We start from the raw sequence: 56,153 nt of genomic DNA on the forward strand, positions 1-56,153 counted from the left end.
CCCGTGTGAAAGTAGGTAATCGTCAGGCTCCCCCTAAAAACCCCTTGCTACAACGCGTAGCAAGGGGTTTTTGCTTTGTGCGTTTAAATCTTGCCGCAACGATAACGGGGATCCCGATGGCGGCGCGATATCCAATGCTCGCCTGGAGAACGCCGGCTCGCCACGTTGGGCATCCGTGAGAGGGGGGGGGGCGGCCAAGGCGTCGCCCTCGTCAAGTACGGCAATTGATTGGGGCGCACGGTCATGGCAGCGAACACCGGCTCGCCAGCCTCGGCATCCGTGAGAGGGTGCTCGGCTACGCCACCGCCCTCGTCAAGTACGGCGATTGATTGGGGCGCACGGTCATCGCAGCGAACACCGGCTCGCCAACCTCGGCATCCGTGAGAGGGTGCTCGGCTACGCCACCGCCCCTCGTCAAGTACGGCGATTGATCGGGGCACACGGTCATCGTCAAGCTTTGCCCTGTGTCGACGCTCAGACTGCGGCCGGCTCTGGAAACACTGGGTCGCTGAGGTTGAGCATCAGATAGTTCGCCCACACGAAGATCGCAATCGAATCGATCAGGTCAGAGGATCTCCGCATCGCATTGACGTCGATCCGATGCGACACGGGGCCTGGATATGCTGAAGCTGTCCATGCGACGTGTTGCGGTAAGAAATGACTTCACCGTTTGATTTCCAATGAACGGGGCGCTGCCCGCTTTGGCACGCGGGCTTCGGCTAGTGCGCGTCGAACGGCAGCCGAAATTGTGCAGGGTCTTCTGGACGTGGATGGTGGCGGCGCAACAATGCCATGGTGGGCTTGCCGGATGCGGCATCCGTCGGTTCGGACGGGATGAGGCGAAATGCCGGGCGGCTCAATGGCAGTACGACCAGCGGCGCCGCCGGACGACGCGCAGGCGCCGGAACGGCTCCCTCCGCGGCTGCGCACAGCGTGCCGGTGGTGTCGCCCGCCACGCTATCGCTCGCCTGTCGCGACGCGGCGAGGCGTCGCCCCAGCAGGCGGTAGATGTCGGGATCGAAGCCGGTCACGGCGGGCAGGGTGTCAACGAAGGCGTCCAGCGCTTCACGCGATGCCACACTGCCCAGATATTGCCAGCGGTCGATCACGTGGTAGTCGACCTCCGTCGCATCGGCGCCGTGCTCTTCAATCGCGATAGGACCGTCGTAGGGCCAGGTATGCAACTGCAACGTGGCAAGCGCCTCGCGAACCCGCTCGGTATGCGCGGCCAACGGTACCTTACCGACGCATACGCCGTCACAACGTTTGACCTGGTATCCGAAGCAGGGACGTCCGGCGCCTACCGTTTCCAGTCCGAGTTGTGCGCAGCACAGGCGATGTTCGTCCGCCAGCGCGCGCAGCGCACTCTGCGCACGTGTGCGCGACGAGAAGGTGCCGAACAAGGCTTTGGCACTGGCGAAGTCGACCGCCTTCGCACTGACGAGCTGCGGCGTATCGGCGTCCGGCGCGAGCTGCCAGCTATAAAGTTGGGCCGTGCGGCGCAACTGACGGTTGTGTACCGGCTGCAACTGCTTGACCAGTTGCGACTCCAGCAGCAACGCACCAAGCTCGCCCGCCGTGCGGCGCGCCTCCACTCGACGGATTTCCTGCGAGATTCGCAGATCCTTGGCGACTTGATGATCGCTCGAGAAATGCGAACGCACGCGCGCCCGGATGTCGACGCTCTTGCCCACGTACAGCAACGTGTCGCCTTCGCCATAGAACAGGTAGACGCCAGGGCGGTTCGGCAGGGCGTCGACGGCGTCGTCCGGCAGTTGCGGTGGTTGGCTCGAGCGTTTGGTCACGCGTTGCACCGCCTGCCCGATCAGGTCGGGCGCGTAAATCGTGTGGAGTTTTTGCCAGAATTGCCAAAGTAGATCGGCGTCGGCGAGCGCGCGGTGACGGCCCAGCGGGGCGAGGCCGAAGCGGGCGATCAACGCGTCCAGACCATGCCGTGCCGCCGAGGGAAACAGCAGACGCGACAGACGCACCGTGCACAGGACATCGGCCTGAAAGACGACGCCGGCGCGCCGGAATTCGTTTTTGAGAAAGCCGTAGTCAAACCGCGCATTGTGGGCGACGAACAGCTTGCCTTGCAGGCGCTCTGCCAACCCGTGTGCGAGTGTCTCGAACGACGGCTGGCCGCGCACCATCTCGTTGGTGATCCCGGTCAATTGCTGGATGAACGGCGGAATCGGCTCGGCCGGATCGAGCAGCGTGCTCCACTGTTCCACGCCATGCGGGCCGACTTCGACCACGCCGATCTCGGTGATGCGGTCGTCCAGAGCATTGCCGCCAGTCGTCTCCAGATCGACGAAGACCATCGGCGCGGGCAGTGAGCGGGCAAGCGCGTCGGGATCCATCACGTCGCGGATGAAGGGGGGGCGGCGTCCTCAATGGCGATGTCAGGCACGTCATCAACCATGTTGTGCTGGCGATCCCGGGCCGTGCTCAGGCCGGGCACGCCGGCAAGTGGACGTACGAAGCGGCCGTGTGCGATGCCAGGGCTCGAACGGATTGGTCGGCCGTGAACGGCGCCGCCTCGCCACCGCGCGGGTCGTCTCCGGCGAATGCCGCGACGATGGCGCGGAATACGAGCGGGGCTGCAGCGTCGGGCCAATGCAAATCGACGAGCGCATCGAGCGGCGGCAACGCGCCGTCACGGCGCAGCACCTCGTCGCCGGGCAGGCGCAGCAGTCGCGCAAGTGCCCACGGCTCATGCCGTGCATGCAGGCCGATATCCGCCTCTGCTTCATCGGCGATCGCCAGGAGCGTACGCCAGTCCAGTGCCGGGGCTGGGGCCGCTTCGTTTGGGTGGTTCGGGTCGTTCGCTTCGTTCGATCCGCCATGCGTTTGCATAACGGCGACATCATGCGGCGGCACCGCTCGCGCGGTACTCGCGCACTGCTGCGCGTAGCGCGCGGCAATCTCTCGCACGATGCCGGCAAGGTCGCGTTCGGCAGCACTCAGCGCCAGTTGATCCCAGTCGATGGTTTCCATAAGACATTCCTCGATTGGGAGGTATTGTACTGTACAAAATCACAGTGCGCGAGTGACGCAGCGCGGCAGGCCTGACGGGGTTGCCGCCACGTGTAATACTCTGCGCCATGTCTATTGCATAGGACCCCACCTCGATGCTGACCCTGTACACTTTCGGCCCATCGTTCGGGATGCCCGACGCCAGCCCATTCGTCGTCAAGGCGGAGATGCTGCTCAAACTCGCCGGGCTGTCCTATCGGACGGATCGCAGTGGGTTTCGGCGTGCGCCCAAGGGCAAGTTGCCGTATATCGACGATGGCGGCGAGATCGTGGCGGACTCGACGCTGATCCGGCTGTATATCGAGCGCAAGTATGGGTTTGATTTCGATGCGGGCCTGACGCCAGAGCGACGGGGCGCTGCGTGGATGTTCGAGAAGGCGCTGGAGGATCATTTCTATTGGCATGTCGTGCATGCGCGTTGGTGCGACGACGAGAATTTCGCCAAGGGTCCGGCCTCGTTCTTCAAGGCGATTCCCTGGCCGGTGCGTCCGCTCGCGCAGGCGCTCATCCGTCGCAAGATCCGCGGCACGCTGCATGGGCAGGGCACCGGGCGCTATACGTCAGAGGAGCAGTCGCAACTGCTCAAGCGCGGCGCGCAGGCGGCGGCCGACGTGCTCGGTGATAAACCGTACTTCTTCGGCGACGCGCCTTGCGGTGCGGACGCCACGGCTTTCGGATTCATCGGTAGCGCCGCGTCGCCGCATTTCCGCATGGCGCTGCGCGACGAAATCGCCAACCATCCGAATCTGACGGCCTATGTTGCACGCATGCAGCGAGAGTTCTTTCGCGACACGGGCGACGGATCGAGCGCGTGAGGTGTAACCTCTGAACGGCACGTCAGCACGTCAGCACGTCAGCACGTCAGCACGTCAGCACGCCAGCACGCCAGCAAGTTGGCAAGTCAGCAAGTTGGCAAGTTGGCAAGTTGGCAAGTTGGCAAGTCAGCAAGTCAGCAAGTTGGCAAGTGAGCAGATCAGCGGGTCAGCAAATCGGCCAGTCGGCAAACCGACAAGCCGGCGAACCCACAACGCCGCAACGTGAAAACGCGGCAACTTCACAACGCAACAGAGCAACAGGGCAACAGGGCAACAGGGCAACAGGGCAAAAACGCCGCGGCGCTGCAGCGCCGAAAATTGACATCGACGCTGAGCATGCTGACGCCTCGCTGGATCAGCCCGCCTCGGAGGCCGTTTCGTCGCTCGGCAACACGTCGGAGAGCACCAGATTACGTCCGGAAATCTTCGCGGCATAAAGTGCGCGGTCGGCGCGCATGCACAACGCTTCGAGCGTTTCATGCTCGTGCCACGTCGCCACACCGCCGCTGAGTGTGTACTGACACACGCCGAATGGACCCGCCACCAGATGCCGGCTCGCCTGAGTGCGCAGGCGCTCGGCAATGCGGATCGCGCCGGGCGTGTCCGTGCCCGGCAGCAGCACGGCGAATTCCTCTCCCCCCAACCGACCGAAGACATCGCCTTCGCGCAGGATGTCGCGCACGAGTTTCACGAATTCGCGAAGCACCGTGTCGCCGCCCGCATGGCCGTGCGTGTCGTTGATCTGCTTGAAGTGATCGAGATCAATGACCACGATCGACAGCGGCCAACTGCGGGCAACCGCCCGCGCCATCTCCTGACGCGCGAGCAGATCGAAATGTTTGCGTGAGAGTGCGCCGGTCAGATAGTCGCGGTTGGCGGCTTCTTCGGCGGTCGCGAGCATGGCGTCGTGCACCATCATGACCGCACCCATCGTCATGGCAGGCATGACAATCGTGCCGATGGTGAGCATCACCGCGTTGAACATCGTGGGCGCAAACACGTCGGGGCCGGGCGCCGGCGTCCAGCCGAAGACCATGCCACGCACCGCATGCCCGATGGCGAACGCGGCTGCGAGGCTCGCCGTCAGCCAATAGTTGTAAGGATGTCGGCGCGGCGGAATGTGTCGGGCAATGAGCACGGCAGTGGCCAGTAGCCACGCGGCATGAAAGGCCGAGACGACAATCACACGCGTCTGTGGATCGTCCGTACCGTAACGCCAGAACACGATGGCGGCTGCGAGCACGCCCAGCGACGCGCCCAATGCCGGCCAATGCGGCGACTGGCCAAGAAAGCGAGCACAACCCGCGAAGTAAAGCAGCAGGCCGCCCGCGAGGGTGACATTGGCGACGGCAACCGACAGGAAGTCGGGCAACACGCCGCGCATCGCAAACAGCGGTAGCGCGATGAGCACCGCGACGTTGGCGATACACCACTCGCGAACGCCCGCCACGCGTGAGCGGAGAAGAGACCCCATGATCAGCAACATCATGAAGCTGAGCAATGAGGTGATCGCGAGTAAAGACGTCGTCAACATGGCGATGACCAGCGGCGGGAAGCGGGCATGTGTTGTGCATTGTAATGTACGCCGCTACGCGCGTTACATACCGAACACGCCAGTAGAATGGCCGGGTTCGTCTTTTTTTGTCTCAAGGAGTTTGCGTCAATGCGTTTGACCCGATCCCATTCGTCACGTCGCCCCGCGCGTGTTGATCTGTACCGCTCGTTCCAGGGGCTGACGCTGGCCCTTGTTGCAACTGCCGGCCTCGCGGCCCTCCCAGCCCAGGCGCAGCAGGAACCGATGCAGCGCCGCTCGGCCCAGCCGCCGCTGTTCTCGGCCCCGGCCAACACCGCGAGCGCCCCAGCAGCGGACATCAATCGCGACGTGCGCCCCGCGCTCGAAGCCGCCAATCTCTGGCTCGGGCTCACGGACATCAATCGCGGACAGCAGAGCTGGGGGCAGGCGGCGCCAGTGTTTCAGCGAGCGATATCGGCCGACGACTGGGCACAGCGCCTGCAAGCCGCGCGGGGACCGCTGGGCCGGGTGAAGTCGCGCAAAACCGCTGACGCAGTGTTTACCCGTACCCTGCCCGGGCAACCGGACGGCGAGTATGTCGTGATTCAGTACAACACAGTCTTCGAGCACAAGGCCGAGGCCCATGAGATGGTGACGATGGTCTTCGGCATCGACAGCCGTTGGCGGGTCGCAGGCTATCTGGTGCGCTAAGGTCGTGCCGATAGGCGACGGGCGACGGGCGACGCACGCTCGCCACGCGAGACGCCTTCAGCCACTTTGCGCCAGTAGGCGGTGGCGCGCTCACGTGCAAGCGGCAGCATCAAACTCACCGATGCGCCGCCCTGCACGCAGTCGATGCGTATGTCGGCAACATCATCGATTGCTGCCCAGGCTTACGCCCCATCAAGTCGTTGCAGGGCGATGGGCGGGGTGATAGATGACGAAGCAAACGGCATCACGGCGTTCTCCTTGGCGCAACGAACGGTAACGTGACGAGCCCGACCAGATAGCGGGCAGTCACCGACGTTGGGTTGTGGAAGCGAATCGGTTGGTCGAGCCGCATGGCGAGACAATCACCGCTATCGAGCCGCCACGCGATGTTGTCCAACGCGACTTCGATCGTGCCTTCGATGACCCAGATTTGCTGCCAGACCTCATTCTCGCGCACCCCCGTATCGTAGGCGACGCGCTCCCCCGCGGGAAACTGCACTTCGACCAACTGGAGCGGCGACGGCTGCGTCGGCGAAAGGTTGCGTCGCACGTAGCCCGAGCCCGGGTCCGTCCAGACCGGCTGGTCGGCACGACGCGCCAAGGGCGAGGGCGGCGCGTCCGCCCGCGCGTGTTCGTCAAACAACGAAGCGAGCGTAACGTCGAGCGCGGTGGCAAGCTTGTCAAGCACGTTGGCCGTCGGGCTGGTCTGCGCCCGCTCGATGAGCGAGATGCTCGAGCGACTCACGCCGCTGCGCTCCGCCAGCGTATCGAGGGAATAGCCGCGCTCGCTGCGCAGATCGCGCACGCGGCGGGCGATACGTTCGTTAATATCCATGTCGTCCATTCTAATGGAAATTAATTTCCAGTAAAATGGACGGCCTAATCCATGCCGTCATCCACGGCCTCTTGCTTGCGGGACTACCCAAATGACTTCCTCGCCCATCGTGCGCGACGCGACCGACGCCGACCTTCCCGCCATTCGCGACATCTACAACGATGCCGTCGAGCACACGACGGCCATCTGGAACGAGGTGCTCGTCGATGTCGACAACCGGCGTGAGTGGCTGGCGGCGCGCGTGACGCGCGGGTATCCCGTGATCGTCGCCGAACGCGACGGCAAGGTGGCGGGATACGCGTCGTTTGGCGACTGGCGCGCGTTCGACGGGTATCGCCATACGGTCGAGCACTCGATTTACGTGGACAAGAACGCGCGTGGCGGCGGCATCGGCGAGACGCTCATGCGCGCGCTGGTCGAGCGCGCGCGCGCCATCGGCATTCACGTGATGATCGCGAGCATCGAAGCGCAGAATGCGCCGTCGATCCGACTGCACGAAAAGCTCGGCTTCCGTACGGTTGGCACGTTCAGCGAAGTCGGCACGAAGTTCGGCCGCTGGCTCGATCTCACATGCATGGAATTGCGTATCGACGCCAAACACTGAAGCACGTGCCGCCCCCCCATCGATGCCGCCATGTCTGCCAAGACATCGCGGCATTTCTCGTTGGACATAGGCAACATCAGCCCCGCCGCATATCGGCCGCTCGCGCCCGCCCCACGGCATGCGCTGCGCGATCGCGCGTGCACGTTATCACGCAGTGCGTCATGGCCAACCTTGTCATTCCGGGAGTCGGCGTGTAGCCTTGCTATGTCCGGTGTCACTCATGAAGCGTATGCTTGCTGGACGTCGCGAGCGCATCACGGCAGGTGAATGCCACGCGTTGTGAGTCAGCATCGCGGGTCGAGGGTGGCGGTATCCGATGTCGCGCCCCGTGATCGTTGCCGTGCCGTTTTGTGCGCGTCGGTGTCTGCGCGAGCTTGGTGATCGTGATGCATCCCCCCAAACAAGACGGACGGAACGCTTATGCCACGCCTGCCAAGAAAGCCTTCTCGCCCTGCGGATTTGTCGAGCGAAGCCGCTCGTTCTGAGGTTGACGCCGCATCTTCGTCGACCACCGCGTCTTCCAGAATCTCCCAGAGCCCCGACGACGCCGCCGGTGTCGCGGTGTCGCGTCGCGGCTTTCTCAAGGCGTCGGTGATCGCAGGCATTTCGGTCTATATCGCGCCGTTGGGCAGCCGGGCGTTCGCCGCGTTGTTCGAAGACAGGAATCTCACGCCTGTCGCGTGGGACGCCGCCAAGGGACAAGCGAAGTTCCGCATCGACGGCACGGCCAAAGTGACCGGCGCCAAGATCTTCGCGCGCGATGTGCGCTCGCGCGACATGCCGGGCTGGCCTGTGCAGCAGGCGCACGCCTTCGTGTTACGTGCGACGCATGCCGACCGCGCGTATCTCGGCTTCGATCTCTCGCGTCTGGACGAGGGTCTGCAACCCGATCGCGTGGTGACGGCCGACGATCTCGTGCGCGACGGCATCGCGTTCCCCGCGTTCTATGGCGACGACATGCTGCTGCCGGCCGGCAAGACGCCGGCCTATCTCGGTCACGCCGTGGCGATTCTGATCTACCGCGACTTCACGCGCTTTCGCTTCGCCAAGGACAAGCTCAAGTTTCACGACGAGATCATTCGCTATGGCGACGTGACGGGCCCGCTCGAGCGCGACCCGTGGGGCAGCTTCCGCTTCGTGCGCGTGGGCGGCAAAACGCCGTACGACGATGACATCTACTCGAGCCTGAAGGACGCGCCGATTTTCCCGAGCATGATGCGAAAGCATCTGCCCGTGTGGCCGGACGGCAACGACCACGGCAAGCTCGACGAGCAAGGCATGGCCTACGCGGCGAAGATCGGCGAATCGCTCTCTCACCCGCCGGCGAACTGGCTGGTGATGTCGCGCGAATATCGCACCCAGTCGATCGACACGGCAGCGCTCGAGCCCGATAACGCCAACTGCTGGTACGACGCTGCCACGCAGACGCTGCACATGGTGGTGCCCACCCAATCGCCGTCCGAAGTGGCGGAGAACGCGGCGGCCATGGCCGCCAAGGGGCACTTTCCGGTCAAGCGGCTGATCGTCTATCCGTGCTACACGGTGGGCTACGGGTCGAAGGATCACTACAACATGCCGTTCTACGGTCTGGCCGCTGCGATGTACGGCGACGGCCTGCCGGTGCGCCTGGCCAACGACCGCTACGAACAGTTCCAGACGTCGCTCAAGCGTCACGCGTTCACCCTGCGTTATCGCCTTGGCGTCGACAAGGAGAGCGGGCTGTTGCAGGCGTTCGCGGCCGACATGGAATGCAACGGTGGCGGGCGGATGAACTTCTCGCCGTCGGTGGCGATGGTCGGGGCGACGGCAGCGCAGTCGATCTACTACATCCCGCAGAGCGATCTGGCGAGCGTGGCGATTGCGTCGCGGGCCATCGATGCCGGCTCGGCGCGCGGTTACGGCACGTTGCAGTCGATGGCCGCCACCGAAATGATGATCGACGAGATGGCCGCGCAGCTTGGCGTCGACCCGATCGATTTCCGTCTCAAGAACGCGCTGCGCTCGGGCATGAAGAACACCCAAGGGGCGATTCCGGCGGGCGCCGTGCGGGTGGACGAGGTGCTCGCCCGCGCCAGGCGGCATCCCTTGTGGACACAGCGCGAGAAGAAGAAAGCGGAGTTCGAGGCGGCGCATCCGGGCCGCCGCTATGGGGTGGGCTTCGCCTGCGTGCAAAAGGACTTCGGCACCGGTGCCGAGACCTCGTTCGCACGCGTGGAGTTCGACGAGACGGGCAAGATTTCGCTGCACCACACGGCCGTGGAGATCGGCACGGGCACGTCGACGTCGCAGGCCGTGGCCGTGGCGAAATGGCTTGGCATGCCGGCCACGGACGTGCATGTCGCGATCATCGACTGGCCGGAGTTGCCGGTCGTGACGAGCGGCGATCCCTATCTGATGTCGCAGGCCGATCAGGACAAGCTTGCGGCCAATCCGCGTTGGTCGCCGGGATACGCGTCGCCGTCGAGCGCGACGAACTCGGCCTACTATTTCACGCACAGCACGCGAGAAGCGGCACGGTTGCTCTTCATGCAAGGGCTGTGGCCGGCGGCGCTGTCGATCTGGCGTCGCGGGCTGGGCGGCGGGCAGGCGGCGCCGCTCGTAGTGCGCGTGGAGGACGCGCGCTGGGTCGATGGCAAGCTCACGGCTGCCGGGCTCGAAGCGCTGCCGTTAGCGATGCTCGCCAAGACGGCACACGCATTGGGTCTGGCGACCGGGGCGACGGTGCACGTGTTCAACCGGTGGCAGTGGGCCGAAGCGGACTGGGATCTGGGCGACGGTGCAACACAGCGACTGCCCGTCGACGGCATTGCCTTGCGCTTTGGACGGGGAGGGGCGAATCCGGCATCGGGCGCATCGGGCGCATCGGGCGCATCGGTCGCATCGGTCGCGAAAGGCACGTCGTCGCCCAATGGGAGTTCTGCGGCCAGGCATGTCGCGCCCGCCGCGCCGGCCACGGGGTACCGCACGCTTGACCGCAAGCGCGTGTATTACCCGCCGGTGCAGCGCAACAACGCGGCGGTGACCTACTACAGCGCCGTCGGCACGCTCGTGGCGCTCTCGGTGCACGAGGCGACCGGCAAGGTCGAACTGCTCACCCACCATTCCATCGTCGAATGCGGCAACCAGATTTCGCCGCAACTCGTCTCGGGCCAATTGCAGGGAGGGCTCGCAATGGGGATCGGCCACGCGCTGCACGAGTTTCTGCCGCTCTATGAGGACGGCCCGGGCAATGGCACGTGGAACTTCAATCGATATCACCTGCCACGCGCGGTCGACGTCGCCGTGTGGACGCAAACCGGTGAGGTATTGCCACCGATCTCCGAGACCGACGTGCCCAAGGGCATTGCGGAAGTGGTGATGATTCCCGTGGTGGGCGCGATTGTGAACGGCCTCGCGCATGCGATCGGCCATCGATTTACGGCGTTGCCGGTGACACCGGAGAAGATCCAGGAGGTACTGGCATGACAAACGCGTCGAGCGCAACGCAGGCCGTGTCGGACGCCACGGCGTCGACGGGCGCGGCACAACCGATGAGCGCAGCAAGTGCCGCGTCGACAACGTCTGCGGCAAGTGCGGCGGCAGCGCCGGGAACCCAAGTGGCAGCGGTAAATGGCAAAGCCCCATGGGAGACGTTGCCGGTGACCGTGAAGGTCAATGGTGTGTCGCATGGCCCGATGGACGTGCCGGCCGGTTTGATGATGATCGATTGGCTTCACGAGACACTGGGCCTGACCGGCTCGCGTCTGGGCTGCGGGCAGGGGATCTGTCACGCCTGCGTGGTGATCGTCGATCATGCCGACGGCAGCAGTGAGACCGTACGCACTTGTATTACCGGGACGAACTATTTCGACGGCAAGACGGTGCGCACGGTAGAAGGCCACGCGGTGCACGATGCCGATGGCAAGCTCACGCTCGCTCCGATCCAGCAGGCGTTTCTCGATCACTTCAGTTTCCAGTGCGGCTACTGCACACCCGGCTTCGTGAACGCGGCGACGGTGCTGATCGAGCGTCTGAAGCGCCACCCGGTCGCGCGCGCCGATCTCGAAGCCGCGATCACCGAGGGACTCAACGACCATCTCTGCCGGTGCACGGGGTATGTGCGCTACTACGCGGCGGTGCGCGACGTCGTGCTCAAGACGCCGGGCTGCCTCAAGGATGCGAAATGAGGGACGCAAACAGAGGGGATACGCCATGCGCCTGAATCGCGCCACCCGCTGGAGCGCGCGTGCGGCGTGCGTTGTCGCGGTGCTGTTCGTCGCCGCGTGCAACGACTCGACGGTGCCCAAGCCGCCCAAGCCCGCCCGGCCGCCGATGCCCAAGACGACGGCGGCGCCTGCGCTCGTGACGAGCGGTATGGCCGCGGATGCCCCAGGTGCCACCGCATCAGCGGCTGGCGACGGGACGGCGTCACCTTCGCCTTCGCCCGCGGAGAATGCGTCGTCAGCGCAGATTGCCCGCGGCAAATATCTCGCGCGCGCAGCCGATTGCGCCGCCTGTCACACGAGCGCGAACGGCGCGCCGTTTGCGGGCGGCGTGCCGCTCAAGTCGCCATATGGCACGTTCTACGGCACCAACATCACCCCGGACAAGACGCACGGCATCGGCGGCTGGACGACCGACGACTTCTACCGCGCGCTGCATGACGGGATGGCCCCCAACCAGGCGTTGTATCCGGCCATGCCGTACACGTCCTATCGTCAGATGACGCGCGCGGACAGCGACGCTATCTACGCGTACCTGATGTCGGTGAAGCCGGCTGCGGTGCCCAACCGCAAGCACGAGCTCTCGTTCCCGTACAACGTGCGCTTCGGCATGCGCGTGTGGGATTGGATGTTCCTGAAGGACAGCTTGCCCGACGCCTCGAAGGGGCAGTCCGCCGACTGGCTGCGCGGACGCTATCTCGCAAACGCCCTGGGGCACTGTGCCGAATGCCACACGCCGCGCGGCACGTTCGGTCAACTCGACAGCGCGAAGCCGCTCGGCGGGGCGGCGCTCGCGCGCATCGCCGCACCCGATCTGACGCCCGACGCCCTGGCGGCACGGGGCTGGACAGTGAAGGATCTTCAAACGTTCTTCGGCACGGGGATCGCTGCGCAAGGGTCGGCATTTGGCGAGATGTACCCGGTGGTGCATCTGAGCACGCAATACCTCACACCCGACGATCTGCGCTCGCTCTCGACGTATCTGCTCGGCGACGCGCCCCCCGCGCCGGCGCCGCTGCCGGCGCATCCCGAAACGAGCCAGTTGAAGGCGGGACGCAACCTCTATCTCGCCGTGTGCGCGGGCTGCCATGCGGCGGACGGCACCGGCAAACCCCATGTAGCGGTGGCGATGCTGGGCAACTCGACAGTGCGTCAGAAGGATCCGCGCAACCTGATCGTGGCGATTCTCGACGGCATCGAGCCGCAGCAGTTCCCCGGGCGGGAGGCGATGCAGGACATGCCGGGCTTCGCGCGGCAGCTCACCGACGCGCAGGTGGCCGAATTGAGCAATTACCTGCGGGTGGCCTACGGCGCCCAGGCGGGCGATGTGAATTCCGAGGTCGTCAGGCAGTTGCGCCAGAAGTGATCCGACGCACTGCCACGCGCAGCCGCTTGGCGCATAATGACGCGCCATGTCCCGCACACAACGCCTTTTCTCATTGATGCAGTTGCTGCGCCGCCACCGCTACCCGGTGGCGGGCGCGGCGCTGGCCGACTCGCTTGGCGTGAGCCTGCGCACGCTCTACCGCGACATCGCCATGTTGCAGGCGCAGGGCGCGCACATCGAGGGGGCGCCGGGGCTGGGCTACGTCCTGAAGCCGGGTTTTCTGCTCCCGCCGCTGATGTTCTCCGAAGAGGAAATCGAGGCCATCGTGCTGGGCTCGCGGTGGGTCGCCAAGCGCACCGACGGCGCTCTGGCCGACGCCGGCGCAAACGCGCTGGCCAAGATCGCGGCGGTGCTGCCGCCGGACCTGCGCTCGTCGCTCGAGGCGTCGACCCTGCTCATCGCACCGGGCGACCCGTTACCGCCGACGATCGTCGACATGACGGTCATTCGCGAAGCCATTCGCTCCGAGCGAAAACTTCAGTTGTCCTATCGTGACGAAGCGGGCCGCCAGTCCGATCGCGTCATCTGGCCGTTCGCGCTCGGCTTCTTCGACCACATGCGCATGATCGTCGCGTGGTGCGAACTGCGCGACGACTTCCGCCATTTCCGCGCCGATCGCATCGAGGCGCTAACGGTGAGCGAAACACGCTACCCGCGCGGGCGGCGGGCATTGCTCAAGACGTGGCGCGAAACGACGGGCAATCGGTGAGTTCCACGGGCCTTGGCGAGGTTTCAACCCCGCTATTCGACTGCTGACAAAAATTGACAGTATCGCTTCGTACGATGTGAGGCATGACAGCGCATGACGGTCCAGCGGATGCGGGCGCCGGCCGGGCGACATGTCATCCATCACTATCGACAGGAGCGAGTCATGCTGCATCCGAATTTGGTCATTTTGTATGTTTCGAGTCCCCCCGAAAGCGCGGCGTTCTATGCCGAATTGTTCGACCTCGAGCCGGTGGAAGCCTCGCCCGGATTTGCGATGTTCGTGTTCCCGTCGGGGCTGAAGTTGGGACTGTGGGCGCGCTATGGCGTGGCGCCGACGGCCATCGCGCCGCCCGGCGGCAGCGAAATCGTGCTGCCGGTGGCGTCCAACGCGCACGTGGACGCCACGTGGGAGGACTGGAGCGCGCGAGGCATCACGATCCTGCAGGCGCCGACGACGATGGACTTCGGTCGCACGTTCGTGGCGTCTGATCCGGATGGTCACCGGGTCCGCGTGTACAAGCTCGCCGACGCGCCGCGATAAGCCGAGCGTGCGGCGAGAGGGCGGGGCGAGGGGCGAAGGGCGAAGGGCGCCAGCGTCGCGGGCCGCTTGCGCCCCCGTGCCCCCGCGCCCCTCGCCGCAACGACGCCTTACATCGCGTTGGCGGATTTCACGAGCACGGGCGTGTCGCGATACTGGGCGGGGAACAGACGCTTGAGGTCTTTCACCTTCGGCAGGTCGTTGATAACGATGTACGGATACATCGGATGTTCGGTCAGGAAATCCTGATGATAAGTCTCGGCGGGATAGAAGCCCGTGTACTTTTCCAGGCGGGTGACGATGGGCTTGCTGTAGACATGCGAGGCGTTGAGCTGCGCGATGTAGGCGTCGGCGACATGGCGTTGTGCGTCGCTCATCGGGAACACGGCCGAGCGATATTGCGTGCCGGTATCCGGGCCCTGACGATTGAGTTCGGTCGGGTTGTGCGCGACGGAGAAGTAGATTTGCAGCAGCGTCCCGTAGGAGACTTGCTGCGGATCGAACGTCACTTCCACCGATTCGGCGTGGCCCGTCGCACCGCTGCTGACGGTTTCGTAGTCGGCCGTCTTGGCCGTGCCGCCTGCGTAGCCGGAGACAGCCTTCGTCACGCCCTTCACGTGCTGAAACACGCCTTGCACGCCCCAGAAGCAGCCGCCGGCGAACACGGCCGTCTCGCTGTGAGCGCCCGTGGCGGGTTCGTCGAGCTTTGGGGCGGCGATGACGACGGCGGCCTCGGCGCCGCCGAACGCGTATGCGCCCACTTGCCAGACGAGTGCCCCCGCGGCGGCGACGCCGAGTAGGACGCGTCGCACGCGCCAGGCAGGCGATGAGCTGCGCGGCGATTGGCGCGTGGGGGTGTTGTGCGTTGGCGACCGGTGATGGGAATCGAACGGGTTCATCTGAAAACTCCTGGCGTTTGCGCACGCCTTGGTGGCGTGAGGAATGGGTTCATCAGGCTTGAGGAAGGGGCGCGACGCAAGTCGCCCAACCCCGTCGACCTCAGCCGAACGTGAAGGCATAGGCCGAGACGCCCGGATCGAGAAACTCGATGCTGAACGTGCGATCGCGCACGTCGCCCGACTGTCGTACCAACTGGTACAACCGCTGGGCGGCCACGGTGCCGGTGCCGTCGGGGCCGACGTCGGTGCCGTGCGCATCGCCGGGCGCCTTGCCGTCGACCGTCACGCGAAAGCGCACCGGTTGGCCGCTGGCTTTCGGGCCGAGGACGAGGTGCAGGTCGCGCGCATGGAAGCGGTAGACGATGCGCGCACCGGCCTGCACGGCGGTAGCCCGTTGCGGACCTACGCGCCAGTCGCCGGTCAGCCCCCATTGATTGAGCGACAGCGTCGACGGGACGCGGTAGCCGCTGGCCTGATCGTGCACGGCGCCGCCCGGCGACGCGAAGTTCTCCGCACGCGCGTAGCCGACATAGGTCTCCGGCGAGCGAACGTCACCCATGTCGGCCGCTTGCTGGATGCCACCCGCCTGCACATCGGCAATGCCGCTCGCGACCTGCTTCGCACCGGCCTCGCGCAACAGTTGCTGGATCACGCGTTCCGACTCGGCGTAATTGCCTTCGCCGAAGTGGTGGTAACGTACGCGACCCTGGGCATCGATGAAGTAGTGCGCCGGCCAGTACTGATTGTGGAAGCCGCGCCAGATGGCGAAATTGTTGTCGATGGCCACCGGGTAGTCGACCCCCAGGTCATGCACGGCCTTTTTCACGTTGCCGATGTCGCGCTCGAACGCGAATTCGGGCGCATGCACACCGATGACGACAAGGCCCTGGTCACGATACTTCTGCGCCCAGGCTTTCACGTAGGGCAGCGTGCGCAGGCAGTTGATGCACGAGTACGTCCAGAAGTCGACAAGCACGACCTTGCCGCGCAGGGACTGCGCCGTAAGCGGCGGCGAATTCAGCCATTGCACCGCGCCGTCAAGCGAGGGCAGTTGACCTTCGACCGGCAACGGCGCGGGGACGGCGTCGGCGGCGCGCATCATTGTGTCGCGCACCGGCATCATGGACGGGCCGGCGGGGTGGGTGTCGGCAAGCGCGTCGGTTGCGTCGGCGGCCGCTGCATTGGCGTTGGCCGCGGTGGCCCCGCGACGTGCGCCAAGCTGGTCGACGAGGCGCTGCTCGATGCCGCCCGTCGACGCCGTCGAGAGTTGCGCCAGCACACCGGTGTCGAGACCGAGGGCGATGGCGGCGACGCCCGCGAGCATCAGTCCGCCCAGGCCGCGGCGAATCCATTCGCCCGCGCCGAGCGAGCGCTTCATGGCGGAGAACACACGCCCGCCGACGACGAGCGCCAGCCCGAGCGACGTGGCGGCGCCGGCCGCGTAGGCGACAAGCAGCAGCGTGGTGCCGACGCTGGCGCCCTGCAGCGCGGCGCCCGTGAGCACCAGGCCGAGAATCGGACCGGCGCAGGGCGCCCAGAGCAGGCCGGTGGCAATGCCAAGCAGGAACGACGCGCCGGGATGGGCGCCTGCGGTGCTGCCGCCTTGCGCAGACTGCGACAGACGGTCACCCAGCGACACGAGCGGATGCGTGAGCCGTTCGGCGAGCTTCGGGAAGAGCAGCGTCGCGCCGAACAGGGCGACGAGGGCGAGCGCGACCCAGCGGCCGTACTGGTTTGCCTGCACGACCCAGCTTCCGCCGACGGCGGCGAGCGTGGCCACCAGCGCGAACATCAGCACCATGCCGGCGAGCATTGGCAACACGCTGCGCGAGAACGATTGACCGGCCCGCGAGAACACGAACGGCAGCACCGGCAGGATGCACGGACTGACGATCGTCAGAATCCCGCCGAGGTAGGCCAGGATGAGCAAAGTCATGAAGCGCTCCTTGCGCCGCACCCGTTGGCCGGGCGAAGCGGAGGTTGGTGAGTGGATGGCGAATGTGGCATGGTGCTCAGGCGGGTTGCGGCAGGAACGTCATGGCGAGGCCGTTCATGCAATAGCGCAGGCCGGTCGGCTTCGGTCCGTCGTCGAACACATGGCCCAGATGGCCGCCGCAACGCCGGCAATGGACTTCGGTACGGATCATGCCGAAAGTCGAGTCGGTACGCGTACCCACGGCATGGTCCAGCGGCATCCAGAAGCTCGGCCAACCCGTGTGACTGTCGAATTTCGTGCGCGACGAGAAGAGCGGCAGCGCGCAGCCGGCGCAGGCAAAGGTTCCGGCGCGATGTTCGTCGTTGAGCGGGCTCGAATATGGCCGCTCGGTGCCCTCCTGGCGCAAGATCTCGTACTGGGCGGGTGTGAGGCGCTTGCGCCATTCGGCGTCGCTGTAGACGACCTCGAAACGCTCGGGGGCGCCGGCGTGACGGGCATCGTCGGCGCGCGCGGGGCGTGTGAGACGCGGCACCAGCCCGGCGACGGCGGCGGCCGCCGCGGCAGTGGCGCTCAGCAGGAACGCGCGGCGCGACGGCGTCGAGCCCGCCGAGGCGGCACGGGACCGCGACGGCTTGCGCGGTGGGGTATCGGACAAACGCATGACATCCTCCGGTGAGTAGGGCGATCCGGCGCGGGGTGGTCCGCCGTTGTGGACTCGGGGCAGCGCGACGGCCTGGGTTCGGCGTTATCGCTACCGCCGGCACGGCCGGTACGGGCGCTATTTGTGCCAGATCGATGATTCAAGGGTAGTGCGCCAGCGATGGCAAAGTCCTCACGTAAAATTAAACAATTCGTGATACCTCGCGGTGCGGGAACTGCGCACAATGGGGCCCTCAAGACCCACTTTTCCAGGAGCCGTGCCTGCGATGGAATCGCCGCGCCGTGTTCTGCTCGTCGAAGACGACGTGCATATTGCCGACCTGCTTGCGCTGCATCTGCGCGACGAGCGGTTCGAGGTCGTGCATTGCGCCGACGGTGACGAAGGCCTTCGGCGATTGTCCGAGGGGGGCTGGGATGCGCTGGTCCTCGACCTGATGCTGCCCGGCGTTGACGGACTGGAAATCTGCCGTCGCGCGCGGGCGATGACCCGCTACACGCCGATCATCATCATCAGCGCCCGCGCGAGCGAGGTGCACCGCATCCTCGGGCTGGAACTGGGCGCGGACGACTACCTGGCCAAACCGTTTTCGGTGCTGGAACTGGTGGCGCGGGTCAAGGCACTCATGCGGCGCGTCGACGCGCTCGCGCGCAACGCCCGCATGGAGGCGGGCAGTCTGGCGACGGCGGGGCTGTTCATCGATCCGATTGCCCGTGAGGCGTCGCTCAGCGGCAAGCGGCTTGACCTCACGCCGCGCGAATTCGATCTTCTGTACTTCTTCGTCCGCCAGCCCGGCAAGGTGTTCTCGCGCATGGACCTGCTCAATGCCGTCTGGGGCTATCAGCATGAGGGCTACGAGCACACCGTCAACACGCACATCAATCGCCTGCGCGCCAAGATCGAAGCGGATCCGACGCAGCCCACGCGCATCCTCACGGTCTGGGGACGCGGCTACAAGTTCGCCAGCGAAGGCGGGCCCGACGGCACGGGTGCCGAAGCAGGAGGCGCATGATGCGTCGCTGGAATCTCACCCTCACGCAGCGCCTGTCGGTGGTGTTCGCGGCACTGCTGCTCGTGTGCTGCGGCACGTCGGCGTGGATGCAGGTGCGCGCCAATCGCATGCACGAAGCCGAAGTGATTCAGGGACTCTCGCGCGGACTCGCGGAGCATATCGCCGCGAACGCTCAGCTCATGGACGCGAACGGCATGAAGCCCGACGCCGTGCGGCGCCTGTTCGGGCAACTCATGGTCGTGAATCCGAGCGTGGAAGTGTATTTGCTCGACATGCAGGGCCGTATCACCGGCCATGCGGCGCCGGAAGGTCATCTGCGGCGAACGCAGGTCGATCTGGCCCCCGTGCACCGGCTGCTTGATGGCGAGGCGTTGCCGATCTACGGCGACGATCCGCGTAACGCTGACGTGCGCAAGGTGTTCAGCGCCGCGCCGCTGCGAGTGGACGGCCGCGAGGTCGGCTACATCTACGTCGTGCTGGTTGGCGAAGCGCACGACCGCTTCGCGGCGCGCGGGGCGACGAGCGCCGCGCTCAATACAGCGCTCTGGTCGATCGGTCTGGTGGCGGCGCTGTGCCTGATTGCCGGTCTGGCGGCGTTTGCATTGATTACGCGTCCGTTGCGACGCCTGACGGATTCCGTGCGCGAGTTCGATATCGACGCGGCCCCGGTGCCGCTGCCCGCCGTGTCCGCGGATGAACTGGCGTTGCAGCAGGCGCGGCCGAACGACGAGATCGTCGTGCTCGAGCGCACCTTCCGGCAGATGGTCGAGCGACTGGGCGCGCAGTGGCGCACGCTGACGCGTCAGGATCAGGAGCGGCGCGAACTCATCGCCAACATCTCGCACGATCTGCGCACGCCGCTCTCGTCGCTGCACGGCTATCTCGAGACACTCTCGCTCAAGGACGCCACGCTCACCCCGGCCGAGCGGCGGCGCTATCTGGGCATTGCGCTCGATCAGAGCCGCAAGGTCGGCGCGCTGGCGCAATCGCTGTTCGAACTGGCGCGTCTCGAACATGGCTTCGTGCAGCCCGAAGCCGAGCCGTTCTCCGTGACGGATCTGATTCAGGACGTCTTCCAGAAGTTCGAACTGAGTGCCGAGTCGCGCGGGGTAGCGTTGCGCGCGAAACTCGCGCCGCACATTCCGGTCGCGCGCGCCGATCTCGGTTTGATCGAACGCGTGTTCACGAACCTGCTCGACAATGCACTGCGATACACGCCGTCGGGCGGTGAGATCACGGTGGCGGTAGCGCCGGTCGGCGCCGATATCGAGGTGAGGGTGAGCGATACCGGTCCCGGCATCCCCGAGACCGCGCGCGAAGGCCTGTTCGAGCGGCCATTCACGGTGGGCGGCGCCCGCCGTGAGGGCGGGCTGGGCTTGCGCATCGTGCATCGCATTCTGCAACTGCACGGCCGGCGCATCACGCTGGTCGACACGCCCGGACAGGCCGGGCAGGGGGCGACGTTCCGCTTTACTTTGCCGACGTGAGTTGGTTGGGCGCCGAGGCTGCCGGTGCCGCGTCGAAGTAGGTCAGTTTGCGCACGAAGACATTGGCGAACGGGTCGACCTTCTCGCCGTGCGCGGCCGGTGCGGTGATCACGACGCGCACGATATTGCCGTGCGCATCGTGCGTGTAGTGATACTCGGACACGTGACGCGTGCCGGTGGCGGCGTCGGTGCGCGTCACGCGCATCAGTTCATGACGCGGCGAGTATTCCGAGACCTCGTTGTCCCACGCCAGCGCGAGCCATTGACCGTCGATGAAGGCGGCGGCGCCGTTGTCACGTACGATGCGCCCGCCGTTCGGCTTGCGCTCCACGCTCGCGAACGTCCGGTAGGCGACCCATTTCGGCGCCGGTCGCACCTTGCCGTCGGCCGTGACGACCTGACGCGCTTCGTTGGGCGCCGTCCATTGACGCGAGAGCGCGAAGCATTCGTCGTCGAATCGTCGCGCTTGCAGGCTGCCGGCGTGGTGAAGATGCGTGCCATTGGCAGCGGCGACGAGACTGCGGGTCCATTCCAATTGCCCGTCGTTCTCGTGGCGCACCTGCTCCTTCCACGTTGCGCGACGGGCGGTACCGTGAACGACCCAGGCGTTGGCGCTCTGCCAGTCGACGGGGGCGCCGTCGACGCTGTGCAGCCGGCCGTCGGCGTCATAGGTATAACGACCGCGGTCGGTGCTCGCGAGCAGGCGACCGTGCTTGTCGAAATCCATCACGAAGCGATTGCCGTTGTCGAGCGGCCCGACCTTGCCGGTGGCGCGGTCGTAACTGGCGATGAAGCGCGTTTCTTCGATGCGGCGGACCCCGGCGGGAATGCCGCCGAAGTTGCGCATCAGATCGTCTTCCTCACGCAGCGCGGGCTGCACGCACCACGGTAGCGGCGCTGATGCCTGTGGCGCGTCGGCGGCGGGCGGTGGATTCGTGGGGGCGGGGGGCGACGCGTGGGCGGTCGGCGGGGTGGCCGGCGCGGCCTGCGGCCGGGGACCCGCGCAGCCGGCGAGTGCGGCGGCCAAGGCGGTCAATGCCAGCGCGCCCCGGACAGGGCGGGCGCAAGAGACCGAGCGGATAAGGCAGATGGGTGAAGCTGACATCATCGGAAGGGTTTGCCGAAGGTATTTTTTCCTGATTGTACCGGCTCCGGGCGACGCACCCGCCGGCATCGCTCGGAACAGTACCGGACGTCGCCCCACACCCGAGCCCATTTCTTGCGCCATGTAAAAGGCCGGCCGCACGCCTGACAGACTTTGCTGGGGAGAAATGCCTTACCGTGCTTGGTCATTCGACGGGATCGACGCGATCATGGGTCACCCAGACAAGCGCCGTCGTATCGACGCCCAGCGCTTGCGCACGCGCCACGATGCGCTGCCTCTCGCTCGCGCCGAGATGCTTGTCCCTCGCGAGAATCCAGCAGTAGCCAGTATCCGGGCCCAGCACCAACGCCCAGCGATAGTCGGGGTCGAGAGCGGCCACATGATAGCCGCCGTAGAACGGGCCGAAAAACGACACCTTCAGCGAGGCGACGGACGGCGAACCGATAAACAGCGCCTTTCCGGTCACCTCGCGCCACTGACCGTTGGCCGTATCGAAGCCACGATTGAGCACACGCAGGCTGCCATCGGGCTGCGGCGTGTAGGTGGCGGAGACGTCCGTCATGCCGCGCTCGAACGCATGGTCGAGGCGGGCCAGTTCGTACCAGCGGCCCTGATAGCGACTCACATCGAAGGGCGACACGGGGGAGACCCCCGGCGGCGGACTCGTGCTGGCGCACCCGGACAGCAGGAGGAACGTGAACGATAACGAGAGCGCGCTCAGCCACCGCAGCGCGACGGATCGTTTGGCGGGAACAGCGTTTGTCATGTCAGTACCTAGGTGGGTAAATGGGAAGCCTGTGTTAGCGTCCGGCGTCCATCAAGCACGCTGGCATCGACTATCGTTGTGCTCAACCGTGACCGGAGGCGGGAATTTTCAGGACTCGAGCACCTCCCGGAGCTTGGCGAGGCCTCGACGAATCCAGCTTTTGGCGGTGCCTTCCGGCACGCCCAACGTCTGGGCGAGTTCGGTATAGGTGAAACCGCCGAAATAGGCGATCGTGATGGCCTGCCGCTGTTGCGCAGAGAGCGCGGTCATGGCCACCGAGAGTCTTTGCTTTTCGCGATCCTTTTCAGTCAGCTCCGGCGGGGGCACGGTATCCGCGGCGATGGACGACATGAGGGTCTCGTCCAGCGGAATCGGTTGTCGTTTGCGTAGATAGCTGATGGCTCGGTTCCGGGCAATGGTCGACATCCACGGCAGGACGTCGCCGCGCTGTGCATCGAACATCAGACGACGCTGCCACAACGCCATATAGACATCGTGAAGGATATCTTCGGCTTCGGCGCGGTGATGAATCACACGAAGGATGACGCCGAACAGCACGGACGAGGTATGTTGGTAGAACTGCGCGAAGGCCTCCTCGTCGCCGAGCTGAGCCAGCGTCAGCAGCCCCGTCAGGTCGGTGCCATCGCCAAGCGACGGGCGAGATGACGGGGAAAGTGAAGGACGTGCCGACATGCGGGCGGCACCGACACCGACACCAGCACCAGCACCAGCACCAGCACCAGCACCAGCTGCGGTCGAGCACGGACTCGCGTTCGCGGGCGCGTTTTGCGACGAGACGCCGCCGACGCTCGTGCCCGTCGGACAAGCGTATTGACTGATATCGATAGTTGTCATCGCGGCGTCTCCAGGGAGGATGCTGCGGGATCGATGCGTTTGCCTTTACTGCGAGCGGTCGGGCATCAATGCCAGAAACTCGCGGCGCAACGCGGGATCTTCGAGGAAGCGTCCCCGCATGACGCTGCTCACCATGCGCGCGCCGTCGTCTTTGGTGCCTCGCCAATGCATGCAGAAGTGATCGGCCTCCATCACGACGGCGAGCCCGTCGGGGGTGATCTTTTCCTCGAGCAAGTCGGCGATCTGCTTGACGGCTTCCTCCTGAATCTGCGGTCTTGCCATGACCCAATTAAGCAATCGGGCATATTTGGACAAGCCGGGCAGGTTCGAATTCGCCGCGGGCAATACGCCAATCCATGCGCGACCCATGATCGGGCAGAGATGATGCGAGCATGCGCTCCTCACGCGAAGCGGCCCGATTAACGTGAGTTCGTTCAGTTGCCCGATGTTCGGGAATTCCGTGACTGCGGGCGGCGGTTCGTAACGTCCGGAGAACACTTCCCTGACGAACATCTTCGCGACGCGCTTCGCGGTCTCGCGCGTGTTGTGGTCATTGTCGACGTCAATGACAAGTGCGCGAAGGGCGTTCTCGATATGCATGGCCACTTCGCCCTGCAATGTGTCGACATCCCCCTCGCGCAGGTGGGCGGCGATGTTGTCGTTGGCGTGAAACCGGACTCCGGCGTTTCGCAAGCGTTGCCGGATGACTTGCGACAACGGGACGCCTTGCTCGGCGCCCTTCGTGATGGCCGGTTGCGAATCGATGATCGCGCCCATGAGGTTCTCCGGAAAAGGAAGTTGCCGACGTGTGGCGATGTTCAGCGCTCGCCGCGCGTGATGGCCGGCATGGACCAGCCTTCGTGCTCAGCCACGGCGGCGAGGGCGTCTTCGAACATGGCGACGGCCTTGTTGGCTGCGTCGCCGAGATGTCGATGGAGCAGCGCGTCGGCGGGCGAGCGTGACTGACATTCATCGCTGTAACGCTCGAACGCGGCGATTTGCAGCACGAGTTCGGCAAGATGCTTGGGGCACTCGCAAGCGATGGTCGTCGACCGGGAGACCACGCTCGTCAGCGTGTCGTTGTCGAACCGGCGCGGCGTTCTTCGCCAGATCCGCTCGCGGCCTGCGCTGCCGGAATCACGGCGATGCAACGACTGCAGGTACTCGGCGAGGAGGTCGTTCGCATGCAGCAGGGCGTTGGGAGCGCGTTTGAGGTTGATGCCCTCCAATCGCGCGAGTTCGGCCGCCCGCGTCGTGCCGAAGGAATAGACGACGAGCACGTCATCGCACAGCAGTCGCTGCGCGGCCGAGACGATCGCCAGAACCACGTCTTCGTGAAGCGCCTCGACGCGGATGACGACGCAGGTCTCGGCGGACTCGTCGCCGTCAGCGGAGGGGATCTCGTGAATGGATTCGAGCCGGACGGCATTGACGCCCTTCGGCATGTCGAGCGTCACGCTTTCGCCAAATCCGACGATGAACAGGTTCGTGGCTCGCATGGGGGCGTCTGACAGCGCCGGGTTGCTGCCTGCGCTGGCCAAGTGCCGCAACTGATCGCCATCCAGGTGGGCAATAGAGCTGATGGCATGCCCTCGGTTCACCAACGCCTTGATCGTTCTCAGGCGGTGGACATCAACGTCGGAATACAGGCGCTGACCCGAGGCGCTGGTGGGCGGCGACACAACGCCATAGCGTTGCTCCCAGATGCGCAAGGTTGCCGCAGGCATGTCCGCGAGTTTCGCCGCCTCGCCGCTTCGATATCGCCGAACTGTATCCACTTTCGTCTCCCGCTTGGGCGGGCTCACACGAAGGTTACCCAATGCCTCCTAAATTAACTCACGTTTGCATTTGAGTCAATAAATTCGACTCAAATTAAAAATATAATTGATAGTGAGTTTTGATTGTGACTCGATCGATGATTTCGGCGCACCGCTATCAAACCATGACAGCGTCGATGCAACGTTGATGGAATCAGGCGCCGGCTAACGGGAGGCTTTCACCCGTCTGACTTTCGGCTCGGGGCTCGGCTTTGCCCCACTTGCCCGGGTTGCGCCGCGAGATCCATGGGCTTCCTTTTCGCCGGACGCTGCAAGGGCGGGCAGGCATTGTGCGATTTCACGAAACAGTGACCGAAGCCACGCGATAGCCGGATCGCGCTCTTGGAACTTGTGCCATTGAAGGTTTTCGGTGAACGCTGGAATACCGACAGGGCATTCCAGCACGCGCAGCGGGAAACGTTGTGCCATTTGGTGTGCCAGTCGGGAGGGGAGCGTGGCGATCCGAGAGGTTCCCACGAGCAATGCCGGGACGAGTGTGAAGGTTGGCGCGATCACCGTCTGGCGCCGTGTCCGCTTGCTCGTGGAGAGTAAGCGGGCGTCAAAGGTAATGCGACGACCGCCCCCCCATTCCACACCAACATGAGCGGCGTCGAAGTACTCGTCTTCCGTCAGCCGGTCGCCCGCCATTCGATACTCGGCACACACCAGGCACGAAAAAGTGTCGTTGAACAATGGCTCCGCGGGATGTCCGGCAACCCGTGCGAACTCTGGTGCAATCAGCAATTCTGCCTCCCCGTTTTCCAGATGCTCGGGCGTCTGCGGACTGATCGCGCGCAAGTCGAACTGCATCAGGGGCGCCAACATTGCTGCTCGCTTGACCACTTCCGACAGAAACACACTGATCACATAGTCGGACGCCTCTATCGTGAAGCGACGCGTCGACGTCGCAGGATCAAACGTGGGACGTGCGCGCGTGATTGTCTGGATCTGGAGCAGGACGTCCCTAACGGGTTTCACCAACTCTTTGGCTAGCGGGGTGAGTACCTGCGTTTTTCCCACCGGCACAAGTAACTCGTCCTCGAAATATTCGCGCAGGCGGGCCAGCGAGCAACTGGTCGCTGGCTGACTCAGGAACAGGCGCTCTGCGGCCTTACCGACGCTGCGAGTGGATAGCAGGGCGTCCAGTACCACGAGTTGGTTGAGATCGAGTTTGTTGAATCGCATGACGTTTTTGACATTTACGGAATGGATGTACTGTATTTAAACAATAAATTTTATAAATGTCATGCGATACCTATAATCGCCTCAACAGGCAGACATAGCCTGCAAACCAACAAGCATCGCGGAGACACGAACCTATGCAGGCGAATCATAAGGCGGGCTCGCGGCTCGCCCAGTGGGGGCTAGTCGCCACCTTGACTCTGATGACCATGCTGGCCCAGATCGACAAGAACATCCTGGTGCTCATGGTCGCGCCGATCCAGCGCGATTTCGGCGTGAGCGACGTGCAAATCAGCTTTCTGATCGGCGCGGCATTTGCGGTCGCCAATATCGTGGTGGGATTACCGGCGGGGTGGCTGGCCGATCGGTTTGACCGTCGTCTGATCATCGCCTGTGGTGTGCTCGTGTGGTCGCTGGCCGTTGCGGCCAACGCCGCAGCGACCACCTTTGCTGTCCTGGTCGCCGCGCGTGTCATCGTCGGAGGGGCCGAGGCGTTGATTCCCCCTTCGTCGTATTCGCTGATTCGCGACGGTGTGGACGAAAGTCGCCGCGCCCGGGCGCTCTCCGTCTATACGATGGCATTGATGCTTGGCACCGGATTGTCGCTGGTCCTTGGCGGTCCGTTGATGAGCGCCATCCACTCGTCCGGTATGAACTCCATCCCGTTCCTTGGGAACGTGACGGCGTGGCAGATGACGTTGTTCATGATCGGATTGGTCGGGGTGCCGATGAGCCTGATGATTTTCCTTAGCAAGGATCCGGGTCGTCGCCGCAGCGGGGCGGCAAATCCGTCGCGAGGCTCGCACCACGTTGTTGCGTATCTCTGGGCGCATCGCGCCATCTTCGGGCCACTGTTCCTCTTTGTGGTGGCGAACGCCATCATTACTTTCGGCCTGGCGGCCTGGCTGCCCACCGTGATCGTTCGACGTTTTCATCTCGGGATGCGGGAGATCGGGCTGATTCAGGGGGCCGTGTTATTGACGATGGGGCCGCTCGGGCTTTGGTTGGCAGGAATGGCGATGGAGCGCAGGGCAGCGGCGCTGACTAGTGTGGCCGGCGTGGGCATGGTGACGAGCCTTGCCGTTGCGGGACTCACGGTGGCGCTGGTACTGACAGGAACGCTGCAGTCCTTCTGGATCGTCGATGCGCTGGTTGTGCTGTTCTCCTGGACCTTCATGTCGGTCACCTCGACGATCGTGGCGCGCGTCGTACCCACGCAGTCGATCGGTGTCGTCATGGCGATGGTGCTCGTGTTGAATGGGTTGCTGGGTCAGGGCCTTTCGCCCACGCTCATCGCCCTCGTGGGGCGCCACCTGTTTCTCGGGAGTGCCGAAGCCTTGCCTAATGCAATGGCTGTCGTATTCGCGGTGTCAGGGGGGATTGCTCTTGTGGCGTCTGCAGCGCTGTATCGCAGCGTGGCGCGTAGCGATAGCGCGATGTCGGACGCTGCAACGCAAGTGAGTGCGCCGTGATTCGACCGTGATGGTTACTGAATAACGCACCGCTTGCGACCGAGCATTGCGGTATGCGTGAGGTGGGAAATACAAAAAAATAGCCAGGAGACGTTTCAATGAAGCTCGTAAAAGTCAAATTTATTAGTACTACGATATTGTTGTTGGCTAGCGTATCCATTCATGCGCAATCGAGCGTGACGCTCTCTGGGCTGCTTGGTATGGGCGTCTCGTACACCAGTAACGCCAGCCCAATCGGTAGCGGAGCACTGTGGCAAGCCACCAATACCCACGCCGTGCCGTTCTTTGCGATCTCAGGTAAGGAAGTGATCGACAGCGACACCTCCGCGGTATTCCGCTTGAGCCGCTACGCTTTTCTCAATAACGGAACCGACGCGCCATTCGAGAGCTTCGTCGGGTTGAGTTCCGCGAGCAAAGGTACGTTGACCATGGGTTCGATGTACGACTTGCTGGCCGACCTGGTGCCCTTCACCTCCGAGCGGTTTACGTCACTTCTCGCGACGCATCCGGGAAATCTTGACAGAACGGTCGGCAACGCCCTGAACAACTCGTTCAAATACAAGTCACCCCTCTATGGCGGATTTCAGTTCGGTCTGATGTACGGGATCGGGCAGGCAGGCTCGACCACCAACACGGGCCGCGTCGTCGGTGCCGAAGTGGCTTACACGGCGGGGCCGTGGCAATCCGTTGCCGTTTGGGAGTCCGTCAATGGCGTTCCGTATGCGCCGGGGCTCAAATTGGGGGTGTCGAACCTGTACGGTCTGGATTTCACGAAGACGCCTGCGGCGTCAGTATTCCAGAACCAGAACACCAGCACGGTGGGCGTCGCGTACGTGAACGACGGCTGGCGCGTGATGGGTAACTACAGCTACACGCGCCTATCGGCTGCTGGCGCATCGGCCACGGCGCAATCGATTGATGTCGGTGCCTACAAGTACGTGACGCCGCGGACGCGAATTGGCGGTGGCTACACGTACACCAAACTCGAGTCTTACAAGTGGAATCAGTTCCACGGGCATATCGACTATGCCCTTTCGAAACGCACCAGTCTTTATCTCCTCGGCGTGTTTCAGTTCGCAGGGTCGGGCCAGTTTGCTGTGCTTCGAAATCAACCGCCGGCTTCGGCATCGCACCAGGCGGTGCTTGAGGCCGGTGTCACGCACTTCTTTTAACCGGCAACGTGAACATGTCGGCCGGTTCAGTCTCGGTATCTGATGGAGAAAATGCAATGCAGTGGGATGTGATTGTCGTCGGCGGTGGGCCGTCGGGTTTGACGATGGCCGCGGAGTTGGCCGGCTCCGGCGTAAAGACGCTTGTCCTTGAGCGACGCACCGAAGGCGTGCAGTCGCGCGCCGGCACGATTTTGCCGCGTGTTCTGGAACTATTCGATACCCGAGGCATTGCCGATCGTCTGATCCGAAAGACGCGTGAAATCGCGGACTATCCTTATCGGCCGTCGCACATTTGGGCGGGGTTTCACCCGATTGAATGGAAATACCTCGAGACGCGTTTTGGCTTCACGCTGGGCTTGCCGCAAAACAAGACCGAGGAAGTGTTGTGGGAGTGGGCTGCCGAATGCGGCGCCGTCATCCAGCGTGGCGCGCAAGTGTGCGACGTCCGTGAGTTGAGCGACGGCGTCGAGCTCGAACTATCGAATACGGCAGGAGACCTCACGACGCTGCGGGCACGGTATGTTGTCGGCGCGGACGGGGGGCGCAGCGTTGTCCGTTCCAAGCTGGGTCTTCCGTTCGAGGGGCATTCCGGGACGTTTCGCGGGATTGTTGTCGATGCTGAACTCGAAGCGCCCTGGCCTGGGGGGCGTATCAACGTCGACAACGAGATGGGTTGGGTGCGCGGCTACGTGTTCGGCGACGGTATTACGCGATTCAATATCGTGCATCGTGATCGCCGACACGCCCCCAAGGATGAGCCGGTCACGCTCGACGAGGTGTTGCAGTGCCTTCGAGACGTGCATGGCACCGATTACGGCATCAAGGGATACCGCTGGGCGTCGCGCTTCGATGACCAGATGCGGGCGGTGCCGGCGCTTCGTCAGGGCCGCGTCTTTCTGGTGGGCGAGTCTGCCCGCATTCACTATCCGGCCAGTGGCGTGGGGATGAATTTCTGCTTGCAGGATGCATTCAACCTTGGGTGGAAGCTTGCCAACGTCATCAACGGTGTGGCGGACGCCGAGACACTCGACACCTACAACGCGGAGCGTCTGCCGGTCATGCACCGGTTGCTCGAGAGTGTAAAGGCACAGTGCGCGTTGCAGTTCAACTTTGGCCCTGAGGCCGTTGCGCTCAAGCGGCGAATGCAGGAAAACCTGATTCCGCTGCCGGACGTGCAAAGAAAGTTGGTACTCGAACTCAATGGCCTGGAAGCACCTTATCCGCGCGATGCCGGCAGCCATGCGCTGGTGGGACTGCGTTGCCCTGATGTCGATCTGATGTTGCTCGATGGCCGGTCGATGTCGATTACGCAGATGTTGCGCGAGCGAACGTTTGTCCTGATCGATCTGGATGGCTTTGGACGTCAGTTCGAATCGCTCGATGTTGCCGGCCGGCCGGTGAGGGTGCTCAGTGCACGCGCCGCGCGCATTCCCGCGGCGCTCGATGGCGTCAAGGGATTGCTGGTGCGTCCCGATGGCTACGTGGCTTGGGCAAGCGAAACGTTGGCCTGTCACGACGATGTCGAAGCGCACCTTGGCCAATGGCTGAAGCGGTGACTCCATGAGAGAACGGCGACTATTACTGACGGGCGGCTGGGTGCTGAGCATGGATGCGGCAATCGGCGATCTGCGCACGGGCGACGTGCTGGTCGAGGGCGAGCGCATTCTCTCGGTTGCGCCGCACATTGACGCAACCGATGCCGAGCGCATCGACGCACGCGGCATGATCGTGCTGCCGGGGTTTGTCGATACACATCGCCATACGTGGCAAAGCTGTGTGCGACACCGTTACGCTGATATCGATCCGCAGATTTATTTCGCCGAAATGCTGGGGGCAAAGGGCGCGGCGTTCCGACCCGAAGACGTGTACGTTGCCACGATGCTCGGTGCGGTATCCGCGCTCGACGGCGGCATCACCACGATGCTCGATTGGTCGCACGTCCAGAACAGTCCCGATCACGCGGATGCGGCGATCCTGGGGCTGCGCGACGCCAACATTCGCGGCGTGTTTGCGCATGGTTGGCCGCTGGTGGACGGTGCTTCTTGGATGTTCGACAGCCAGCGACGCCATCCAGACGATATTCGCCGTTTGCGAACGCGGTATTTCTCTTCTGACGATCAGTTACTCACGCTTGCCATGGCGGCTCGCGGCCCGGAGATGGCGCGCCGCGCTGTCTGGCTGGACGATCTTTGCCTCGCGCGCGAGCTTGGGATTCGATCGAGCATTCACATGGGGGCGTATGCGCGTAACGCCTCGGTACGGGCGATCGCGCAGATGCATGAAGCCGGTGTGTTGGCCGACGACTTGACGTTCGTGCACTGTTGTTTTTCCGGCGCCGACGAGATAGCCATGATGGCGGATGCCGGCGTGAGCGCGTCGCTCGGCGTGCATTGCGAGTTGAATGCCCAAGGCATTGGCGATATCCCGTTCGATCGCTTGCTAGCCGTTGGCATCCGGCCCAGCTTGAGCGGCGATACCGAGACCAAATGCTCGGGCGACATGTTCACCCAGATGCGCCATGCATTTGCCTACTACCGATCCTGGATGGGCGGGCATCACTCGCACGTTCAGAACGCGCCCGCAACGCTCTCGATGCGCGACGTGCTGGAGTTCGCGACGGTTGCTGGGGCTCGAGCCAACGGACTCGATCACAAGGTGGGCTCACTGACACCGGGCAAGCAGGCCGACATCATCATGATTCGTGGCGAGGACCTCAATCTCACGCCGGTGTCGGATGCGGTGGGGGCTGTCGTGCTTGCCGCGCATCCGGGCAACGTGGATTCGGTTTTCGTCGCGGGACGTGCGGTCAAACGACACGGCCGAATGGTCGGCATCGATCTGGATGTCTTGCGCCAGCGTGCCGTGGCGTCTCAGCACTACATTCTTGAATTGAAATGAGTCACGCCAGATTTCCTCAGCCGCTGGACCACGAACTGGCCGATATCGTGACAGCGATGCGCGCGGCGCAAACGTTGCCGCCATTTTCGGGAACGCCGGATCAAGCCCGCGAACGTATGCGGCTTGGCATCATGGCGGCGCGTGAGCGTAGTCCCTTGCCGAGGGTCGGCTCGATCGAGGATGGGGTTGCCGAGTCCGATGGGATGCATGTTCCAGTGCGCGTCTACCGTCCGCAGGATAAGCGCGCCGTCGTGCCCACGGTGGTGTTTTTCCATGGCGGAGGATTCGTCCTCGGCAGTGTCGAGCTGATGGACGACATCGCGCGCAAGCTCTGCCGCGACATGCAGGCAGTGGTGGTGTCGGTTGACTATCGATTGGCACCGGAACACCCGTTTCCAGCAGCCCATGACGATGCGGTGACGGCAACACGCTGGGCGATCCGCAATGTTGCGGTACTTGGCGGGGATCCGTCGCGAATCGTCGTGGCGGGCGAGAGTGCCGGCGCCAATCTGGCAACGTCGGCGGCCCTGTTGTTGCGCGATTGTGGCATCGGGCTGGCGGCGCAACTGCTCGTTGTGCCGGGGGTCGACATGGCTCGAGACGTCGCGCTCATCGAGGCAAAGGGTGTCGACTTCCCAATGCTCTCGCCGTTCGATCTGCGAGACATCACGCGTCTGTATATGGGCTCGGCGTCGGCGCGTGCGAGGGAGTTTCCCCCTTCGCCATTACGTGCGGCCGATCTGTGCGGCATGCCTGCGGCGGTGATTGCGATTGCTGGCCATGACCCGCTATGCGATGAGGGCATTGCCTACGCTCGGCGTCTTCAGGCGGCCGGCGTGCCGGTGCGGTTGCTGTGTTTCGAAGACATGTTTCATCCGTTTTTCGGCTTCTTCGAAGCCTCACGTTCGGCGCGTCGCGCCAACGACACTATCTGCCACGCATTTTCGACGTGGCTCGAACAACACGCGTTGCCCGGCGATCTGTGAGCGGGCGCGCCAACCCAAAATCTCTGGAGGTCACCTATGCGGTATGTATCGTTCGTGAACAATGGAAAGGCGACACTCGGCGTGCGCGATGGCGATGCCATTCGCGTGCTCGGGGACACTACCCTGGAATCGTTGCTGGCGAGCGGCGTTGATCTCGTTGCTCATGGCCGCGAGCACGCCGGACACGAAAGGGTGAGCGCCGAAGGTGTCGTGTACCTGCCGCCGCTGGCTCGGCCACCCAAGCTCATTTGTGTCGGACTGAATTACGCTGACCACACCAAGGAAAGCAAGTACGAGCAACCGGACTATCCGACGATTTTTTTTCGCGTTGCAACCAGCCTGGTCGCCCATGAGCAGCCGTTAGTGCGGCCCGCAGTGACCGACAGTCAAGGGCTGGATTTCGAAGGTGAAATTGCGGCTGTACTGGGCAAGGGCGGCCGCCACATCCGCAAGGAAGATGCACTCGCATGCGTGGCCGGCTACGCGCTTTTCAACGACGGTTCGGTCCGGGAGTACCAGTTCAAGTCGCCACAATGGACGGTCGGCAAGAATTTCGACGGCACGGGAGCGTTCGGTCCCGATCTCGTGACGGCTGACGAGTTGCCGCCGGGCGCCAGGGGACTGCTTTTGGAGACGCGCCTGAACGGTGACGTCGTGCAGTCCGCCAGTACCGATGACATGATCTTTGACGTCGCTGAACTCATCAGCATCGTAAGTGAGGCCATTACGCTCGAACCGGGTGACGTGATCGTGACGGGAACGCCGTCGGGTATCGGCTGGGCACGCACGCCGAAGCTTCTGATGAAGCACGGCGACGTCTGTGAGGTCAGCGTGGAAGGCATCGGCGTTCTGCGCAATTCCGTCGTTGACGAGGCGACCCGCTAAGTTGTTTCATGGGCGATCGATTGCCGATTCGTCGCTCATGATTTCCGAGGAGAGAGTGATGACCGAATTCTCGTCAATGCATTCGCGGGCGGGGGTGCATTCAATCGACCATTTCGCCCTGAATGTCCCGTCGCTCGACGAAGCGCATCGATTCTTCGAGGCTTTCGGCCTGACGGTCAGCCGCGCCGGACCGGAGGGCAATGAACTGGCGATCATGGCGACGGATGGCCATCGTTGGGGGCGCGTGCTTGCGGGGGAGCGCAAGTCGCTGGCATACCTTAGCTTCAACTGTTACGAAGACGACCTCTTGCACCTACGTGAGCAGGCTGTCATGGCTGGCGCGAGCGATGTCTCATCGGTGCCGGGAGAGATCGATGCCGGCTTTTGGTGCCGGGATCCCGACGGAAACTTGATCCAAGTGCGGGTGGGGCCGAAAACCAGTCCCGATGGCAAGACGGCGAGCCTGACACCTTGTGTCCCGGCGGACGCCCGCGGCGCGTGTACCCGGGCGGAGGTGGCGCAGGTGAGACCGCGACGACTATCCCATGTGTTGCTGTTCTCGCCGGATGTCTTGCGGGCGGTCTCCTTCTACGAACGAGCGCTGGGCCTTCGATTGTCGGATAAATCGCTGGATATGATCGCGTTCACACACGCGCCGCATGGCTGCGATCATCATTTGGTGGCGTTTGCCAAGAGTCGCGCACGAGGCTGGCATCATTCCTCGTGGGATGTCGAAAACGTCGACCTGGTCGGGGAGGGGGCCGCCCAGATGGCGGCGGCCGGCTACGCGAAAGGATGGGGGACGGGAAGACACGTGCTGGGATCGAACTACTTTCACTACGTCGAGGATCCATGGGGATCCTTTTGCGAGTATTCGGCCGACATTGATTTTGTTTCGGCTGGACAAAGCTGGCCAGCCAGGGATTTCGCGCCTGAGGATTCCTTATACCTTTGGGGGCCGACGGTGCCGGAGAACTTCATTCACAACACCGAGGTGCAGGACTGACGCGAGACCCATGCCGCCGCGCCCCTTGGCGCGGCATGTGCCGTCACTGGATGGTCTCAGCAAGTGCGCTCAGGGCGGGGGCAGGTCGCGCCGTTCGCGGTTGCAATAATGTACGGATAGCCCTCCATCCGTCACGCGCGAAATAGGACTCCAATGACGGGTAAGCGATTCCGTCATGCGTCTGTGATTTTTAAGTAATTGATTTTGTTGTTTTTTCTGCGTTCTTTGGGTGTGGGGGATCCGATGTGGCATGAACCGGGTTCAATGCTACGTGAATCTCGACACCCTAAAATCCTCTCCGGGAAAACCCCGCGTCTTGAAATCGTAAAACCCCGTCCCTATAATTAGCACTCGTTGGCGCAGAGTGCTAACGCCATGAATTCACCGTATATGCAAATGTTTGCATATTTAGGTTTTGTCGATCTCACAGAGAGAAAGAGGAGCTTGTAATGAACCTTCGTCCCTTGCATGACCGCGTTATTGTCAAGCGCCTGGACAACGAAACGAAGACCGCATCGGGCATCGTGATCCCTGACGCCGCCGCTGAAAAGCCGGATCAGGGCGAGATCCTGGCCGTCGGCCCGGGCAAGAAAGACGATCAAGGTAAGTCGATCGCACTCGATGTGAAGGTGGGCGACCGCGTTCTGTTCGGCAAGTACGCCGGCCAAAGCGTGAAGGTCGATGGCCAGGAACTGCTGGTCATGCGCGAAGAAGACATCATGGCCGTCGTGGCCGCCTAAGACTGTCTCCCCCAGACATCTACGTAAAGTATTCAAGGAGTTAATGCAATGGCAGCTAAAGAAGTCGTTTTCGGCGATGCCGCTCGTGCCAAGATGGTCGAGGGTGTCAACATTCTCGCCAACGCCGTCAAGGTGACCCTGGGCCCGAAGGGCCGCAACGTCGTGCTCGAGCGCAGCTTCGGCGGCCCGACCGTGACCAAGGACGGTGTGTCGGTCGCCAAGGAAATCGAACTCAAGGACAAGCTCCAGAACATGGGCGCGCAAATGGTCAAGGAAGTGGCTTCCAAGACCAGCGACAACGCCGGTGACGGTACCACCACCGCTACGGTGCTGGCTCAGTCGATCGTGCGCGAAGGCATGAAGTACGTTGCCTCGGGCATGAACCCGATGGACCTCAAGCGCGGTATCGACAAGGCCGTTGCCGCCGCCATCGAAGAACTGCGCAAGATCAGCAAGCCCTGCACGACGAACAAGGAAATCGCGCAAGTCGGCTCGATCTCGGCCAACAGCGACACCTCGATCGGTGACTACATCGCCAAGGCGATGGACAAGGTCGGCAAGGAAGGCGTGATCACCGTCGAAGACGGCAAGTCGCTGCAAGACGAGCTGGACGTCGTCGAAGGCATGCAATTCGACCGCGGCTACCTCTCGCCGTACTTCATCAACACCCCGGAAAAGCAAGTCGCGATCCTGGAGAACCCGTTCGTCCTGCTGTTCGACAAGAAGGTCTCGAACATCCGTGATCTGCTGCCGGTGCTCGAGCAAGTCGCCAAGGCTGGCCGTCCGCTGCTGATCATCGCCGAAGACGTCGAGGGCGAAGCCCTGGCAACGCTGGTGGTCAACAACATCCGTGGCATCCTGAAGACCTGCGCCGTCAAGGCCCCGGGCTTCGGCGACCGCCGCAAGGCCATGCTCGAAGACATCGCCATCCTGACGGGCGGCCAGGTCATCGCCGAAGAAATCGGCCTGACGCTGGAAAAGGCCACGCTGCAAGAGCTGGGCCAAGCCAAGCGCATCGAAATCGGCAAGGAAAACACCATCATCATCGATGGCGCCGGCGAAGGCGTGAACATCGAAGCGCGCGTCAAGCAAATCCGCGCCCAGATCGAAGAAGCCACGAGCGACTACGACCGTGAAAAGCTGCAAGAGCGCGTGGCCAAGCTGGCCGGCGGTGTTGCCGTGATCAAGGTCGGCGCTGCGACCGAAGTCGAAATGAAGGAAAAGAAGGCACGCGTTGAAGACGCGCTGCACGCGACCCGCGCTGCCGTGGAAGAAGGCATCGTCCCGGGCGGTGGTGTTGCGCTGCTGCGTGCTCGCGTGGCCGTGGCCGACATCAAGGGTGCCAACCCTGACCAGGACGCCGGTATCAAGATCGTTCTGCGCGCCATGGAAGAGCCGCTGCGCCAGATCGTCGCCAACGGCGGCGAAGAAGCCAGCGTCGTGGTGGCCAATGTGATTGCCGGCAAGGGCAACTACGGCTACAACGCTTCGAGCGGCGAGTACGGCGATCTGGTGGAAATGGGCGTTGTGGACCCGACGAAGGTCACCCGCACCGCACTGCAAAACGCCGCTTCGGTCTCGGGCCTGCTGCTCACGACCGACTGCGCCGTTGCCGAACTGCCGAAGGAAGATGCTCCGATGGCCGGCGGCATGGGTGACATGGGCGGTATGGGCGGCATGGGCATGGGCATGTAAGTCTCGCAAGAGACGGCATGACGGGGTGCCGCAAGGCACCCCACCTGCCCCGGTCGCCGGACTTCGTCACGGAATCTTCGATTCTGTGGCGCGAGCCCGCACCGGAAACGGCAACGCATTCTTCGGAATTCGTTGCCGTTTTTTTATGCCTGAGCGGTCGGTGTACCGCCGTCGCGGTGCGGTGCAGGGCAGGCGCCAAGCGGTGTGGTGGCCGCGATCTCATCCTGCATCCACTGCCAGAAGGCGTGAATGGCATGCTCGCGCGGATGATTTTCCCGCCAGCTCACGTGATATTCGAGGCTCGGTGCAATGCGAACATCGCCAATCTGCACCAGCTCGCCGGACGCGAGCGCATCGCGCACAAGCAAACTGCGTGTGGTGGCCACGCCTTGTCCGGCCATCGCCGCGCGCAGGAGCAACCCGGAATCGTCGAAAATCGGCCCGCGGGTCGGCTCGTGCGGCGGCAGGCCGGCGGCGACCTGCCAATCGCGCCACGACCGATAGGCGAAGCGAAGCATCGGCAGTTTGTGCATGTCGGCCACGGTGAACCCGGGCACGCGCGCGATCAGATCGGGATGGCACACGGCGATCACGTCATCGTCGAGCAACTTGCGGGTGACGAATCCCGTTGCTTCCACCCGTTGATGCCAAATGCCGACGTCGACCGAATAGGGATCGGGCGCGGCGATATCCGCGTGAATTCTTACTACCAGATCGATATTGGGTTGCCGCTCGCTGAAGCGGCCCAGCCGAGGAATCAGCCATTGGGCCGCCAGATCGGTCATGACGCTGATTTCCAGACGCACGATCGCAGGCGCCCCGCCCGACGCAGTGCCTGCCCTCGCTTCGGTCATCGCCTCGTCGAGTTCCGACATGCCAATGCGTACCCGCTCGGCCAAACGCGCCCCGACACTGGTCGGGATCATTCGTGCCCCCACCCGGCGAAACAGCGTCGTGCCGAGCTGCCGTTCGAGCGAGCGCATGTGATGGCTGACCGCACTGTGCGTCAAATTCAATTCGTCGGCCGCTCGCGTAAAGCTGCGGTGGCGGGCTGCGGCTTCAAGTGCCCGCAGCGATTGTAGGGGAGGGAGGTGAGGGAACATAGCATCAAATTCTACTCACAATACGGACGCAAAGGTTTCGTTGGCGTCATCGAAGGGTTCCACGGACAATCGATACCCAAGTCAATGACTAGGGTATGGCTTCATGTCGAAGGCACTTCGTATCTTCGTGCTGTTCGCCTGCGGATACTTCGTTTCCTACGTGTACCGCGGCGTAAATATCGGGTTCGCGCCATACATGACGCGCGACCTCGGCCTCTCGTCGGCCGACCTCGGATTGTTGACGAGTCTCTATTTCCTTGGCTTCGCCGGTGCGCAATTGCCGGCGGGCGTGTTGCTCGATAAATTCGGCCCGCGCCGGGTGGCGTCGCTGGTGCTGCTGCTCGCGGCGCTGGGTGCCGTTCTGTTCGGACTGGCGCAGGGCGTCGGCGCGCTGATGGCGGGGCGCTTGCTGATCGGTGTCGGCGTGTCGGTGTGTCTGGGCAGCGCATTCAAGGCGCTGGCACAGTGGTTTCCGGTGGCACGTCTGCCGCTGCTCAACGGTCTGGTGATGGCCGTGGGCGGCATGGGCGGGGTGGTGGTGGGCTCGCCGCTGAACTGGCTGCTCGGGCTGACCGACTGGCGCATCGTGTCGTTCGGACTGGCGGCGTTGACCGTCTTCATGTCGGTCGCACTGTGGTTCGGCGCGCCGGAAAAGCCGGGCTCGCATGCGCAAGGTGGTTTGTCGGCGGCGCTGCAAGGTGTGCGTCAGGTGCTGGGCAGTGCGATGTTCTGGAAAGTGACGTCGCTCTCGGGCATCACGCAAGGTGTGTTTTACGCGATGCAATCGCTTTGGATGGCGCCGTTCATGCGCGACGTCGAAGGGCTGTCGGCATCGCAGGCGGCATCGCTGGTGTCGGTCGTGGGGCTCGCGATGATGGCCGGCAGCGTGGTGTTCGGTGCGGCTGCGCGCTCGCTCGAACGCCGTGGCGTGAGCGTGTTTGCCTTTTCCGGTGCCGGGATGCTTTTGTTCGTCGTGGTGCAGCTACTGCTCATGCTGCGCGCGCCGATTCCGCCGGTCTGGCTTTGGGCGGCCTACGGCATCTTTGGCGGCACGGGCATTCTGTCGTATGCGGTGCTGGCAGAGCATTTCCACGGCACGCTGATCGGACGCGTGAACACGTCGCTCACGCTCGTCATCTTCCTGCTGATCTTCTTGTGTCAGGTGGGCGTCGGGGCCGTGCTCGGGACTTACGCGGCGCACAGCGCGCAAGCGCATTTCTCCGCCTGGACGGGATTGATTGCCCTGCAAGCGCTGGGGGCGGTGTGGTACTTCTGGCCGCAACGTCAGGGCGAGGGTAAGGTCGCTGCGGCGTGACGCAGTGTGCCTTGACTTGATGAGTCGGTCCGTACAGCGGGCACGCCGTCTTCACTGTTGGGTGTCGAGGACGGCGTCACTGGCTTAGTCCTGCGCCACCCAATCCCCCGATTTCCCGCCATGCTTCTCCATCACTTTCACATCGGTGATGGTCATGCCGCGGTCCACCGCCTTGCACATGTCGTAGATGGTCAGCAGGCCGACTTGAACCGCCGTGAGCGCTTCCATTTCGACGCCCGTGCGGCCGATGGTTTCGACCTGCACGCGGCAGTGGACGGCGTTCGGGCCGTCGTCCACCAGAAACTCGACCGTCACACGCGTGAGCGCCAGCGGATGGCACAGCGGAATCAGATCGGCAGTGCGCTTGGCGCCTTGAATGGCCGCAATGCGAGCAATACCCAGTACGTCGCCCTTCTTGGCCGTGCCGGTGCGAATCAGTGCCAGTGTCTCTGGCTTCATCCGAATGGTGCCGCGCGCCACCGCAATACGATGCGTGCTGTCCTTGCCGCCGACGTCAACCATGTGGGCCTGTCCGGCGGTGTCGAAATGGGTGAGTTCTGCCATGAGTCGATGCTGAAAAGAGGCTGAAAAAGTGTCGGGACAAGGCGTGCGCGCGCCATTCGCGGGCGAAAGGTCAGCGGTGTTTCGGATGTGTTTTGCCTGTCGGGCAGACGTTCCGGCAATGCTGCGGAACGTCTGCGTCTGGCTGCTATCATAGCAGCAGCCCCGTATGATCAGCGCCACGCGGCGCCCATTCCATGACGCGTTCGTTCCGCTTGTTTCCCTCGCTCCGTTCGCTCCGTTCGCTCCGTTCGCTCCGCGCCGCCATTGGCATTTCCGACCCGATTCCCATGCGTCGCTCGGTCTCGTTGCCCGGTCCGGGGCGTCCATCAGGCGTACGGGGCGCATGACCGCCATGTCCAAGCCTGTGACCCAACCGCCTTACCCCGAGCGCTACGTTGCCCGGTGGCGGCGTTTCATGGCGTTGGCCATGCTGCCCGTAATGACGGCAATGACGTTCGCCGCCGTCGTCATCCCAACCCAGGCGGCCGCGCAGTCGCTCCCGTCCCTCGGCCAGAGTTCTGCCGCGGACTTGTCGCCGGCGATGGAGCGCAAGCTCGGCGAGCGCGTGATGCGAGAGATTCGCGCCGATCCCGATTACCTGTCGGATCTGCTGCTCTCCGATTACGTCAATGCCCTGGGTGGCAAGCTCGTGGCGGCCGCGCACAAAGTGGGACTCGACGCCAGTCAGAGTTTCGAATTCTTCGTGGTGCGTGATTCGGACATCAACGCCTTCTCGCTGCCGGGCGGATTCATCGGCGTCAACACGGGATTGATTGTCGCGACGCGCACCGAGTCGGAACTCGCGTCTGTGATCGGACACGAGACGGGCCACGTGCTGCAACATCACATCGCGCGCATGCTCGGCCAACAGTCGCAGAACTCGTGGATCGCCCTCGGCGGCATCCTGCTCGGCCTGCTCGCGGGAATCGGGGCGCGCAGCCCGGACCTCGGCATGGGGATCGCCATGGGCGGGCAAGGCTTGGCCGTTGATCGGCAACTGCGGTTTTCGCGCGATGCCGAGCGTGAGGCCGATCGCGTCGGTTTCCAGTTGCTTCAGGCAGCCGGTTTCGACACGTACGCCATGCCGACGTTCTTCGAGCGTCTGCAACGTGCGGATTCGATCAACGAAGCTGGTGTACCGGAATATGTCCGGACTCACCCGCTGACGACGGATCGTATCGCCGACATGCTCAATCGCTCGCGCACCGCCGCTTATCGTCAGCCCGTGCAGTCGCCCGAATATGCGTTTGTGCGGGCGCGCTCGCTCGTCTTGCAGCAGAAGTCCGCGAGCGATTACGCGGCCGTCGCCGACGCGCAACGCACAGCGATCCGCTCGCAGACCACATCTAATGTGGCGGCGGCGTGGTACGCGGTGGCGCTGGCGGAGTTCAAGCAGCGTCGCTGGGCGCCCGCGCGCGAGGCGCTGGAGAAGTCGCGCGCGGCCTTCGGTGGTACGGGGCCGGGCACACCGAGTCTGGCGGTGCTGGCGTCGGATATCGCGCGCTTGTCTGGCCAGCCGGATGAGGCCTTGCGTGTTGCGGCGCAGGCGCGCGCGGTGTTCCCGCTCTCGCAGGCCGCCGACATGGCCTATGCCGACGCGTTGGTCGCCAGCCAACGGATTCCCGACGCGACGAAATTCCTGCAGGCGCAGGTCGAGCGCTATCGGAGTGAGCCCATCTGGTGGCGGGCGCTGGCGGGGGCGTGGGCCGCGGCCGGCAAGCGTGCGCGGCAGCATGAGGCGCTGGCGGAACAATATGCGCTGCAAGGCCAATGGATGGCGGCGGTCAGTCAGTTGAAGCTCGCACGCGAGGCCGGCGATGCCGACTTCTACGAGATGTCGACTATCGATGCGCGCCTTCACGAGTTCCAGCGCCGCTACAAGGACGACAAGGAAGACGAGAAGGACTTCGGCAAGCTGGCCGGATGAGTGGGCAAGCGGCGCACGTGCTGCGAAGTTGCGTACGCTTATTTGCGCGGGAGTTGCGCCGTTGCTTTTAAGCTATCGAAAAGCGCCCGCCGTGTGAAACTGGCAAGGCGTGAAGATCTTGGGGGTTTCGCTATTTTTCGCGTGTCGATCATAAGTGATCACGGCGAAATTGGAATATCGGATTTTTCTCATTTGGGATTCTGACGTACTCCCGTTGCATACAACACTTCGATTTGCCAGCATGGCGACACGGTACCGTGCTCGCTTCGCAGTGTGATTTCGCTGCGGACTTTTCGACCAATATTCACTGAGTGAGGTGAAGTATGGAGAACTGTCAATACGAAGTCGTGATAGACAACGAGCGCCCCATTAACAAGCCGATTGTTGCTCTAACGAAATGCCGAATCAAGTTTGGCGACCGCGATAACCTGCGCCAATGTATCGAAGAGATTCGTAAGTCTGATCTTCGGCTGAGCTTGCGGCCAGAGGAGGACGTCCAATACGATTGGCAAAATCCAGTCGGCGCTGGGAGCTGGTCTTGCCGTGGCGACGGCTGTAGATTCGGTTGTCGCGCTGGGCGGGTGCTTGTTTTCCGCCGGTGTCTTCGGAGCGTGTCTGTCCATGAACGGCATCGATCGGCGAGTGATAGCGATGCCATCTTCCGTGCGCGTAAGAGTCGCGAGCGCAACGCTACTGACGGGGCAACTGGCGAGCATGCTGTCATTCGCGCTTTACGGCGCGTCGAACGCTTTAGGCAGCATGAACGGGAGGTTGTGGTTGTACGGCGGGCTGGTCTGCATCGCCGGATTGGCGTCGTGTCTCGCGCGTGAGCCGTGGAAATTACTTAGCGAGAATGACGCTGGCGATGGCGTCGAGCGCTTCTATACGTACCGATACCCTGAGGCATTTGCTGAGGCCGAGCCAGTGCGACGAGATGTTGCGGCGTAATGGCGCAATAACTCACGCTGATTGATCGTCGGCCCGCGGATCCCGCTCGAACCCATAGGTCTGCGGCAGGGTCCCCGCATGGACGGTCGCGAACGGGAGCGAGTCACCGTTGCGCCAATGCAGCCGCACGGCACCTTTGGCGTCGGCGGTATCGTCGGACGTCTGCGCAATCTCGAACGCCTGCGCCAGATCGGAGACCTGCGTAAGCAGATCGATGTCGTGATCGTGCAGCAATGCGAGCGGCGCGCTCGGCGTCGACGCCCCATTCGCCTCGCCCCCCGACACCGCCCCCACGAACGCAACGTTGCCGTCCTCGTCGAGCAGACACGCCTGCGGCACGAAAGCATGGCCCAGTTGGTCCGTCAATACCGGTGCGCCGCGACCGTCGTTCGCCGCGGTATCCCACGTCAGCCGCACCACAAACGGGGCATACGCCAGCGCGACGTACACGCGTTGCGGCCCGTTCTGGAAATACCACCGCCCGGCGTCGTCGCTGGCATAGTTGCGCGCGATGAACGCCAGCAGCGCCGCATGGCGAATTGGATCCCCGGCCGTGCCCGCCGCCTGCGCCGCTTCGTCGCGCATGCGCCACTGACCGCGCCGGTCGAGCGCGAGCCAGCCGTAACAATGCGGCACGTTGGGCCACTTCGCCATCGCCTGTCGAACGATCTCATCCATGGGGCACCCTTAGGCCGGATTCGGCAAAAATTGACGGAAGTAGTCGATGACCGTGTGCGGCATCCATGTCATGCCGCCCGGAAACGGCCCGCTCATGAAGCCGACGTGCCCGCCGTGCGCCGGTTGCAGGAGCCGCACATGCTGCCCGACATCGTCGTCGCCCGGCAACACATGGGCCGGCTGGAACGGGTCGTTGCGGGCGTTGATGACCAGCGTCGGTACCTCGATGGCCGGCAGGATCGGCTTGCTCGACGCGCGTGTGTAGTAGTCGAACGCGCTGCGATATCCATGCAACGGCGCTGTGACCACATGATCGAATTCGCCGAGATCACGCGCGGCCATCATCCGGTCGCGATCGTAAAGTCCAGGGTATTGGTCGAGCTTGGCGAGCGCCTTCTTCTTGAGCGTGCCCAGGAAATTGCGCGTGTACACCATGTTGAACCCGTGCGAGAGCGCCAGTCCGCCCGCCCGCAGATCGAGCGGCGCTGAAATCGCACACGCGGCGCTCACCACCTGCGCCGCGTGCCCCTCGCGCTCGCCAAGCCAGCGCAGCAGCACATTGCCGCCCAGGGACACGCCCGCTGCAAAGATCGGGCCGGACGTGTTCGCCCGCAGCCGTCGCAGCATCCAGTCGACCTCGGTGCTGTCGCCGGAGTGGTAAAAGCGCGGCGCGCGGTTCATGCGGCCGCTGCAACTGCGGAAGTGGGGAATCACGCCGCGCCACCCCTGCGCTTGCACGTCGCGCATCAGGGTGCGGGCATAGTGGCTGCCGGATCCGCCTTCCAGCCCGTGGAACAGCACGACGAGCGGTGTCTCCACCAGCCCTTCTGGCGCGGGCGGCGCCTTCTGCGCCGCAGGGGGAGCGACCAGCCAGTCGACATCGACGAAGTCGCCGTCGGGCGTGTCCCACGTCTCACGACGGAATTCGACGGACGGACGACGGCCCAGCAGCGCCGGGTAGATCGTCTGGCTGTGCGCGTCGGGCAGCCACCGGGGCGCCCGGTAATCCAGGGGAAGAAACGTCGCGGGGCGCGCCGTCATTGTCGTTCCGTAACGATCAGTGCAGCCCGTCCGGACGCGCGTGCATCATCAGGCTGAACTGCTCGACGGCATGCGGCGGCAAGGGGCTGGAGTGGATATGGGCGAAGCGCCAGTCGCCCTGCTCGTGCACCAGCACGTAAGTCGTGTGGATGAGCTGGGCGGTCGTCTGGCCGGCGTCTTCCTTGCCGACGCGCATCGCTTCGGTCGCTGTGTGCACGACCGTGCCAACGGTGTCGTACTCGGTCGTGTCCAGCGAATCGATGAGCACCACGCTCTGGGTGAACTGGGCGACCAGACCGTTGCGGATCTGCTCCAGACCGTCCCAGCGGGTGCCGTCGGCGCGAATATAGCTGACGAAATCCTCGTTCGCCCACAGCGACATGGCGCGATCCGTCTGCCCGCGGCGCAGTGCGTCATAAAAGGCCGTGATGGTTTCACTGGCGGCATCGAACAGACGGACAAAACGTGGCATGGGGATTTACCGTTGAGTATTACCGGAATCGGGCTGAAGACAGCACCGCCATGGGCCGAATCAGCGCTGCGTGAGCAGGATGTTGCGCAGGTTCGCGAACACGTGCTCGGGCATCAGCTCATTGAGGCAGCGGGTGTGGCCCAGCGGACATTCGCGAGCAAAACACGGACTGCACTCCAATTGTAGCCACAGGACGTGCGCCTGGTCGGACAGCGGCGGCGTGTGGCGCGGATCGGACGAACCGAACAGGGCGATCTGCGGGCGCCGCAACGCGGCCGTCACATGCATCAGGCCCGAGTCGTTGCTCACCACCGCATTGGCGCGGGCCAGCAGCGCGCACGCCTCGGCCAGCGAGGTTTGTCCGCAGAGGTTGCGCACGAACGGGGCGTCGGCGGCAATTTGCTGCGCCAGTGCGCCATCCTTGCCCGAGCCGAGCGCGATCATCTGCGCATACGGGAACGAGCGGCGAACCAACTGGGCAAGTTGCGCGAAGTGGCCAGGCGGCCAGCGCTTGGCCGGTCCGAATTCGGCCCCCGGGCAGAACACCACGAGCGGTACGCGCAGATCGAGCCCAAAGCGTGCGAAGACGCGCGCCGACTCGTTCAGGTCGGCATCGATGCGCGGCGTGGGCAGCGCCTCGGGCAACTTGGCCCCAGGCGCGAACGCGAGCGCGGCGTAGTGCCGCACCATCGGCGCTCGCTCGTCCTTGCGCGGATTGGCATGACGCACGTTGAGCAGGCCGTAGCGCTGCTCGCCCTTGTAGCCGATGCGCAGCGGAATGCGCGCCAGCCACGGAATCAGCGACGACTTCAAGGAGTTGGGCAGCACATAGGCGGCGTCGTAACCCTCGTCGGCGAGCACGCTCGCGAGCCGGTAGCGCTCCAGCGGCTGCAACTTGCCGTGCGCGAGGTCGGTGGCGACGACGCGCGAAATCTCCGGCATGCGCTCCAGCACCGGGGCGACCCAGCCGGGCGCGATCGCGTCGATGGTCAGACGCGGATGCAGGCGCTTGAGCAGGGTGAACAACGGCTGCGCCATCAGCGCGTCCCCAATCCAGTTGGGGGCGATCACCAAGGCTTTATGCATCGTGGCGGAGACTCTAAACGTTAAGCGTTGCAATGAAACGCACAGGCGACCGGGCGGCGCTTCTCAACAGTGGGAGACGGCGCCGGGCCAGTCGGGGCAACGGCAGGCGGCTCAGTGGTGACCCTTGAGCACCACGCCGGCCTTCACGCGATAGCGCGTGCCGCAGTACGGGCAGGCCGCTTCGCCATGGGTCACGTCGATGAACACGCGCGGATGGGCGCTCCAGGCTTCCATCTTCGGATTCGGGCAATGGACCGGCAGATCTTCGGCGCCGACTTCGACGACCGGCATTTGTTTGACTTCGCTCATGGGGTTCGGACCGTGATGGGTATTCGGAATATCAGGGATTGCATGGCCGGTGTCAGGGACGAAGCCGCCGCCTGCACGCTCACCAAAAGTCGCTATTGTAAAGCAGCCGCGACCCTTTGCGGATGGCTCGCCATGCCTGCGGCCATGCCATACCGCTGTTCTCGTCACCCTCGATGCCCCCGCGTGGCGCGTACGCGACACCGCGCGCGCGACGTCGGCAAAAACGCCCGGATATGCGCTTTGGCCGTAGTAAGTAAATATTTACCCTGGCTATAATGAGCTGACGTTCGCCGCCAATGATGACGACATTCAGGAGACACTCCGGCAACCCTGGCGGGCGTTGTGACCGCGAGCGGTCATCGTGGGCGTGCCGGGCGCCGTCGGGACCGCTTTGCCCCGCAATGCCAGACACTGCGCCGAACGCCTCGGTGCTCGCCCCCAGCCGACCATGCCAATGCTTCGTCTGCCAGCCGCTGAACGTGACGGGTTCAGGGCCGGTTTCCGCATTATTTCGCCTCTCTTGCCTGCCATCTTCTCGTGGGGACTCGTGACCGGGGTCGCCATGGGCAAATCGATACTGACCGTGCCCCAGGCCATCGGCATGAGCCTGATGCTCTATGCCGGCTCGGCCCAGTTGGCGTCGTTGCCGCTGTTCGCCGCGGGCATGCCGTTGTGGACGATTCTGCTCACCGTCGGTATCGTCAATCTGCGCTTTGTGATCTTCAGCGCCGCACTCCAGCCGCATTTCTCCTATTTGTCGCTGCCGCGGCGCATCGTGCTCGGGTATGTGAACGGCGATCTCGGCTTCGTGATGTTCATGAACCAGAAATTCGCGAGCGGTTACGTCCCCGGCAAGGAAGGGACGTATTACGGCATCACGCTCAGCAACTGGGCGGTCTGGCACGTGTCGTCGATTCTCGGCATCCTGCTCGGTGCGCTCGTGCCGGATAGCTGGGGCCTCGCCTTCGCGGGCACGCTCGCCCTCATCCCGATGATGGTGCACACGATCACGAGCCGCTCGACGATGCTGGCAGTCACTCTCGCGTCCGTTCTCGGTCTGCTCGCCTTCGACTTGCCTTATCGCCTCAATCTCGTGCTCGGGGTGCTCGGCGCGCTCGCCGCCGGCATGGTGTGCGACGAACTCACCGCGCGTCAGGCGAAGCGGCTCGCCCTGGCGAATCCGCCAACGGGCACGCACGACGGTGCCGCACACGAGGGCGGCCAGACGCGCCCGTCGGGAGAGCGTCGCTCATGAGTACTTTCGAAATCTGGTTCGCCTTCGTGGCGATGACGGTCATCACGATCGTCACGCGCACGTTCTTCTTGCTCGCGGGGGACCGTGTGACGCTGCCGCAGCGCCTGCAACGTGCGCTGCGCTACGCCCCGGCGGCGGCCCTCGCCGTGATCGTGGTGCCCGAAGTGCTGCTGCTCGATCACCAGTTCTCGCTGCATCTGCACAACCCCAAGCTGGCCGCCGCCCTGGCGGCCACCGGCTGGTTCGTCTGGCGACGCAACATGATCGAGATGATCGTCGTCGGCATGGCCGTCTACACGCTTGGTCGTCTGTTCCTGTAGGCGGAACCCTCGCCCGCCAAAATGGGCATCCGGTCGGTCGGATCAGTTAAAATGCATGTTTTTCCCACCATTTATTCCGGATTCTCATGGCTTCCGTCGTACGTCTTTCCGATTTGATCGCCCAGGGCCGCCTGGCAGGCAAACGTGTCTTCATCCGCGCCGATATGAACGTGCCGCAAGACGAAGCGGGTCGCATCACGGAAGACACGCGTATTCGCGCCTCGGTACCGGCCATTCAGATGGCGCTCGACGCCGGTGCCGCGGTAATGGTCACGTCGCACCTGGGCCGTCCGACGGAAGGCGAATTCAAGCCCGCAGACTCGCTCGCGCCGGTCGCGAAACGCTTGTCGGAACTGCTTGGCCGTGACGTGAAACTGATTGCCAACTGGGTCGACGGCGGTTTCGAGGTGGCACCGGGCACGGTCGTGCTGCTGGAGAACTGCCGCGTCAACAAGGGCGAGAAGAAGGACAACGACGAACTGGCGCAGAAGATGGCCGCACTGTGCGACGTGTATGTGAACGACGCGTTCGGCACCGCCCACCGCGCCGAAGCCACGACGCACGGCATCGCCAAGTACGCGCCGGTCGCCTGTGCCGGCCCGCTGCTCGCTGCCGAACTCGAAGCGCTCGGCAAGGCGCTGAACGCCCCGGCCCGTCCGCTCGTGGCCATCGTGGCCGGCTCCAAGGTCTCGACCAAGCTCACCATTCTGCAGTCGCTCGCCGACAAGGTCGATCACCTGATCGTGGGGGGCGGCATTGCCAACACGTTCATGCTGGCCGCCGGCCTGCCGATCGGCAAGTCGCTTGCCGAGGCCGATCTGGTCGGCCAGGCGCGCGCGATCATCGACGCCATGGCCGCCCGTGGCGCCTCGGTGCCGATTCCGACGGATGTCGTGTGCGCCAAGGAATTCAGCGCGACGGCTGAGGCGACGGTGAAGGCTGCCAGCGACGTGGCCGCCGACGACATGATCCTCGACATCGGCCCGCAAACGGCTGCCAAGCTGGCCGAGCAACTGGCGGGCGCGGGCACGATCGTGTGGAACGGCCCGGTCGGCGTGTTCGAATTCGACCAGTTCGGTCACGGCACCGAGACGCTGGCGCGTGCCATTGCCGCCGCCAAGGGCTTCTCGATCGCTGGGGGTGGCGATACGCTCGCCGCCATCGCCAAGTACGGTATTGCCGACCAGGTCAGCTATATCTCGACCGGTGGCGGCGCGTTCCTCGAATTCCTCGAAGGCAAGACGCTGCCGGCCGTCGACATCCTGCAACAACGCGCCGGCGAGGTCAACTGATCGACTGACACCCGGTGGAGCGGGGCTCGCAGGCGGGTTTGGCGGTCGGAGAGGGACGCGAACGAGGCGGTTTTCATTGTCTTATTGCGAACATCTAAGATCGAATCAAACGATTTCGTACGGACAATACGAACTTTTTGGTTAACCTGCCGCGGCCTAAATGCGCTACAAATCTCTAAGCGCCAGACATGTCGATTGCGCTGTTACCCAAAGAGGATGAAGAGATGGATGTAATGAACCGCTCCACCAAGATCGTCGCCACCATCGGTCCGGCATCGAGCACGCCGGAAGTGCTCTCGCGCATGATCGCCGCCGGCGTCGACGTCGTTCGCCTGAATTTCTCGCACGGCAAGGCGCAGGACCACATCGAGCGTGCCGAGATGGTGCGTGCGGCCGCCAAGGCGGCGGGCCGCGAAGTGGCCATCATGGCCGACCTCCAGGGTCCGAAGATTCGTGTCGGCAAGTTCGAGAATGGCAAGGCCTTGCTCGAGGCGGGCGCAAAGTTCATCCTGGACGCCGATTGCGAAGTCGGTAACGACGAGCGCGTCGGGCTGGACTACAAGGAACTGCCGCGTGACGTGCGTACGGGCGACGTGCTGCTGCTCAACGACGGCCTGATCGTGCTGATCGTCGATCGCGTGCTCGGCAACGAGATCCATACGACCGTGAAGGTCGGTGGCGATCTGTCGAACAACAAGGGCATCAACCGCCAGGGCGGTGGGCTGACCGCGCCGGCGCTCACGGCCAAGGACATGGAAGACATCAAGACCGCGATGGCGCTGGGCGCCGATTATGTCGCCGTCTCCTTCCCGAAGAACGCCACCGACATGGAAATGGCGCGCCGTCTGGCCAATGTGGCCGGCGAGCCGTATGGCATCAAGCCGCTGATGATCGCCAAGATCGAGCGGGCAGAAGCCATTCCGGCGCTCGAAGAGATTCTGGCGGCGTCGGACTGCATCATGGTTGCACGGGGCGATTTGGCCATCGAAGTGGGCAACGCCGCGGTGCCGGGGCTGCAGAAGCGCATGATCAAGCTTGCGCGCGAGATGAACAAGACCACCATCACGGCCACGCAGATGATGGAGTCGATGATCCACAACCCGGTGCCGACCCGCGCCGAAGTGTCGGACGTCGCCAACGCCGTGCTCGATGGCACCGACGCCGTGATGCTCTCGGCCGAGAGCGCCGCGGGCAAGTATCCGGTCGAGACGATCGAGACGATGGCGGCGATCTGCGTCGAAGCCGAGCGCTCCGAGATGGTCGAACTCGATCGCGACTGGCTCGACCAGACTTTTACGCGCATCGACCAATCGATTGCGGCCGGCGCCTTGTTTACCGCGTATCATCTTGGCGCGAAAGCCATCGTGGCGCTGACCGAATCGGGCGCGACCGCGTTGTGGCTGTCTCGCCACAAGATCCATGTGCCGATTTTTGCGCTGACCTCGCAGCTCAGCAGCCATCGCAAGATGGCGCTGTACCGCAACGTCTACGCGATGCGTGCCGACGCCACGCTCGACCGCGATCACGCGCTCAAGCAAGCCGAGCAGCTGCTGCTCTCGCGCGGGGTGGTCAAACGCGGCGACACGATCGTGCTGACCGTGGGCGAGCCGATGGGACAACCCGGCGGTACCAATACGTTGAAAATCGTCCAGGTGGGCCAGGCATGACGAAGGGGGCCGCGTGAGTGCGGCGAGGCGCTAATGCCACGCCGCCCGCGAGCCGTCGTCATGAGGGGCACCTCTGGATCGAGGAAAGATTTGCTTAGTTTTGTGATTCCAAGGAGAACATCATGCCCCTAGTCTCTATGCGACAGCTGCTCGACCATGCCGCCGAAAACGGCTACGGTCTGCCGGCCTTCAACGTCAACAACCTGGAGCAGGTTTCCGCCATCATGGCCGCCGCCGACGAAGTCGGTGCGCCGGTCATCATGCAGGCCTCGGCCGGTGCTCGCAAGTACGCTGGCGAAGCGTTCCTGCGTCACCTGATCTCGGCGGCCGTGGAAGCGTATCCGCACATCCCGGTGGTGATGCACCAGGATCACGGCCAGTCGCCGGCCGTGTGTATGGCCGCGATCAAGAGCGGCTTCTCGAGCGTCATGATGGACGGCTCGCTCGAAGCCGACGGCAAGTCGGTCGCCAGCTACGAGTACAACGTCGAAGTGTCGAAGAAAGTGGTCGAGTTCTCGCACTACATCGGCGTGACGGTGGAAGCCGAGCTGGGCGTGCTGGGTTCGCTCGAAACGATGAAGGGCGACAAGGAAGACGGCCACGGCGCCGACGGCACGATGACCCGCGAGCAGCTGCTGACCGACCCGGATCAGGCCGCCGACTTCGTGCAACAGACGCAATGCGACGCGCTGGCCATCGCCATCGGCACCTCGCACGGCGCCTACAAGTTCAGCCGCAAACCGACGGGCGATATTCTCGCCATCGACCGCATCAAGGAAATCCACCGCCGTATTCCGAACACGCACCTCGTGATGCACGGTTCGTCGTCGGTGCCGCAGGAACTGCTCGCCGAGATCCGCGAATTTGGCGGCGACATGAAGGAAACCTACGGCGTGCCGGTCGAAGAGATCGTCGAAGGCATCAAGCACGGCGTGCGCAAGATCAACATCGATACCGACATCCGCCTGGCGATGACCGGCGCGATCCGTCGCTATCTGTTCGAAAACCCGAGCAAGTTCGACCCGCGCGACTACCTCAAGCCGGCCCGCGAAGCCGCCAAGCTGGTGTGCAAGGCGCGCTACCTGTCGTTCGGTTGCGAAGGTCAGGCCGGCAAGATCAAGCCGGTCGCGCTCGAGAAGATGGCCGAGAAGTACAAGAGCGGCGATCTCTCGCAGATCGTGAAGTAATCGCACGCAGCATGGCCATGCCGGGAGTGCCCCGCATGGCTCGCTGCCTGACCGGGGGGCGTGGCGCTGACGGGGCAAGCCCGTCAGTCGCGCACGACGCTCAGGTCGCAGGCCCGGCTTTGGCCAGCACGCGCTGGAACAGAAGCCGGGCCTTTTCTTTGGGCATCTGCAACTGGAATTTGCCGCCCAGCTCCGAGCGGATCGTCGCGGTGAGCATTTCCACGCCATCGACGATCAGCGTCATTGGCTCGTTCATGTGCTGGCGGGAGAACTCGCGCATCCGGGCGGTCGCCCCGTCGCGCAGGCTCATGGTGATGACGACCTCGACGTCCGACGGGGCGACGCCGTCTTGCGCCGGAAACTGCAAACCCAACTGTTCGATATCGCGCGCGGCAAACAGCGCGAAACGCGGAATCTCGTCATCGTTTTCCGGCGTGGCGATCGCAATGAGGCGGGGGAGTCCGGCACGCTCAATGGTGTCGGCGGCGGCCGTCGATGCCGAGGCCCCGGACGCCGCGTGTGCCCTATTGGCCCGATGGGACGGTGCATGCGTTCCGGCGGCCGGCGGCGACGCCGCACGCGGCGATGCCGTTTGCGCAGACACGGGCGGGCTCGCGAGCGCCAGGAGGACGGCGGCGAGGACGGTGAAGGCGGTGAGGGCGGCAACGCGTTGCGCTGCACGGGGCGGCCAGACACGGTCAGTTTTCGATGCGATCGTCATGGCAGCCCCTTGGGTCGGGTGAACGTTTCCATTCTAGGCAACATCCGACGGGCAAGAAGGCGGGGAAAGCCCCGGGGCGTGGCGGCGGTGCAAAACGACAGCGATCCGCCGATTCCCGAAGTCCGGCGCGACGTCGCGTGGCAGTCTCCGGTGCCTCCCGCCAATCCGCCCATGCCAATGATGGGCCACCCGGAGTTATCGATGCCATTGAATCGCCTTCCCAAGACCGTTGCCTGGTGCCTGGGATTGTCCAGTTCCGAAGAGACGTCCCGAGCGCCGTCGCCGCGTTCGCCCATGGCGAGGACCATGATCTGCGCCGCCAACCGGGCATCGCACGTGCCGCCTCGTGGGGCCGAAGCCGCCCAATCTGTCGACTCCGCGGCCCCAGCGCCCGTCCCGGGACCGTCCGCGCGCACGGCTTCAATGCGGTCGATGGCGGCCGACTGGCGTACTCACCCGGCGTCGACGATCGACATGCCCGCGCCGATCGCGCTTTGGGGGACGGAGGATCCGGCACCCGAGTGGGCAGGTGGGGTATCGGCAAACGCGTGGGTCGAGGCGTACGGCGTGAACACGTCGACGCTCATCCGCGTGGACGGCCAATGTACGCGCTTCGCACTGATCGAGTTGGGCGGGCACCGATTCATCGTGGGGCCTACCGCCACGCCGGCCGAGGCGCCGGTGCTCACCCGGATGCTCAAGACGCATCCTCAGATCGGTGCGATCTTTTGCGTGGAGCCGGGGACCATGCAGGTCCGTGACACCGCGCTCGACACCTCGGACGCGCCGGACTACCACGAGCGTCCGATCGACGGATACATTCTGAGCGTGATGCGTGGCGCAGGCGAATCGGCTGCGCCGCAGGCGCTGGCGTCGCCGGTCGGGCTCGACGGTGGCCTGTCGCACGTGCAGTTCATGGAGTTTGCGGGCATGGAACGGTTCGACGCCCAGATTCCCAGGGAGGTCTTGTGGCGCGCCGGTCGAGGCGTGGCGAAGTTCATGCGCGAAAACCCGGGCAAGATCGCGCTCGTGTGCTCGGAGCGCGGCATCGCGCGCCCGAGCGCCGTGGCGGCCAGCGCGGCGCTGCAACTCCAGTGCGGCGACGCGCGCTTGCGAAACGATCTGGCGACGCAGGTCGTCGCGCAGCGTTCGGAGGCGAGCGACCACCATATCAACCTCGCCTCGCGCAGCTTCGATCTGATGGCCGAGTTTACCCGGTTGCTCGACATGCTTCGTCGCCCCGGGCGGGGCGAGCCGCGCTGGGAGCGCAAAGTGCATCTGCTCCGGCAGCGGCTGCCGGAACTGGCCGCCGCTCAAGGTGCCGCCATCGATTGGCAGACCGATGCCGGCCGTCGCCAGGCGGCCGATATTCTGGAAGTGAACTTCGACCGTGTCGCGCCGTTGCTGGCCTCGGGCGGCTTGCCGGCCGGCATGGCGCTGCTCTGGCTGCAAGACGAAATCAATGCCCTGAGCGGTGTGCGGTTTCTGAGCCCTGGCTATGTCGACGGACACATCGACCGGATTTCGCAGGACGATATCGACCCGGACAGCCCGGACGCGGTACGCCTCGTGTCGTTCGACGATTACGGGTTGGTGTGCGACAACAAGTATTACGATGCCGCATCGGTGGCGGGCTGGTATCGGGCTTGCCTGCGTAAGGACGGCTATTTGTCGAACCCGATCTCGCGGGTCCCGGTGGTCGCCCTGCTGATCCACGAGGCGGAAAAGGCACGGCTGGAACCGCAGTTTCTTCACCCGCTCGGGTAAGCCGGGGCGCGCCGGGCCCACATCTTCGTGAAACGCCGCCCGACGCGCGTATAATTACGCCTTTGCCCTTCCTGACATTGGGTCCCGCCGTGACTACCCCCGCTCCGAACGCCCTGTACGAATCCTCCCTCAAGAGTCTGCCGCTGCTCTCGCGCGGCAAAGTGCGCGATAACTATGCCGTCGGCGACGACAAGCTGCTGATCGTGACGACGGACCGCCTCTCGGCGTTCGACGTGATCATGGGCGAGCCGATTCCGGGCAAGGGCCGTGTGCTCAACCAGATGGCCAACTTCTGGTTCGACAAGCTCGCGCACGTCGTGCCGAATCACCTGACGGGCGTGGCGCCCGAGACGGTCGTCTCGAGCGACGAAGCCGCCCAGGTCGCCGGCCGTGCGGTCGTCGTCAAGCGCCTCAAGCCGATTCTCGTGGAAGCGGTGGTGCGCGGCTACCTGGCCGGCAGCGGCTGGAAAGACTATCAGGCGACGGGCGCCGTGTGCGGCGTGACACTGCCCGCCGGTCTGCAAAATGCGCAGCAACTGCCCGAGCCGATCTTCACGCCGGCGGCCAAGGCCGAGCTGGGCGAGCATGACGAGAACATCAGCTTCGACGAGATGGTGAGCCGTATCGGCCGCGAACTGGCCGAACAAATTCGCGAGATCTCGATCCGTCTGTACAAGGAAGCGGCGGCCTATGCGGCCACGCGCGGCATCATCATCGCCGACACGAAGTTCGAATTCGGTCTGGATGACGAGGGCAAGCTGCACCTGATGGATGAAGCGCTGACGGCCGATTCGTCGCGTTTCTGGCCGGCCGACTCTTACGTCGTGGGCAGCAACCCGCCGTCGTTCGACAAGCAATTCGTGCGCGACTGGCTCGAGACGCAGCCGTGGGGCAAGACGCCGCCCGCCCCGAAGCTGCCGGACGACGTGGTCGAGAAAACGGCCGCCAAGTACCGCGAAGCGCTCGAGCGCCTGACCGGCCAGCAACTGGCCTGAGCGGGACGTCGACCACATGAGCGATAAGCAAGCCGTGGCGCCGCGCGTTGGCGTGGTAATGGGGTCCAACTCGGACTGGGAAGTGATGAAGAACGCGGCTGCCGTGCTGGCCGAGTTCGGCGTGCCTTACGAGGCGCAGGTCGTCTCCGCACACCGTATGCCGGACGACATGTTCCGCTACGCCGAAGCCGCGCGTGAGCGCGGACTCGTCGCGATCATCGCGGGCGCGGGCGGTGCCGCCCATCTGCCGGGCATGATCGCCGCGAAGACGTCCGTGCCGGTGCTGGGCGTGCCGGTGCCGAGCAAGTATCTGCGCGGCGAAGACTCGCTGCTCTCGATCGTGCAGATGCCCAAGGGCGTGCCGGTCGCCACGTTCGCCATTGGCGAGGCGGGCGCGGCCAACGCCGCATTGTTCGCGGTCGCGATGCTCGCGGGCGACGACAAGGCGCTGGCCGGCAAGCTCGACGCGTTCCGTGCCAAGCAGACCGAAGCGGCGCGCGGCATGACGCTTCCCGCGCTGTAAAAGAACAACACGTCCGCGCTACTGTCAGCGCCTCAACCAAGATGAATTCTGCCTCTGCTG

General features: G+C 64.0%; 54 protein-coding genes and 1 pseudogene (1 of these 55 running past the window's edge). 32 read left to right on the top strand and 23 right to left on the bottom strand.

The genetic code is table 11. The features are described 5' to 3' along the window. Nucleotides 1-474: 474 nt before the first annotated feature. From PEP31012_RS24070 to PEP31012_RS20070, 3 genes and pseudogenes are all read right to left on the bottom strand, one after another. Nucleotides 475-567, bottom strand: a pseudogene (locus tag PEP31012_RS24070) (peroxidase-related enzyme); the annotation flags it as partial. Between the two features lie 152 nt (nt 568-719). Beyond that, complete coding sequence (locus tag PEP31012_RS20065) at nt 720-2,363, bottom strand: exonuclease domain-containing protein (RefSeq protein WP_150591068.1); 1,644 nt, start codon at nt 2,361-2,363, stop codon at nt 720-722. 88 nt (nt 2,364-2,451) lie between these two features. Continuing rightward, on the bottom strand, nt 2,452-3,000 hold the full coding sequence (locus PEP31012_RS20070; protein ID WP_150591069.1) for a DUF2471 family protein: 549 nt from the start codon (nt 2,998-3,000) through the stop codon (nt 2,452-2,454). A gap of 134 nt (nt 3,001-3,134) precedes the next feature. Between PEP31012_RS20070 and PEP31012_RS20075 the strand changes: the two genes are divergently transcribed. Continuing rightward, the gene (locus PEP31012_RS20075; RefSeq protein ID WP_150591070.1) at nt 3,135-3,854 is read left to right on the top strand and encodes a glutathione S-transferase C-terminal domain-containing protein; all 720 of its coding nucleotides are present in this window, start codon (nt 3,135-3,137) and stop codon (nt 3,852-3,854) included. Nucleotides 3,855-4,209: 355 nt separating this feature from the next. On the opposite strand, the gene PEP31012_RS20080 is transcribed toward PEP31012_RS20075, so the two are convergent. Next, nucleotides 4,210-5,328, bottom strand: coding sequence for a GGDEF domain-containing protein (locus PEP31012_RS20080; RefSeq protein WP_246171397.1), 1,119 nt, complete (start codon nt 5,326-5,328; stop codon nt 4,210-4,212). Between PEP31012_RS20080 and PEP31012_RS23740 the strand changes: the two genes are divergently transcribed. Both PEP31012_RS23740 and PEP31012_RS20085 read left to right on the top strand, forming a co-directional pair. Next, complete coding sequence (locus PEP31012_RS23740; protein ID WP_174978334.1) at nt 5,327-5,527, top strand: hypothetical protein; 201 nt, start codon at nt 5,327-5,329, stop codon at nt 5,525-5,527. The two genes, PEP31012_RS20080 and PEP31012_RS23740, sit on opposite strands and share 2 nt — an antisense overlap. Further along, a complete protein-coding gene (locus tag PEP31012_RS20085) occupies nt 5,518-6,078 on the top strand; it encodes a DUF4019 domain-containing protein (protein ID WP_174978336.1) in 561 nt (186 codons plus the stop codon). The genes PEP31012_RS23740 and PEP31012_RS20085 overlap by 10 nt, the downstream gene beginning before the upstream one ends. A 244-nt stretch (nt 6,079-6,322) precedes the next feature. Here PEP31012_RS20085 and PEP31012_RS20095 read toward each other — a convergent pair whose 3' ends face one another. Beyond that, entirely contained in the window at nt 6,323-6,913 is a 591-nt protein-coding gene (locus tag PEP31012_RS20095) for a helix-turn-helix domain-containing protein (protein WP_150591073.1), read from the bottom strand. 91 nt (nt 6,914-7,004) lie between these two features. On the opposite strand from PEP31012_RS20095, the gene PEP31012_RS20100 reads away from it, so the two are divergent. From PEP31012_RS20100 to PEP31012_RS20125, 6 genes are all read left to right on the top strand, one after another. Next, complete coding sequence (locus tag PEP31012_RS20100) at nt 7,005-7,517, top strand: GNAT family N-acetyltransferase (RefSeq protein ID WP_150591074.1); 513 nt, start codon at nt 7,005-7,007, stop codon at nt 7,515-7,517. Nucleotides 7,518-8,078: 561 nt separating this feature from the next. Next, nucleotides 8,079-10,982 carry a xanthine dehydrogenase family protein molybdopterin-binding subunit gene (locus PEP31012_RS20105; RefSeq protein ID WP_150591075.1) on the top strand — a complete coding sequence of 968 codons (2,904 nt, stop codon included), beginning with the start codon at nt 8,079-8,081 and terminating at the stop codon, nt 10,980-10,982. Further along, nucleotides 10,979-11,683 (top strand): (2Fe-2S)-binding protein, encoded by a 705-nt coding sequence (locus PEP31012_RS20110; RefSeq protein WP_150591076.1) that lies wholly within the window; start codon nt 10,979-10,981, stop codon nt 11,681-11,683. The genes PEP31012_RS20105 and PEP31012_RS20110 overlap by 4 nt, the downstream gene beginning before the upstream one ends. Before the next feature lie 145 nt (nt 11,684-11,828). Beyond that, nucleotides 11,829-13,085 (top strand): cytochrome c, encoded by a 1,257-nt coding sequence (locus tag PEP31012_RS20115; RefSeq protein WP_150591167.1) that lies wholly within the window; start codon nt 11,829-11,831, stop codon nt 13,083-13,085. 46 nt (nt 13,086-13,131) lie between these two features. After that, on the top strand, nt 13,132-13,815 hold the full coding sequence (locus PEP31012_RS20120) for a helix-turn-helix transcriptional regulator (protein ID WP_150591077.1): 684 nt from the start codon (nt 13,132-13,134) through the stop codon (nt 13,813-13,815). Between the two features lie 162 nt (nt 13,816-13,977). Further along, the gene (locus PEP31012_RS20125) at nt 13,978-14,355 is read left to right on the top strand and encodes a VOC family protein (RefSeq protein WP_150591078.1); all 378 of its coding nucleotides are present in this window, start codon (nt 13,978-13,980) and stop codon (nt 14,353-14,355) included. Between the two features lie 107 nt (nt 14,356-14,462). Here PEP31012_RS20125 and msrA read toward each other — a convergent pair whose 3' ends face one another. From msrA to msrB, 3 genes are all read right to left on the bottom strand, one after another. Further along, nucleotides 14,463-15,251 (bottom strand): peptide-methionine (S)-S-oxide reductase MsrA, encoded by a 789-nt coding sequence (msrA, locus tag PEP31012_RS20130; protein ID WP_217427156.1) that lies wholly within the window; start codon nt 15,249-15,251, stop codon nt 14,463-14,465. 100 nt (nt 15,252-15,351) lie between these two features. Next, nucleotides 15,352-17,187, bottom strand: coding sequence for a cytochrome c biogenesis protein DipZ (locus PEP31012_RS20135; RefSeq protein WP_150591079.1), 1,836 nt, complete (start codon nt 17,185-17,187; stop codon nt 15,352-15,354). A 76-nt stretch (nt 17,188-17,263) separates the two neighbouring features. Further along, the gene (gene msrB / locus PEP31012_RS20140) at nt 17,264-17,848 is read right to left on the bottom strand and encodes a peptide-methionine (R)-S-oxide reductase MsrB (RefSeq protein WP_150591080.1); all 585 of its coding nucleotides are present in this window, start codon (nt 17,846-17,848) and stop codon (nt 17,264-17,266) included. Between the two features lie 265 nt (nt 17,849-18,113). On the opposite strand from msrB, the gene PEP31012_RS20145 reads away from it, so the two are divergent. Beyond that, nucleotides 18,114-18,857, top strand: coding sequence for a response regulator transcription factor (locus PEP31012_RS20145; RefSeq protein ID WP_150591081.1), 744 nt, complete (start codon nt 18,114-18,116; stop codon nt 18,855-18,857). Then, complete coding sequence (locus tag PEP31012_RS20150) at nt 18,854-20,344, top strand: sensor histidine kinase (protein ID WP_150591082.1); 1,491 nt, start codon at nt 18,854-18,856, stop codon at nt 20,342-20,344. The genes PEP31012_RS20145 and PEP31012_RS20150 overlap by 4 nt, the downstream gene beginning before the upstream one ends. Here the strand turns inward: PEP31012_RS20150 and PEP31012_RS23745 are convergent. The 7 genes from PEP31012_RS23745 to PEP31012_RS20190 all read right to left on the bottom strand — a co-directional run bounded on the left by PEP31012_RS23745 (nt 20,328) and on the right by PEP31012_RS20190 (nt 26,072). Further along, on the bottom strand, nt 20,328-21,380 hold the full coding sequence (locus tag PEP31012_RS23745; protein ID WP_174978337.1) for a hypothetical protein: 1,053 nt from the start codon (nt 21,378-21,380) through the stop codon (nt 20,328-20,330). The two genes, PEP31012_RS20150 and PEP31012_RS23745, sit on opposite strands and share 17 nt — an antisense overlap. Before the next feature lie 68 nt (nt 21,381-21,448). Continuing rightward, a complete protein-coding gene (locus PEP31012_RS20165) occupies nt 21,449-21,637 on the bottom strand; it encodes a DUF2256 domain-containing protein (RefSeq protein ID WP_150591085.1) in 189 nt (62 codons plus the stop codon). Next, nucleotides 21,634-22,215, bottom strand: coding sequence for a lipocalin family protein (locus PEP31012_RS20170; protein WP_150591086.1), 582 nt, complete (start codon nt 22,213-22,215; stop codon nt 21,634-21,636). Before PEP31012_RS20170 ends, PEP31012_RS20165 begins: the two co-directional genes overlap by 4 nt. A gap of 108 nt (nt 22,216-22,323) precedes the next feature. Further along, nucleotides 22,324-23,070 (bottom strand): sigma-70 family RNA polymerase sigma factor, encoded by a 747-nt coding sequence (locus tag PEP31012_RS20175; protein ID WP_174978338.1) that lies wholly within the window; start codon nt 23,068-23,070, stop codon nt 22,324-22,326. A gap of 45 nt (nt 23,071-23,115) precedes the next feature. After that, the gene (folE, locus tag PEP31012_RS20180; RefSeq protein ID WP_150591088.1) at nt 23,116-23,847 is read right to left on the bottom strand and encodes a GTP cyclohydrolase I; all 732 of its coding nucleotides are present in this window, start codon (nt 23,845-23,847) and stop codon (nt 23,116-23,118) included. A gap of 41 nt (nt 23,848-23,888) precedes the next feature. Next, a complete protein-coding gene (locus tag PEP31012_RS20185; protein ID WP_150591089.1) occupies nt 23,889-24,875 on the bottom strand; it encodes a MerR family transcriptional regulator in 987 nt (328 codons plus the stop codon). Nucleotides 24,876-25,052: 177 nt separating this feature from the next. Next, nucleotides 25,053-26,072: a LysR family transcriptional regulator gene (locus tag PEP31012_RS20190; RefSeq protein WP_246171398.1), complete on the bottom strand. Its 1,020-nt coding sequence runs from the start codon at nt 26,070-26,072 to the stop codon at nt 25,053-25,055. Nucleotides 26,073-26,206: 134 nt separating this feature from the next. Here PEP31012_RS20190 and PEP31012_RS20195 point away from each other — a divergent pair, with 134 nt between their 5' ends. The 9 genes from PEP31012_RS20195 to groL all read left to right on the top strand — a co-directional run bounded on the left by PEP31012_RS20195 (nt 26,207) and on the right by groL (nt 36,923). Next, nucleotides 26,207-27,541 carry an MFS transporter gene (locus tag PEP31012_RS20195; protein WP_150591090.1) on the top strand — a complete coding sequence of 445 codons (1,335 nt, stop codon included), beginning with the start codon at nt 26,207-26,209 and terminating at the stop codon, nt 27,539-27,541. A 98-nt stretch (nt 27,542-27,639) separates the two neighbouring features. Further along, a complete protein-coding gene (locus PEP31012_RS20200; protein ID WP_150591091.1) occupies nt 27,640-28,713 on the top strand; it encodes a porin in 1,074 nt (357 codons plus the stop codon). A 14-nt stretch (nt 28,714-28,727) separates the two neighbouring features. Then, nucleotides 28,728-30,269, top strand: coding sequence for an FAD-dependent monooxygenase (locus PEP31012_RS20205; protein ID WP_343039911.1), 1,542 nt, complete (start codon nt 28,728-28,730; stop codon nt 30,267-30,269). Between the two features lie 4 nt (nt 30,270-30,273). Further along, the gene (locus tag PEP31012_RS20210; protein WP_150591093.1) at nt 30,274-31,611 is read left to right on the top strand and encodes an amidohydrolase family protein; all 1,338 of its coding nucleotides are present in this window, start codon (nt 30,274-30,276) and stop codon (nt 31,609-31,611) included. Beyond that, complete coding sequence (locus PEP31012_RS20215) at nt 31,608-32,597, top strand: alpha/beta hydrolase (RefSeq protein WP_246171399.1); 990 nt, start codon at nt 31,608-31,610, stop codon at nt 32,595-32,597. Before PEP31012_RS20210 ends, PEP31012_RS20215 begins: the two co-directional genes overlap by 4 nt. Before the next feature lie 36 nt (nt 32,598-32,633). Beyond that, entirely contained in the window at nt 32,634-33,482 is an 849-nt protein-coding gene (locus PEP31012_RS20220) for a fumarylacetoacetate hydrolase family protein (protein ID WP_150591094.1), read from the top strand. 58 nt (nt 33,483-33,540) lie between these two features. Next, on the top strand, nt 33,541-34,488 hold the full coding sequence (locus PEP31012_RS20225) for a VOC family protein (protein WP_150591095.1): 948 nt from the start codon (nt 33,541-33,543) through the stop codon (nt 34,486-34,488). 449 nt (nt 34,489-34,937) lie between these two features. Next, nucleotides 34,938-35,228, top strand: a complete 291-nt coding sequence (gene groES, locus PEP31012_RS20230; protein ID WP_150591096.1) for a co-chaperone GroES — start codon at nt 34,938-34,940, stop codon at nt 35,226-35,228. Between the two features lie 48 nt (nt 35,229-35,276). Beyond that, on the top strand, nt 35,277-36,923 hold the full coding sequence (groL, locus tag PEP31012_RS20235; protein WP_130026692.1) for a chaperonin GroEL: 1,647 nt from the start codon (nt 35,277-35,279) through the stop codon (nt 36,921-36,923). A gap of 143 nt (nt 36,924-37,066) precedes the next feature. On the opposite strand, the gene PEP31012_RS20240 is transcribed toward groL, so the two are convergent. Beyond that, nucleotides 37,067-38,026 (bottom strand): LysR substrate-binding domain-containing protein, encoded by a 960-nt coding sequence (locus tag PEP31012_RS20240; protein ID WP_150591097.1) that lies wholly within the window; start codon nt 38,024-38,026, stop codon nt 37,067-37,069. A 103-nt stretch (nt 38,027-38,129) separates the two neighbouring features. Between PEP31012_RS20240 and PEP31012_RS20245 the strand changes: the two genes are divergently transcribed. Continuing rightward, nucleotides 38,130-39,341: an MFS transporter gene (locus tag PEP31012_RS20245; protein ID WP_150591098.1), complete on the top strand. Its 1,212-nt coding sequence runs from the start codon at nt 38,130-38,132 to the stop codon at nt 39,339-39,341. Between the two features lie 84 nt (nt 39,342-39,425). Here PEP31012_RS20245 and moaC read toward each other — a convergent pair whose 3' ends face one another. Beyond that, nucleotides 39,426-39,905: a cyclic pyranopterin monophosphate synthase MoaC gene (gene moaC, locus PEP31012_RS20250; protein WP_150591170.1), complete on the bottom strand. Its 480-nt coding sequence runs from the start codon at nt 39,903-39,905 to the stop codon at nt 39,426-39,428. Nucleotides 39,906-40,248: 343 nt separating this feature from the next. On the opposite strand from moaC, the gene PEP31012_RS20255 reads away from it, so the two are divergent. Both PEP31012_RS20255 and PEP31012_RS20260 read left to right on the top strand, forming a co-directional pair. Beyond that, a complete protein-coding gene (locus PEP31012_RS20255; protein ID WP_246171400.1) occupies nt 40,249-41,832 on the top strand; it encodes a M48 family metalloprotease in 1,584 nt (527 codons plus the stop codon). A 621-nt stretch (nt 41,833-42,453) separates the two neighbouring features. Then, nucleotides 42,454-42,780, top strand: a complete 327-nt coding sequence (locus tag PEP31012_RS20260; RefSeq protein ID WP_150591099.1) for a hypothetical protein — start codon at nt 42,454-42,456, stop codon at nt 42,778-42,780. Nucleotides 42,781-42,792: 12 nt separating this feature from the next. Here the strand turns inward: PEP31012_RS20260 and PEP31012_RS20265 are convergent, their stop codons facing one another. The 5 genes from PEP31012_RS20265 to PEP31012_RS20285 all read right to left on the bottom strand — a co-directional run bounded on the left by PEP31012_RS20265 (nt 42,793) and on the right by PEP31012_RS20285 (nt 46,366). After that, nucleotides 42,793-43,458: a DUF2946 family protein gene (locus tag PEP31012_RS20265; RefSeq protein ID WP_150591100.1), complete on the bottom strand. Its 666-nt coding sequence runs from the start codon at nt 43,456-43,458 to the stop codon at nt 42,793-42,795. A 9-nt stretch (nt 43,459-43,467) separates the two neighbouring features. Beyond that, complete coding sequence (locus PEP31012_RS20270; RefSeq protein WP_150591101.1) at nt 43,468-44,499, bottom strand: hydrolase; 1,032 nt, start codon at nt 44,497-44,499, stop codon at nt 43,468-43,470. Nucleotides 44,500-44,515: 16 nt separating this feature from the next. After that, nucleotides 44,516-44,971: a nuclear transport factor 2 family protein gene (locus PEP31012_RS20275; RefSeq protein WP_017231603.1), complete on the bottom strand. Its 456-nt coding sequence runs from the start codon at nt 44,969-44,971 to the stop codon at nt 44,516-44,518. Nucleotides 44,972-45,031: 60 nt separating this feature from the next. Continuing rightward, nucleotides 45,032-46,057, bottom strand: coding sequence for a lipopolysaccharide heptosyltransferase II (waaF, locus tag PEP31012_RS20280; RefSeq protein WP_150591102.1), 1,026 nt, complete (start codon nt 46,055-46,057; stop codon nt 45,032-45,034). 111 nt (nt 46,058-46,168) lie between these two features. Next, nucleotides 46,169-46,366, bottom strand: coding sequence for a zinc-finger domain-containing protein (locus PEP31012_RS20285; RefSeq protein ID WP_010808463.1), 198 nt, complete (start codon nt 46,364-46,366; stop codon nt 46,169-46,171). Nucleotides 46,367-46,820: 454 nt separating this feature from the next. Between PEP31012_RS20285 and PEP31012_RS20290 the strand changes: the two genes are divergently transcribed. The 5 genes from PEP31012_RS20290 to fba all read left to right on the top strand — a co-directional run bounded on the left by PEP31012_RS20290 (nt 46,821) and on the right by fba (nt 52,087). Then, on the top strand, nt 46,821-47,621 hold the full coding sequence (locus tag PEP31012_RS20290; protein WP_150591172.1) for an AzlC family ABC transporter permease: 801 nt from the start codon (nt 46,821-46,823) through the stop codon (nt 47,619-47,621). After that, nucleotides 47,618-47,941: an AzlD domain-containing protein gene (locus PEP31012_RS20295; protein ID WP_150591103.1), complete on the top strand. Its 324-nt coding sequence runs from the start codon at nt 47,618-47,620 to the stop codon at nt 47,939-47,941. The genes PEP31012_RS20290 and PEP31012_RS20295 overlap by 4 nt, the downstream gene beginning before the upstream one ends. Before the next feature lie 86 nt (nt 47,942-48,027). Continuing rightward, the gene (locus tag PEP31012_RS20300; RefSeq protein ID WP_150591104.1) at nt 48,028-49,233 is read left to right on the top strand and encodes a phosphoglycerate kinase; all 1,206 of its coding nucleotides are present in this window, start codon (nt 48,028-48,030) and stop codon (nt 49,231-49,233) included. Between the two features lie 233 nt (nt 49,234-49,466). Beyond that, complete coding sequence (pyk, locus tag PEP31012_RS20305) at nt 49,467-50,900, top strand: pyruvate kinase (RefSeq protein ID WP_150591105.1); 1,434 nt, start codon at nt 49,467-49,469, stop codon at nt 50,898-50,900. Nucleotides 50,901-51,022: 122 nt separating this feature from the next. Continuing rightward, the gene (gene fba, locus PEP31012_RS20310; RefSeq protein WP_150591106.1) at nt 51,023-52,087 is read left to right on the top strand and encodes a class II fructose-bisphosphate aldolase; all 1,065 of its coding nucleotides are present in this window, start codon (nt 51,023-51,025) and stop codon (nt 52,085-52,087) included. A gap of 100 nt (nt 52,088-52,187) precedes the next feature. Here the strand turns inward: fba and PEP31012_RS20315 are convergent, their stop codons facing one another. Further along, on the bottom strand, nt 52,188-52,808 hold the full coding sequence (locus tag PEP31012_RS20315; RefSeq protein WP_150591107.1) for a hypothetical protein: 621 nt from the start codon (nt 52,806-52,808) through the stop codon (nt 52,188-52,190). A 474-nt stretch (nt 52,809-53,282) separates the two neighbouring features. Between PEP31012_RS20315 and PEP31012_RS20320 the strand changes: the two genes are divergently transcribed. The 4 genes from PEP31012_RS20320 to PEP31012_RS20335 all read left to right on the top strand — a co-directional run. Beyond that, the gene (locus PEP31012_RS20320) at nt 53,283-54,575 is read left to right on the top strand and encodes a hypothetical protein (RefSeq protein ID WP_150591108.1); all 1,293 of its coding nucleotides are present in this window, start codon (nt 53,283-53,285) and stop codon (nt 54,573-54,575) included. Between the two features lie 89 nt (nt 54,576-54,664). Next, nucleotides 54,665-55,570, top strand: a complete 906-nt coding sequence (locus tag PEP31012_RS20325; RefSeq protein WP_246171401.1) for a phosphoribosylaminoimidazolesuccinocarboxamide synthase — start codon at nt 54,665-54,667, stop codon at nt 55,568-55,570. Between the two features lie 16 nt (nt 55,571-55,586). Further along, entirely contained in the window at nt 55,587-56,093 is a 507-nt protein-coding gene (purE, locus tag PEP31012_RS20330; protein WP_150591109.1) for a 5-(carboxyamino)imidazole ribonucleotide mutase, read from the top strand. Between the two features lie 41 nt (nt 56,094-56,134). After that, nucleotides 56,135-56,153, top strand: partial view of a 5-(carboxyamino)imidazole ribonucleotide synthase gene (locus tag PEP31012_RS20335; protein WP_150591110.1) — the beginning only. 1,175 nt of this gene lie beyond the right edge of the window; only the first 19 of its 1,194 coding nucleotides appear in the window; its start codon is at nt 56,135-56,137; its stop codon lies beyond the right edge, outside the window.

This window comes from Pandoraea eparura (assembly GCF_902459725.1).
GTDB classification, from domain to species: domain Bacteria; phylum Pseudomonadota; class Gammaproteobacteria; order Burkholderiales; family Burkholderiaceae; genus Pandoraea; species Pandoraea eparura.

Excerpts from the sequence above, each read along its gene's own strand:
- PEP31012_RS20065 (WP_150591068.1), bottom strand. The coding sequence starts at position 2,363 with ATGGATCCCGACGCGCTTGCCCGCTCACTGCCCGCGCCGATGGTCTTC.
- PEP31012_RS20070 (WP_150591069.1), bottom strand. The coding sequence starts at position 3,000 with ATGGAAACCATCGACTGGGATCAACTGGCGCTGAGTGCTGCCGAACGC.
- PEP31012_RS20075 (WP_150591070.1), top strand. The coding sequence starts at position 3,135 with ATGCTGACCCTGTACACTTTCGGCCCATCGTTCGGGATGCCCGACGCC.
- PEP31012_RS23740 (WP_174978334.1), top strand. The coding sequence starts at position 5,327 with ATGATCAGCAACATCATGAAGCTGAGCAATGAGGTGATCGCGAGTAAA.
- PEP31012_RS20080 (WP_246171397.1), bottom strand. The coding sequence starts at position 5,328 with ATGGGGTCTCTTCTCCGCTCACGCGTGGCGGGCGTTCGCGAGTGGTGT.
- PEP31012_RS20085 (WP_174978336.1), top strand. The coding sequence starts at position 5,518 with ATGCGTTTGACCCGATCCCATTCGTCACGTCGCCCCGCGCGTGTTGAT.
- PEP31012_RS20095 (WP_150591073.1), bottom strand. The coding sequence starts at position 6,913 with ATGGATATTAACGAACGTATCGCCCGCCGCGTGCGCGATCTGCGCAGC.
- PEP31012_RS20100 (WP_150591074.1), top strand. The coding sequence starts at position 7,005 with ATGACTTCCTCGCCCATCGTGCGCGACGCGACCGACGCCGACCTTCCC.
- PEP31012_RS20110 (WP_150591076.1), top strand. The coding sequence starts at position 10,979 with ATGACAAACGCGTCGAGCGCAACGCAGGCCGTGTCGGACGCCACGGCG.
- PEP31012_RS20115 (WP_150591167.1), top strand. The coding sequence starts at position 11,829 with ATGCCCAAGACGACGGCGGCGCCTGCGCTCGTGACGAGCGGTATGGCC.
- PEP31012_RS20120 (WP_150591077.1), top strand. The coding sequence starts at position 13,132 with ATGTCCCGCACACAACGCCTTTTCTCATTGATGCAGTTGCTGCGCCGC.
- PEP31012_RS20125 (WP_150591078.1), top strand. The coding sequence starts at position 13,978 with ATGCTGCATCCGAATTTGGTCATTTTGTATGTTTCGAGTCCCCCCGAA.
- msrA (WP_217427156.1), bottom strand. The coding sequence starts at position 15,251 with ATGAACCCGTTCGATTCCCATCACCGGTCGCCAACGCACAACACCCCC.
- PEP31012_RS20135 (WP_150591079.1), bottom strand. The coding sequence starts at position 17,187 with ATGACTTTGCTCATCCTGGCCTACCTCGGCGGGATTCTGACGATCGTC.
- msrB (WP_150591080.1), bottom strand. The coding sequence starts at position 17,848 with ATGCGTTTGTCCGATACCCCACCGCGCAAGCCGTCGCGGTCCCGTGCC.
- PEP31012_RS20145 (WP_150591081.1), top strand. The coding sequence starts at position 18,114 with ATGGAATCGCCGCGCCGTGTTCTGCTCGTCGAAGACGACGTGCATATT.
- PEP31012_RS20150 (WP_150591082.1), top strand. The coding sequence starts at position 18,854 with ATGATGCGTCGCTGGAATCTCACCCTCACGCAGCGCCTGTCGGTGGTG.
- PEP31012_RS20165 (WP_150591085.1), bottom strand. The coding sequence starts at position 21,637 with ATGACCAAGCACGGTAAGGCATTTCTCCCCAGCAAAGTCTGTCAGGCG.
- PEP31012_RS20170 (WP_150591086.1), bottom strand. The coding sequence starts at position 22,215 with ATGACAAACGCTGTTCCCGCCAAACGATCCGTCGCGCTGCGGTGGCTG.
- PEP31012_RS20175 (WP_174978338.1), bottom strand. The coding sequence starts at position 23,070 with ATGACAACTATCGATATCAGTCAATACGCTTGTCCGACGGGCACGAGC.
- folE (WP_150591088.1), bottom strand. The coding sequence starts at position 23,847 with ATGGGCGCGATCATCGATTCGCAACCGGCCATCACGAAGGGCGCCGAG.
- PEP31012_RS20190 (WP_246171398.1), bottom strand. The coding sequence starts at position 26,072 with ATGCGATTCAACAAACTCGATCTCAACCAACTCGTGGTACTGGACGCC.
- PEP31012_RS20195 (WP_150591090.1), top strand. The coding sequence starts at position 26,207 with ATGCAGGCGAATCATAAGGCGGGCTCGCGGCTCGCCCAGTGGGGGCTA.
- PEP31012_RS20200 (WP_150591091.1), top strand. The coding sequence starts at position 27,640 with ATGAAGCTCGTAAAAGTCAAATTTATTAGTACTACGATATTGTTGTTG.
- PEP31012_RS20205 (WP_343039911.1), top strand. The coding sequence starts at position 28,728 with ATGTCGGCCGGTTCAGTCTCGGTATCTGATGGAGAAAATGCAATGCAG.
- PEP31012_RS20210 (WP_150591093.1), top strand. The coding sequence starts at position 30,274 with ATGAGAGAACGGCGACTATTACTGACGGGCGGCTGGGTGCTGAGCATG.
- PEP31012_RS20215 (WP_246171399.1), top strand. The coding sequence starts at position 31,608 with ATGAGTCACGCCAGATTTCCTCAGCCGCTGGACCACGAACTGGCCGAT.
- PEP31012_RS20220 (WP_150591094.1), top strand. The coding sequence starts at position 32,634 with ATGCGGTATGTATCGTTCGTGAACAATGGAAAGGCGACACTCGGCGTG.
- PEP31012_RS20225 (WP_150591095.1), top strand. The coding sequence starts at position 33,541 with ATGACCGAATTCTCGTCAATGCATTCGCGGGCGGGGGTGCATTCAATC.
- groES (WP_150591096.1), top strand. The coding sequence starts at position 34,938 with ATGAACCTTCGTCCCTTGCATGACCGCGTTATTGTCAAGCGCCTGGAC.
- groL (WP_130026692.1), top strand. The coding sequence starts at position 35,277 with ATGGCAGCTAAAGAAGTCGTTTTCGGCGATGCCGCTCGTGCCAAGATG.
- PEP31012_RS20240 (WP_150591097.1), bottom strand. The coding sequence starts at position 38,026 with ATGTTCCCTCACCTCCCTCCCCTACAATCGCTGCGGGCACTTGAAGCC.
- PEP31012_RS20245 (WP_150591098.1), top strand. The coding sequence starts at position 38,130 with ATGTCGAAGGCACTTCGTATCTTCGTGCTGTTCGCCTGCGGATACTTC.
- moaC (WP_150591170.1), bottom strand. The coding sequence starts at position 39,905 with ATGGCAGAACTCACCCATTTCGACACCGCCGGACAGGCCCACATGGTT.
- PEP31012_RS20255 (WP_246171400.1), top strand. The coding sequence starts at position 40,249 with ATGACCGCCATGTCCAAGCCTGTGACCCAACCGCCTTACCCCGAGCGC.
- PEP31012_RS20260 (WP_150591099.1), top strand. The coding sequence starts at position 42,454 with ATGAACGGCATCGATCGGCGAGTGATAGCGATGCCATCTTCCGTGCGC.
- PEP31012_RS20265 (WP_150591100.1), bottom strand. The coding sequence starts at position 43,458 with ATGGATGAGATCGTTCGACAGGCGATGGCGAAGTGGCCCAACGTGCCG.
- PEP31012_RS20270 (WP_150591101.1), bottom strand. The coding sequence starts at position 44,499 with ATGACGGCGCGCCCCGCGACGTTTCTTCCCCTGGATTACCGGGCGCCC.
- PEP31012_RS20275 (WP_017231603.1), bottom strand. The coding sequence starts at position 44,971 with ATGCCACGTTTTGTCCGTCTGTTCGATGCCGCCAGTGAAACCATCACG.
- waaF (WP_150591102.1), bottom strand. The coding sequence starts at position 46,057 with ATGCATAAAGCCTTGGTGATCGCCCCCAACTGGATTGGGGACGCGCTG.
- PEP31012_RS20285 (WP_010808463.1), bottom strand. The coding sequence starts at position 46,366 with ATGAGCGAAGTCAAACAAATGCCGGTCGTCGAAGTCGGCGCCGAAGAT.
- PEP31012_RS20290 (WP_150591172.1), top strand. The coding sequence starts at position 46,821 with ATGCTTCGTCTGCCAGCCGCTGAACGTGACGGGTTCAGGGCCGGTTTC.
- PEP31012_RS20295 (WP_150591103.1), top strand. The coding sequence starts at position 47,618 with ATGAGTACTTTCGAAATCTGGTTCGCCTTCGTGGCGATGACGGTCATC.
- PEP31012_RS20300 (WP_150591104.1), top strand. The coding sequence starts at position 48,028 with ATGGCTTCCGTCGTACGTCTTTCCGATTTGATCGCCCAGGGCCGCCTG.
- pyk (WP_150591105.1), top strand. The coding sequence starts at position 49,467 with ATGAACCGCTCCACCAAGATCGTCGCCACCATCGGTCCGGCATCGAGC.
- fba (WP_150591106.1), top strand. The coding sequence starts at position 51,023 with ATGCCCCTAGTCTCTATGCGACAGCTGCTCGACCATGCCGCCGAAAAC.
- PEP31012_RS20315 (WP_150591107.1), bottom strand. The coding sequence starts at position 52,808 with ATGACGATCGCATCGAAAACTGACCGTGTCTGGCCGCCCCGTGCAGCG.
- PEP31012_RS20320 (WP_150591108.1), top strand. The coding sequence starts at position 53,283 with ATGCCCGCGCCGATCGCGCTTTGGGGGACGGAGGATCCGGCACCCGAG.
- purE (WP_150591109.1), top strand. The coding sequence starts at position 55,587 with ATGAGCGATAAGCAAGCCGTGGCGCCGCGCGTTGGCGTGGTAATGGGG.